The sequence below is a fragment of the Desulfolutivibrio sp. genome (genome assembly GCF_036584575.1).
GTDB lineage: Bacteria > Desulfobacterota > Desulfovibrionia > Desulfovibrionales > Desulfovibrionaceae > Desulfolutivibrio.
Genome location: NZ_JAZHDB010000084.1, coordinates 1 through 57671 on the forward strand (window position 1 = coordinate 1; position 57671 = coordinate 57671).

Annotated in this window: 46 protein-coding genes and 1 riboswitch (1 of these 47 running past the window's edge); of the genes, 10 read left to right on the forward strand and 36 right to left on the reverse strand. The window is 66.0% G+C overall.

Translation table 11 applies throughout. The features are described 5' to 3' along the window. The 4 genes from V3572_RS06320 to V3572_RS06335 all read right to left on the reverse strand — a co-directional run. The coding region (locus tag V3572_RS06320) for a carboxylesterase family protein (protein ID WP_332110133.1) at positions 1-270 on the reverse strand (270 nt) is incomplete at its 3' end. Positions 271-442: 172 nt separating this feature from the next. After that, the gene (locus tag V3572_RS06325; protein ID WP_332110134.1) at positions 443-1606 is read right to left on the reverse strand and encodes a saccharopine dehydrogenase family protein; all 1164 of its coding nucleotides are present in this window, start codon (positions 1604-1606) and stop codon (positions 443-445) included. Between the two features lie 144 nt (positions 1607-1750). Beyond that, on the reverse strand, positions 1751-2281 hold the full coding sequence (locus V3572_RS06330; protein WP_332110135.1) for a transporter suffix domain-containing protein: 531 nt from the start codon (positions 2279-2281) through the stop codon (positions 1751-1753). Positions 2282-2415: 134 nt separating this feature from the next. Continuing rightward, the gene (locus V3572_RS06335; RefSeq protein ID WP_332110136.1) at positions 2416-5880 is read right to left on the reverse strand and encodes a transporter substrate-binding domain-containing protein; all 3465 of its coding nucleotides are present in this window, start codon (positions 5878-5880) and stop codon (positions 2416-2418) included. A gap of 398 nt (positions 5881-6278) precedes the next feature. On the opposite strand from V3572_RS06335, the gene V3572_RS06340 reads away from it, so the two are divergent. After that, complete coding sequence (locus tag V3572_RS06340; protein ID WP_332110137.1) at positions 6279-8504, forward strand: ATP-binding protein; 2226 nt, start codon at positions 6279-6281, stop codon at positions 8502-8504. A gap of 92 nt (positions 8505-8596) precedes the next feature. Here V3572_RS06340 and V3572_RS06345 read toward each other — a convergent pair whose 3' ends face one another. The 14 genes from V3572_RS06345 to V3572_RS06410 all read right to left on the reverse strand — a co-directional run bounded on the left by V3572_RS06345 (position 8597) and on the right by V3572_RS06410 (position 21445). Then, on the reverse strand, positions 8597-11314 hold the full coding sequence (locus V3572_RS06345) for an MGH1-like glycoside hydrolase domain-containing protein (protein WP_332110138.1): 2718 nt from the start codon (positions 11312-11314) through the stop codon (positions 8597-8599). A gap of 198 nt (positions 11315-11512) precedes the next feature. Next, a complete protein-coding gene (gene eno, locus V3572_RS06350; RefSeq protein ID WP_332110139.1) occupies positions 11513-12778 on the reverse strand; it encodes a phosphopyruvate hydratase in 1266 nt (421 codons plus the stop codon). A 29-nt stretch (positions 12779-12807) separates the two neighbouring features. Beyond that, entirely contained in the window at positions 12808-14046 is a 1239-nt protein-coding gene (locus V3572_RS06355; protein WP_332110140.1) for a DUF190 domain-containing protein, read from the reverse strand. Between the two features lie 15 nt (positions 14047-14061). Then, on the reverse strand, positions 14062-14436 hold the full coding sequence (gene crcB, locus V3572_RS06360) for a fluoride efflux transporter CrcB (RefSeq protein ID WP_332110141.1): 375 nt from the start codon (positions 14434-14436) through the stop codon (positions 14062-14064). A gap of 106 nt (positions 14437-14542) precedes the next feature. Next, complete coding sequence (locus V3572_RS06365; RefSeq protein WP_332110142.1) at positions 14543-15763, reverse strand: MFS transporter; 1221 nt, start codon at positions 15761-15763, stop codon at positions 14543-14545. Continuing rightward, positions 15741-16601: a prenyltransferase/squalene oxidase repeat-containing protein gene (locus tag V3572_RS06370; protein ID WP_332110143.1), complete on the reverse strand. Its 861-nt coding sequence runs from the start codon at positions 16599-16601 to the stop codon at positions 15741-15743. The genes V3572_RS06365 and V3572_RS06370 overlap by 23 nt, the downstream gene beginning before the upstream one ends. A 76-nt stretch (positions 16602-16677) precedes the next feature. Further along, a riboswitch (Fluoride riboswitch) is annotated at positions 16678-16739 on the reverse strand. Between the two features lie 67 nt (positions 16740-16806). Continuing rightward, entirely contained in the window at positions 16807-17310 is a 504-nt protein-coding gene (locus tag V3572_RS06375) for a MauE/DoxX family redox-associated membrane protein (protein WP_332110144.1), read from the reverse strand. Next, complete coding sequence (locus V3572_RS06380; protein WP_332110145.1) at positions 17307-17777, reverse strand: rhodanese-like domain-containing protein; 471 nt, start codon at positions 17775-17777, stop codon at positions 17307-17309. The genes V3572_RS06375 and V3572_RS06380 overlap by 4 nt, the downstream gene beginning before the upstream one ends. 14 nt (positions 17778-17791) lie before the next feature. Then, positions 17792-18496: a cytochrome c biogenesis CcdA family protein gene (locus V3572_RS06385; protein ID WP_332110146.1), complete on the reverse strand. Its 705-nt coding sequence runs from the start codon at positions 18494-18496 to the stop codon at positions 17792-17794. A gap of 100 nt (positions 18497-18596) precedes the next feature. Beyond that, a complete protein-coding gene (locus V3572_RS06390; protein ID WP_332110147.1) occupies positions 18597-18833 on the reverse strand; it encodes a thioredoxin family protein in 237 nt (78 codons plus the stop codon). Positions 18834-18917: 84 nt separating this feature from the next. Next, on the reverse strand, positions 18918-20015 hold the full coding sequence (locus V3572_RS06395) for a permease (protein WP_332110148.1): 1098 nt from the start codon (positions 20013-20015) through the stop codon (positions 18918-18920). 43 nt (positions 20016-20058) lie between these two features. Then, on the reverse strand, positions 20059-20547 hold the full coding sequence (locus tag V3572_RS06400; protein WP_332110149.1) for a thioredoxin family protein: 489 nt from the start codon (positions 20545-20547) through the stop codon (positions 20059-20061). A gap of 4 nt (positions 20548-20551) precedes the next feature. Further along, positions 20552-20929, reverse strand: a complete 378-nt coding sequence (locus V3572_RS06405; protein WP_332110150.1) for a putative zinc-binding protein — start codon at positions 20927-20929, stop codon at positions 20552-20554. Between the two features lie 204 nt (positions 20930-21133). Beyond that, positions 21134-21445, reverse strand: a complete 312-nt coding sequence (locus tag V3572_RS06410) for an ArsR/SmtB family transcription factor (protein ID WP_332110151.1) — start codon at positions 21443-21445, stop codon at positions 21134-21136. A gap of 262 nt (positions 21446-21707) precedes the next feature. On the opposite strand from V3572_RS06410, the gene V3572_RS06415 reads away from it, so the two are divergent. Then, complete coding sequence (locus V3572_RS06415; protein ID WP_332110152.1) at positions 21708-22088, forward strand: ArsR/SmtB family transcription factor; 381 nt, start codon at positions 21708-21710, stop codon at positions 22086-22088. After that, entirely contained in the window at positions 22085-23188 is a 1104-nt protein-coding gene (arsB, locus tag V3572_RS06420; RefSeq protein ID WP_332110153.1) for an ACR3 family arsenite efflux transporter, read from the forward strand. The genes V3572_RS06415 and arsB overlap by 4 nt, the downstream gene beginning before the upstream one ends. 218 nt (positions 23189-23406) lie before the next feature. On the opposite strand, the gene V3572_RS06425 is transcribed toward arsB, so the two are convergent. The 4 genes from V3572_RS06425 to V3572_RS06440 form a co-directional block, all read right to left on the reverse strand. Next, a complete protein-coding gene (locus V3572_RS06425) occupies positions 23407-24360 on the reverse strand; it encodes a glycosyltransferase (protein WP_332110154.1) in 954 nt (317 codons plus the stop codon). Positions 24361-24432: 72 nt separating this feature from the next. Then, on the reverse strand, positions 24433-25524 hold the full coding sequence (locus V3572_RS06430; protein ID WP_332110155.1) for an N-acetylneuraminate synthase family protein: 1092 nt from the start codon (positions 25522-25524) through the stop codon (positions 24433-24435). Next, positions 25521-26150 carry a winged helix-turn-helix domain-containing protein gene (locus V3572_RS06435; RefSeq protein ID WP_332110156.1) on the reverse strand — a complete coding sequence of 210 codons (630 nt, stop codon included), beginning with the start codon at positions 26148-26150 and terminating at the stop codon, positions 25521-25523. The genes V3572_RS06430 and V3572_RS06435 overlap by 4 nt, the downstream gene beginning before the upstream one ends. Before the next feature lie 222 nt (positions 26151-26372). After that, positions 26373-27800, reverse strand: coding sequence for an FAD-binding protein (locus tag V3572_RS06440; RefSeq protein ID WP_332110157.1), 1428 nt, complete (start codon positions 27798-27800; stop codon positions 26373-26375). Positions 27801-28233: 433 nt separating this feature from the next. Between V3572_RS06440 and V3572_RS06445 the strand changes: the two genes are divergently transcribed. Genes V3572_RS06445 through V3572_RS06460 form a run of 4 tightly spaced genes read left to right on the forward strand, consistent with a single transcriptional unit; the run spans position 28234 to position 32267 of the window. Further along, positions 28234-29667, forward strand: a complete 1434-nt coding sequence (locus V3572_RS06445) for a circularly permuted type 2 ATP-grasp protein (protein WP_332110158.1) — start codon at positions 28234-28236, stop codon at positions 29665-29667. Between the two features lie 17 nt (positions 29668-29684). Beyond that, entirely contained in the window at positions 29685-30662 is a 978-nt protein-coding gene (locus tag V3572_RS06450) for an alpha-E domain-containing protein (RefSeq protein WP_332110159.1), read from the forward strand. Next, the gene (locus V3572_RS06455; RefSeq protein WP_332110160.1) at positions 30659-31435 is read left to right on the forward strand and encodes a peptidase; all 777 of its coding nucleotides are present in this window, start codon (positions 30659-30661) and stop codon (positions 31433-31435) included. Before V3572_RS06450 ends, V3572_RS06455 begins: the two co-directional genes overlap by 4 nt. After that, positions 31425-32267: a transglutaminase family protein gene (locus tag V3572_RS06460; protein ID WP_332110161.1), complete on the forward strand. Its 843-nt coding sequence runs from the start codon at positions 31425-31427 to the stop codon at positions 32265-32267. The genes V3572_RS06455 and V3572_RS06460 overlap by 11 nt, the downstream gene beginning before the upstream one ends. A gap of 12 nt (positions 32268-32279) precedes the next feature. Here the strand turns inward: V3572_RS06460 and V3572_RS06465 are convergent, their stop codons facing one another. The 11 genes from V3572_RS06465 to V3572_RS06515 all read right to left on the reverse strand — a co-directional run bounded on the left by V3572_RS06465 (position 32280) and on the right by V3572_RS06515 (position 53340). Beyond that, positions 32280-33812, reverse strand: coding sequence for an LTA synthase family protein (locus V3572_RS06465; protein ID WP_332110162.1), 1533 nt, complete (start codon positions 33810-33812; stop codon positions 32280-32282). Continuing rightward, entirely contained in the window at positions 33809-34630 is an 822-nt protein-coding gene (locus tag V3572_RS06470; protein WP_332110164.1) for an SDR family NAD(P)-dependent oxidoreductase, read from the reverse strand. The genes V3572_RS06465 and V3572_RS06470 overlap by 4 nt, the downstream gene beginning before the upstream one ends. Beyond that, positions 34627-35253 (reverse strand): GNAT family N-acetyltransferase, encoded by a 627-nt coding sequence (locus tag V3572_RS06475; protein WP_332110165.1) that lies wholly within the window; start codon positions 35251-35253, stop codon positions 34627-34629. Before V3572_RS06475 ends, V3572_RS06470 begins: the two co-directional genes overlap by 4 nt. Positions 35254-35344: 91 nt before the next feature. Beyond that, a complete protein-coding gene (locus V3572_RS06480; RefSeq protein WP_332110166.1) occupies positions 35345-36622 on the reverse strand; it encodes a capsule biosynthesis protein in 1278 nt (425 codons plus the stop codon). Next, entirely contained in the window at positions 36594-37997 is a 1404-nt protein-coding gene (locus V3572_RS06485) for an aminotransferase class I/II-fold pyridoxal phosphate-dependent enzyme (RefSeq protein ID WP_332110167.1), read from the reverse strand. Before V3572_RS06485 ends, V3572_RS06480 begins: the two co-directional genes overlap by 29 nt. 15 nt (positions 37998-38012) lie before the next feature. After that, entirely contained in the window at positions 38013-45662 is a 7650-nt protein-coding gene (locus V3572_RS06490) for an SDR family NAD(P)-dependent oxidoreductase (protein ID WP_332110168.1), read from the reverse strand. 145 nt (positions 45663-45807) lie between these two features. After that, entirely contained in the window at positions 45808-47757 is a 1950-nt protein-coding gene (locus tag V3572_RS06495; RefSeq protein WP_332110169.1) for a capsular polysaccharide biosynthesis protein, read from the reverse strand. Next, positions 47750-48778, reverse strand: coding sequence for a hypothetical protein (locus V3572_RS06500; protein WP_332110170.1), 1029 nt, complete (start codon positions 48776-48778; stop codon positions 47750-47752). Before V3572_RS06500 ends, V3572_RS06495 begins: the two co-directional genes overlap by 8 nt. Beyond that, complete coding sequence (locus V3572_RS06505; RefSeq protein WP_332110171.1) at positions 48775-50907, reverse strand: glycosyltransferase family 2 protein; 2133 nt, start codon at positions 50905-50907, stop codon at positions 48775-48777. The genes V3572_RS06500 and V3572_RS06505 overlap by 4 nt, the downstream gene beginning before the upstream one ends. 250 nt (positions 50908-51157) lie before the next feature. Beyond that, positions 51158-52084, reverse strand: coding sequence for a WcbI family polysaccharide biosynthesis putative acetyltransferase (locus tag V3572_RS06510; RefSeq protein ID WP_332110172.1), 927 nt, complete (start codon positions 52082-52084; stop codon positions 51158-51160). Between the two features lie 53 nt (positions 52085-52137). After that, complete coding sequence (locus tag V3572_RS06515) at positions 52138-53340, reverse strand: polysaccharide biosynthesis/export family protein (RefSeq protein ID WP_332110173.1); 1203 nt, start codon at positions 53338-53340, stop codon at positions 52138-52140. Between the two features lie 380 nt (positions 53341-53720). Between V3572_RS06515 and umuD the strand changes: the two genes are divergently transcribed. Both umuD and V3572_RS06525 read left to right on the forward strand, forming a co-directional pair. Further along, a complete protein-coding gene (gene umuD, locus V3572_RS06520; protein ID WP_332110174.1) occupies positions 53721-54170 on the forward strand; it encodes a translesion error-prone DNA polymerase V autoproteolytic subunit in 450 nt (149 codons plus the stop codon). Between the two features lie 24 nt (positions 54171-54194). Next, positions 54195-55463 (forward strand): Y-family DNA polymerase, encoded by a 1269-nt coding sequence (locus tag V3572_RS06525; protein ID WP_332110175.1) that lies wholly within the window; start codon positions 54195-54197, stop codon positions 55461-55463. Between the two features lie 200 nt (positions 55464-55663). On the opposite strand, the gene V3572_RS06530 is transcribed toward V3572_RS06525, so the two are convergent. The 3 genes from V3572_RS06530 to V3572_RS06540 all read right to left on the reverse strand — a co-directional run bounded on the left by V3572_RS06530 (position 55664) and on the right by V3572_RS06540 (position 57530). Next, a complete protein-coding gene (locus V3572_RS06530; protein ID WP_332110176.1) occupies positions 55664-56131 on the reverse strand; it encodes an iron-sulfur cluster-binding protein in 468 nt (155 codons plus the stop codon). Beyond that, positions 56124-57089 carry a 4Fe-4S dicluster domain-containing protein gene (locus V3572_RS06535; RefSeq protein ID WP_332110177.1) on the reverse strand — a complete coding sequence of 322 codons (966 nt, stop codon included), beginning with the start codon at positions 57087-57089 and terminating at the stop codon, positions 56124-56126. The genes V3572_RS06530 and V3572_RS06535 overlap by 8 nt, the downstream gene beginning before the upstream one ends. Positions 57090-57359: 270 nt before the next feature. Then, positions 57360-57530: a hypothetical protein gene (locus tag V3572_RS06540; protein WP_332110178.1), complete on the reverse strand. Its 171-nt coding sequence runs from the start codon at positions 57528-57530 to the stop codon at positions 57360-57362. 116 nt (positions 57531-57646) lie between these two features. On the opposite strand from V3572_RS06540, the gene V3572_RS06545 reads away from it, so the two are divergent. Further along, positions 57647-57671 carry the 5' end (the start) of a Crp/Fnr family transcriptional regulator gene (locus V3572_RS06545; protein WP_332110179.1) on the forward strand. Its footprint extends 737 nt past the window's final position, so only the first 25 of its 762 coding nucleotides appear in the window; it begins with the start codon at positions 57647-57649; the stop codon falls past the right edge of the window.

The following is a 57671-nucleotide window of genomic DNA, read 5'->3' on the forward strand; positions in this document are numbered from 1 at the left end:
GGCCAGGGGCTCGACCCAGGGGCGGGCCGGTTGCGGCGGCCGCCAGCGCAAGGCCCCCACGGGCGGTGCGGCATAGGGGATGCCCTGGTAGACCCCGTCGGAGCGGCGCAGGATCGGGCCCGACGCGGTGGCGATGGTTTCGGGGGCGGCCAGGGCCGGGCCGACCACGCCGAAGGTGGCCCAGCCGAGCAGCCCGAGGGCCAGGAGCAGGACGATCCGCGTGGTCTGGGGCGCGACAGGGGAGAGACTCGGGGCGATCCGTGGCGTCATGAAACCGTCCGAGGGCTTGGCGTCCGGGGACAAGGCGCGCATCGGATGTCGGGTCGTGCGGTCATGGGCGTTCCTGTGCTCCTTTGTCGATACAGCCGCAATCTCTTCTTTCCGCATCGTATCCATGCCCCGCCCATGAGAAAAAAACAAGGAGGGGCGGGCCTCTCGGGCTTTAGGCCCGGACCAGATCCACCAGCCTGTCCGCCGGGCAGGGCCGGGGCAGGGTGCAGTAGGGGGCGAAGAGTTCGAAGAAGTCTTTCGGCGCAAAGGCCCGCTCCGGGGCCATGACCCCCGTCCCGCTGGTCTGGCCGCGCAGATGCATGATGGCCCCCAGGGCCAGGGGGATGCCGGTCATGGTGGCCATGTCCGGCGGCGTGGCCCGAAGCGATGCGGCCACGGTGGCGGGCTTGCCATGGCGCGTCCCCTGGCCCAGGACGAAGAACAGCGGCAGCCTCGGCCCGTCCACCAGCCGCGACAGATGCGTCAGCAGGGCGCTGAAAAACCCCGCCTCAGCGGCGTTTTTGACCAGATCCCGTCCGGCCTCCTCCAGGGTCAGCTTCCCGGCGTCGATGGCGTCGCGGTAGGAGCGGAACATGCCGATCCAGGCCGAGGGCATGACCATGCCGCAGTGGGTGCGCCGGACCTCGGGCCAGGAATAATGGAAGGACACGGGCTCGGGATGGCCCACGGTGTAGATGGTCCGCCTGCCCCGGCCGGGATAGTCGATGACCAGGTCTTCCAGGGGACGGCCGTCCACCAGCGCGCCGTCGCGGCACTCCAGGATCGTGCCCGAGCACTGCTCCATCCAGTGGATCACGGCGGCGGAAAAGGCCAGGGTGTCATCGGTCTTCTCCTCGATGTTCCATCCAGCCACCAGCAGGTCGACCTTGTCCAGGTCGGCGCGGACCATGGCCCCGAGCAGGTTGTTGAGGCCCGGGCTTGCGCCCATGCCGATGATGGCGGTTGTGCCCGCCTGCCGGGCCGTGGCGTCCAGGTCGAGCATCTTTTTGGTCGGCTCGGGGTCGTCGCAGATGTCCAGATAATCCACCCCGGCCGTAATGGCCGCCTCAAGGATGGGCAGGCCGAAGCGGAAAAAGGGGCCCACGCAGTTGAGCACCACGTCGGCCCGGCGCATGAGCTGTACGAGGCGCTCCTGGTCGGTCACGTCGATGGCCACGGCCGTAGTCGCGCCCCGGCATTTGACGGCCGCCTTCTCGGCCTCGGTCGCATCCAGGCTGGCCAGGATCAGCGTCTCCACCTCGCTGAAGGCGGAAACGGTCTGGGCGGCCAGGCTGCCCATGGCCCCGGTCCCGAGAAGCAGTACGGTCTTGCCCATGATGGTGCGTCCTTCCGGCCCGGTCGTCGTGTGCGCCGGACCACGTTTCAGGGTTGTCGGCTGCTGGCGTGGCCCATGGCCCCGCCCGGTTTCCCTGGCTGAGAAATGGCGTGGACAGGTTGCTTCGGCCTCAGGGCCGGGGTTTTACTCCGTCAGCCGCTCTTTGCCCGGCCATTCGAACAGGCGCTTGAGGCGGGCCCAGAATTCTGGGCCCAGGATGAACAGGCTCACCACGAAAAGCGCCTCACCGGCCAGCAACAGATACAGGAGCGTCCTGGCGTCGGAGTCCCCCGGCCCGGCGAAAAGGAGCATCCCGATGGCGGCGTAGTAGGGGGCCAGACTGCCCAGCAACAGGGCGACGCCCAGGCCGTGGCGGAATTTTCCGATGGGTTTTGGCGGAGAAAGGGGCTTTTTGGAGAAGAAAAAGCCCTTGATCTTGTCTTTCACGGCCTGGATGAAGGGTTTGCCCAAAAGGGCCACGGCGGCCAGGAAGGCCAGTTCCCCGGAGGCCACGTACACCGCCCCGAGGGTGACGATTTCGGCCGTGTCCAGGGGCAAAAGGGCCACCAGTTCGATGGTGCAGATGGGGACGAGGCTGTAGATGAAAAGCCCCAGTCCCAGGCGGTATTTCCAATCCTTGCGAAGCGGCGGCGCGGCTGCGTCGTCTTTTTGCATGGCGGCCTCCCGGGGATGGCGTTTTTGTGTTGGGCAACCACGCGAAGTGTGCACCATGTTTGCGACGTTCAGGCAACGGCCCGTCTCATCGGCGTCGCACCATCACGGGAGGCGACGCGGCGTCCGGATCTGGATCACTCGGGCGTGGCCTTTATGGCCCGGGTGACCGCCATGGCCAGTTCTCCCATGTCCACGGGCTTGGACACGTAGGCGTCGATCCCGGCCGACAGGAATTTTTCCCTGTCTCCGTCCATGGCGTAGGCGGTCATGGCGATGATGGGGATGCCCGAGACGCGCGTGAAATCAGGGGACTGCCGGATGAGGCGGGTGGCCTCCAGGCCGTTTAGCACCGGCATCTGGATGTCCATGAGGATCAGGTCGTAATCGCCCTTTTTCAGGAGATCCAAGGCCTCCTGTCCGTCTGCGGCCGTGTCCACGGTGTGCCCGGCCTTCTCCAGCAGGCGCCTGGCCAGTTGCATGCTGACCTCGTCGTCTTCGGCCAGAAGCACCCGCAAGGGCCTGTCGTCCAGGCGCGGCCGGGCGGCGGGGGCCCCGCCGAGGAACACGGCCTCCCGGGGCAGCCGGAAGGGCAGGGAGAAGTGGATGGTGGCGCCCGACCCTCCCTCCTGGCCGCTGTTGTCGATGGTCAGCTCCCCGTCCATGAGGGTGAGAAGCCGTCGCACGATGGACAGGCCCAGGCCCGCCCCCTGGTAGCGCCGCACATACGAGGCCTCGCCCTGGCAGAAGGGCTCGAAGATGCGTTCCAACAGCTCGTCGGGGATGCCGATGCCCGTGTCCTGGACAGTGAAAAGCAGGCGCACGCGGCTGTCCTCCCCGCCGGGCAGCAGGGAGGCCTCGGCGTGAACCCGGCCGTGCTCGGTGAACTTGAGGGCGTTGCCGATGAGGTTGAACAGGATCTGGCGCAGCCTGGTCTCGTCGCCGACGAGGATCGGCGGCGTGCCGTCGGTGATGACGAAATCCAGGTCCAGGCCCTTTTCCTTGGCGGTCAGGCCGAAGATATCCAGAATGGATTCCTTGATGGCCGAAAGAGAAAACGGCGCCTCCTCGATGCGCATCCGGCCAGCCTCGATGCGGGACAGGTCGAGGATGTCGGACAGAAGGCGGGTCAGGCGTTGGGCCGAGGCCGAGGCCGCCTGGAGGTATTCGTTTTGTTCCGGGGTGGGCGAGGTGGTCGTCAGGAGTTGGAGCATGCCCAGCACGCCGTTTAAGGGGGTTCGGATTTCATGGCTCATGTTGGCCAGAAATTCCGACTTGGCGCGGTTTGCGGCCTCGGCCTGGTCCTTGGCCAGGACCAGGGCCTCCTCGGTCTGCTTGCGCTCGGTGGTGTCGCGGTAGATGGACATGTTCAAGGGATGGCCGTCGCGGTCCATCCTGCGCCCGGTGACCTCCACCCAGCGGACCTCCCCGTCCTTGCGCACGATTCGGAAGGCGTAACGCACCTCGTCGGCCTTGCCGGACAGGCGATCCAGGAGGCTTTGCCGCACCATGCCCCGGTCTTCGGGATGCACCAGGGACCACATCTGCCCGGGCGCAAGGGCGTAGATTTCCTCGGGCCCGTAGCCGAACAGCGCGCAGAAGGCCGGATTGACCCAGGAGAAGACCGGGGGCACGCCCTGCTGGATGGCGATGGCGTCCAGGGAGTTCTCGAACAGGCAGCGGTAGCGCTCCTCGCTCTCGCGTAGGGCCTCCTCGGCCGTGATGCGGGACAGGATGGCCTGCACGCTGGTCATGAAGGCCGTGATCTGGGTCACGTCCTGGGGGCCGTAGTCGGTGTCGCGGTTGGCCACGGCGGTCACCGCCACGACCTTGCCCTTTGACGACAGGGGAACCACCATCAGCCTGGACAGGGGGACGTGGCCTGCGGGACATCCCCGCTTGGCCGGATGCGGCGCGGCGTAGTCGTTGACCACCAGGGGCTCGCGGCGGCGCACGGCCTCGGCCCACAGCCCGGCCTCGGAAAGGGGGAAGTGCAGGGGGCTGTCCGCGACGGTGCAGCCCTCGATGGCCTCTCCGATCCAGGACTGAATGGTCACCACGGTTTCGGCCTCGTTCACCAGGCCGTAAAAGCCCAGGCCGCTTTCGGTCATTCCCACGATTTCGTCGAGGGCCCTGGTGCAGATGGTCTGGTAATCGGCGTTGGCCAGGGAGGAGATGCTCCACAGGGCCTCAAGACGCCTGTTGGCGGCGGTCAGGGCGGCCTCGGCCCTTTTCTGCTCGGTGACGTCCCAGACCGTGGAGACGAGGAGATTCTTGTCGGGGATGGGGATGTTGCGGGCGGTGATGAAGGTGGTCTCCTCCCCGGTCCGGGTGATGGGGATGTCGGCCCAGACCATGCGGGCCGGGTCGTGCGAGGCGCAATCCGCGAGCACCCGTTTCCGGATTATTTTCCGGAACCCGGGGTCTTCATAGACGGCCTCCCAAAAGGCGTCCGGCGAGGTCAGGGCTTGGCGCGTGGTGCGGTAGAACCTCAAAAAATTGTCGTTGAAATAGGTGAAGGTCACCTCGGGATCGACGGAGTTGACGGCGATGCCGATGGGCAGGTTGTCCATGATGGAGCGGATGAAGGCCTCCTTCTCCGTGATCAGGGCCTCGGCCCGGCGGCGCTCCTCGACCTCCGTCGACAGGTGCCGCGTCTTGCGGGCCACTTCGCGGCGCAGGCACCACAGCCACACGGCGGACAGGACGAGAAGGGCCGGAACCAGGATCATGAGCATGGAATGCATGTCCAGGGGGCGGCCGGGCAGGATGGGACCGAACCATTTGGCGTACAGGGCGTCGTAGACGCCGTTGGAAAAGACGATAGCCAACCCTTCGTTGAGGGAGGCCAAAAGTGCGGTGTCGCCCTTTTGCACGGCGAAGCAGAATTTCTGCTCAAACTCGGACAAGGGCTTCCGGGAAACCTTGAGACTCTCCTCCTGGCGGGCGCTGACGTCCACCAGATTTTTCAGCCCAAGCTTTCGGATGATCTGCAATCCCACCACCTGCTGTACGATGACCGCATCGTGCTTGCCATCGGACAGAAGCCGCAGGGCTTCTTCGAAGGAGTCGGTCAGGATCAGCTTGTCCGTCAGGTGCTTCCGGTCTGCGTATTCATGGGCCGTGTCCCCGCGCATGACCAGGACTTCCTTCCCGGCCAGATCGGCCTCGCTACGGATGGAGGTCTCCCCCCGGCGCACGAAGATGGCGCCCTGCATGCGCAGGTAGGGGGCGGTGAAGTCGTAGGTTTCGGCCCGCTGCGGGGAAGAGGACATCAGGGGCAGCACATCCAGCCTGCCGTCGGCCAGGGCCTGCTTGATGACGTGCCAGGGGGCCACGGTGAAGGTCACGTCCATGTTCATGGCCGCAGCCACGGCCCGCAGGAGCTCCACGGAAAACCCGTCGGCCCGGCCGTCCGGGGTGACGATGGCGAACGGCGGATAGTCCAGTTCGCTGGCGGAGCGCAATGTTCGGGGCGGCTGGGCGGCCTCGTCGACCGAAGCAGGGAGGTGGTCGGCCCGGGCGGCCTGGGGGTGGATGCCAATGCAGGCGAGCAGGACCGGAAGGGTGAGCAGAACGGCGCGAACAAGGTGGCGAGGCATGCGTCGGGCTCTCCTGGCTGCCTTGGGGAGGCAGTGTGGGGCGACGCCCCGGTTAGAGGTGCGGGCCAGGGATTCGGGTGAGCCGCATGTCTAGGGAAGACGCAGTGATCTCCACGCGCCAAACCACGAGGATATCCCACTATGTATAGATACCCCGTAGGCGTTCGGGCGTCAACCGGAGGCCAACGCGACGGCAGGGGGGCGCTTTACGCCGCTGTGGCAAGACGCTAAAATTATGTTAGTGAACCGGTCATCCTGTCCAGCAGACGGGGCACAAGACGTGCAGGGCCGGTTGCAACGGCCCATATTTTCGAAAGAACCCAACATGGGCGCGGCCCGTTCCCCGAAAGGTCCGGGGGGAGGAGTCATGCCAAGTCAGCGAGGGGTTGCAACCGGTGATGACCCTGGATATCCGCACCCTGTTTCTGGTTTACTCCATAGCCATGGCCGTGTCTGCGGCCGTGTTTCTCGGGCTGTACCGGATTCGTTTCGCGGACAAGAGCCCCCTGGCCTGGGGGCTGGGTTCGGCGGCCATCACCCTCGGATTCCTGCTTATCTTCCTGCGCGGGGTGATCCCGGCCTTTGTTTCCATCGTCATGGCCAACATGTGCATCGTGTTCGGCCACGGCATGTTTTTGTGCGGGATACGCCTGCTCATGGGGCGGCCGTCCTGGTGTCTTCCCGTGGCCATCGTGCCCTGCCTCATGGCTCCGCTTTTGGCCTGGTTCACCTATGTCGATCCCTCCCTGCCCATCCGCATCCTGATTGTCCGTCTGTTCATTTGCATTGTCTCCGTGCTGATCTGGCGGGAGCTGGCCGTTGCAAAGCCGATGCGCCCCGGGCGTCCGCAGCGGGTGGTGGCGGGGGTGTACGCTCTGGAGGGGGCGATCACGTTTTTTTCGGCCGTGATCGCCCCGTTTACGGAAACGAGGATCGATTTTTTCCACGCCAGCGCCTTCAATAGCGCGTTTCTTGTGCTGGCCAATGTCTTTATCCTGGTCAACTCCCTGGCCATGGTGGTGCTTTACGGGGAACACTACCGGCAGAAGCTGTCCGCCGCCAGGGACGCGGCCGAGGCGGCCAGCCGGACCAAGAGCCGTTTTCTGGCCCACATGAGCCATGAGTTGCGCACCCCCTTAAACGGCCTCATGGGCATGCTCGAACTTTCCCGCGACGCCGAAACCGAGGCCAAGCGGAGGGAGTTCCTCGATATCGCCGCCTCGTCCGCCCAGGGCCTGTTGACCATCATCAACGACATCCTGGATCTGTCGCGCCTGGAGGCGGGCAAGCTGGCCGTCAGTCCCGAACCGTTCGCCCTGGCCCCTGCCCTGGATGCGGTTCTGGCGCCCTTTGCGCGCATGGCCCAGGCCCAGGGCCTGGGCTTCGCCGTGCGCGTGGTCCCGGACGATGTCCGGATCGAGGCCGACGCCACCAGACTGCGCCAGATTGTCCTCAACCTGGTGGGCAACGCCCTCAAGTTCACGGGGAGAGGCCGCATCGACGTGGAGGCCCGGGTGTCCCCGGCCGCGCCGGGGGAGGGGCGGCTGACCCTGTGCGTAGCCGACACGGGATGCGGCATCCCGGCCGACATGCTGGAGCAGATCTTTGAGAATTTCAGCCAGGCCGACGCGGGGGCGCAAAAAGGCGGCACGGGCCTGGGTTTGACCATCAGCCGCCAACTGGCCCGGCTTTTGGGTGGAGAGCTGACGGTGTCGAGCGTGGCCGGGGAGGGGTCGCGGTTTTGCCTGGACATGCCGTGCCGGGTGCTCGATCCCGCCGTATGCGGGACGCCGCCCGACCCGGAGGCCCCGGCCGTCGATTTGGCCGGGCAGCCCGGGATGCGTGTGCTGGTGGCGGATGACTTCGAGCCCAACCGGCTGATCCTTGCCATCCAACTCAAAAAGGCCGGGCACCATGTGGTCGAGGCGGCCGACGGCGAGGCGGCGGTTCAGGCCGTGGCCGCCGTGGGCGCAACGGCCTTCGATCTGGTGCTCATGGATGTCGGCATGCCCGTCCTGGACGGGCTTTCGGCCACGCGCCGCATTCGGGCCGTTTCCGGAGCGCATCCGCCCATCGTGGCCGTGACCGCCGCCGCCCTGCCCGGCGACCGGGAACGGTGCCTGGAGGCGGGCATGGACGACTATTTGACCAAACCGCTGCGCCCAGGAGACTTGCACCGGGTGTTGCGCCGCTTTGCCCCACAGGGCCCGCCCCGGCCTGCTGCCTGGGCCGCTGGCCTGGCCCCTGCGCCGTCGGCGTCTTTTTCGGGCGCGACGCACATCGACTGGGTCTCTGCCTTGGAATATGCGGGCGGAAGGATGGAGGATCTGGAGATGTTGTGCGGCGTGGTGGATGAATTCATTGCCGAGGAGCGTGCGGCGTTGCACGCCGAGACGGCCGCGGGCGCTCTGGACGCCCTGCCGGACAGGCTCCATTCCCTGCGCCCGACGCTGGCGGGCTTCGGCGCGGCGGGGCTTGCCGCATTGACCTGGAACATGGAACGCGCCGCCCGGGAGGGACGTCGCGAGGACATCCCCGGGCTGGCCGTGGAACTGGAGAAGGGGCTGGCGGCCTTTCTGGCGGAACTGAACGCCCGGCGACCGCTGGCTCCGGATCGGCCTTGACCCGAACGCGCGCCGGGTCCGGGCTCTGGACAGGTCCGGGGGGGCGTCTCCACCCGGGGCGTCGACCGGAAACGCCGGGATGCGACCGGGCCTTATTCCCGTTTCACAAATACCTTCCCGCCGTCGGTCCTCAGCATCTCCGTGGCGTCCACATTGCCGTAAAGCTGGATCAGTTTGGCCACAAGCCCGGTCCAGCCCGTCTGATGGGCGGCCCCCAGGCCGTGGCCGTCGTCGCCGTGGAAAAACTCGTGGAAGAGCAGGTGATCCCGCCAATGGGGGTCGTTTTGGAACATGTCGCTGTCGCCGAAGATCGGCCGCCTGCCGTCCGCGCCGCGCCGAAACAGGCTGACCAGTCGCCGGGAAATCTCCCGGCTGACCTCGAAGAGGTTCATCATCACCCCGGAGCCGGTGGGGCATTCGATGACGAAGGCGTCCCCGTAATAGCGGTAATACTGCAAAAGCGCCCGGATGATGAGCTGGTTGACGGGCATCCACACGGGGCCGCGCCAGTTGGAGTTGCCGCCGAACATGCCGCTGTCCGAGTCCCCGGGGACGTAGGCCACGCGGTGTTCCTGCCCTTGGACGTGGATGCGGTAGGGATGGTCCCGGTGGTGGCGGGACATGGAGCGGATGCCGTAGGGGCTGAGGAATTCGTTTTCATCGAGCATGCGGGACAGGATGCGCCGCAACCTGCCCTCGTCCACCAGGGATAAAAGCTCCCGGTCGGCCACGCCGCGGTGGCCGGAGCCCAAGGGGTGCATGCTGTGCGCCAGTTCCGGCATGCGCGCAAGCCTGGCGTGCAAGGCGTCCATGATGTCCGGCACGCGGTCGCGCTGCCTTTTTTCGAGGATGGTGGCGGCGCACAGGGGCAAAAGTCCGACCATGGACCGGACCCTGAGGCGGCTTGCGCTGCCGTCGGGCAGGCGCAGCAGGTCGTAATAGAACCCGTCCTCCTCGTCCCACATGCCGTCCGGGCCCTGGCGGTTCATGCCCGAGGCGATCCACAGGAAGTGCTCCAGAAATTTGTGCAGGAGGTCTTCGCAGGCGGGATCGTCGCAGGCCAATTCCATACTCATCTCGATCATGTTCTGGCAAAAAAGGGCCATCCAGGCCGTGCCGTCGGCCTGCTCCAGGCATCCTCCGGCGGGCAGGCCCTTGCTGCGGTCGAAGACGCCGATGTTGTCCAGGCCTAAAAATCCGCCCTCGAAGACGTTTTTGCCGAAGCGGTCCTTGCGGTTCACCCACCAGGTGAAGTTGAGCAGAAGCTTGGTGAAGGCCCGCTTGAGGAAGTCCAGGTCGCCCCGGCCGGTGGCGGATTGTTCCGTGCGGTAGAGGAAAAGGGCGGCCCAGGCGTGGACCGGGGGGTTCACGTCGCTGAAGTTCCATTCGTAGGCCGGGAGCTGGCCGTTTGGGTGCAGGTAGTCGGCGCGCAGCATGAGCGTAAGCTGCTCCTTGGCGAAATCGATGTCCGCCAGGGACAGGGCGATGGCGTGGAAGGCCAGATCCCAGGCCGCGTACCAGGGATATTCCCATTTGTCGGGCATGGAGATGATGTGGTTGTTTTTCATGTGGAACCACTCCCGGTTGCGGCAGTGGCGGGCGTCGCCGCGCAGCGGGTGGGCCCCGCGCTCCCGCAGCCAGGCGTCCACATCGAAACTGTAGAACTGCTTGGTCCACAGCATCCCGGCTAGGGCCTGGCGCATGATGCGGGCCTCGTCCGCATCGGCCGTGGCCGGGATCACGTCGGCATAAAACGCATCCGCCTCCCGGATGCGCCGGGCGAAGATGGCCTCGAATTCCCGCCCGAAGGGGGTCTCGTCCAGGCGGCTGTAGGAGGCGCACAGCCTGAGCCGGACCTCGGCCGCCTCGCCCGGGGCGACTGTCAGATCGTAGTGGGCGCAGGCCTTGGTGCCCGTGCGGGCGGGGTTGACGGCATCGGCCCGGCCGTGGACCAGGAAGGCGTCGAAGGCGTCCTTGACGTAGGGGGAGGCGTTTTGTCGCCCGAAGAGACGCTCGGTGTTGGTCTCGTTGTCCGTAAAGAGCAGTTCGTAGCCGCCGTCGCAGACCAGCACATGCCCGGGCAGCCGGGCCGCCTCCTCCGGGTCGGCGTGCCGGGCCAGGAGGGCCTGCCGCCCCTGGGCGTCCATGGCCCGTATTTCAGGCTTGGCGCCCCCTCCCGGCCAGGACCAGGTGTTGCGGAACCACAGGGTGGGCAAAAGATGCAGCCGGGCCGCCTCCGGTCCCCGGTTGTGGACGGTGATCCGGACCAGCAGGTCGTCGGGCGCGGCCTTGGCGTATTCCACGAACACGTCGAAATAGCGATTTTCCCGGAATATGCCGGTGTCGGCAAGCTCGTACTCCGGTTCGGCGCGCGACCGGGCCGCGTTGGTGCGGACCAGATCCTCATAGGGAAAGGCCGCCTGGGGATACTTGTAGAGGTACTTCATGTAGGAATGGGTGGGCGTGCTGTCGAGGTAGTAATAGTATTCCTTGACGTCCTCCCCGTGGTTGCCCTCCTCGTTGGCCAGGCCGAAGAGCCGTTCCTTGAGGATGGGGTCGCGGCCGTTCCACAGGGCCAGGGCGAAGCACAGCACCAGCCGGTCGTCGCTTACGCCCGCCAGGCCGTCCTCGCCGTGGCGGTAGGCCCGGGACCGGGCCTGGTCGTGGGGGAAGGCGTTCCAGGCGTCGTCCGTTTCGCTGTAGTCCTCGCGCACGGCGCCCCACTGGCGTTCGCTCAGGTAGGGGCCGAACCGTTTCCAGGCGGCCCGCCCCTCCCGGGCCTCGGCCAGACGTTTTTCTTCGGCGTTCATCGCGCTTCTCCCGTGATAGTGATGCTCCAGCCCGTACCGCGCCTGGCGCAAAGGGGCGCTCCAGGCGGTGCAGCCGACCAAGCGAGTCCTCTCCAAACCGTGTCCAGAGGCCAGCTCCCGGTCAAGATGAGGCGTCGATCCGCTGGCCGCCCCCCGGGAAGGCCGAACCCTCCCGGGGAGGGCTGCGCGATGTTCGGACTACCGGCCAAACAGGGCCGCTTTGCCGAGTTCCTTCTCGATTTCCAGAAACCGGTTATACTTGCACAGCCGTTCGCTCCGGCACACCGAGCCGGATTTGATCTGCCCGCCGTCCATGGCCACGGCGAAATCGGCCAGAAAGGAGTCTTCGGTCTCGCCCGAGCGGTGGGACATGAGGAAACTCCATCCAGCCTTGCGGCACAGCTTCACGGCCTCCACGGTCTCGGTGACGGTGCCGATCTGATTGAGCTTGATGAGAACGGCGTTGCTGGCCTTTTCCCGGATGCCCCGCTCGATGAACCGGGTGTTGGTCACGTAGATGTCGTCGCCGACGATCTGGATACGGTCGCCGAGAACCTGGGTGAGGGCGGTAAAGCCCTGCCAGTCGTTTTCGTCCAGGCCGTCCTCAAGAAGGATGATCGGATATTTTTCCACCCAGGAACGCCACAGGGCGATCATCTCGTGGCTGGTCTTGATCCCCTGGCCGGATTTCTTCAGGTTGTAGGCCCCGTTTTCAAAGAAGGAGGACGCCGCCGGGTCCAAGGCCAGGGCCACATCCTTGCCGGGTGTGTATCCGGCGGCCGTGATGGCTTCGAGGATGATTTCGCAGGCCTCTTCGTTGCTGCCCAGGTTGGGCGCAAAGCCGCCTTCGTCGCCCACGGAGGTCGCAAGCCCCTTTTTCTTCAGGATGCCCTTGAGGGCATGGAATGTCTCGGCGCCGTATCGGATGGCCTCCGCAAAGCACGGAGCGCCGATGGGGGCAATCATGAACTCCTGGAAGTCAACACTGTTGTCCGCGTGTTTGCCGCCGTTGAGCACGTTCATCATGGGCACGGGGATGCGCACGGCGTTGGCGCCGCCGAGATAGGCGTACAGGGGGAGTTCGCAGGCTGCGGCCCCGGCCCGGGCGCAGGCCATGGACACCCCAAGGATGGCGTTGGCGCCGAGTTTGGATTTGTTCGGGGTTTTGTCCATTTCGAGCATCAGACGGTCGATCTCGGCCTGCCGGGCGACATCCATGCCCACAAGGGCCGGGGCGATGATGTCGCAGACGTTTGCAACGGCCTTTTGCACACCAAGGCCGCCGTAGCGTTTCGGGTCGCCGTCGCGCAACTCCACGGCCTCGTTTTCCCCGGTGGAGGCGCCGGAGGGGACGGATGCCTGGGTGATGGTTCCATCGCAAAGCTCGACGAAGACACGAACGGTGGGGTTACCCCTGGAATCCAGGATTTCCATGGCGTCGATACGGTTGATGGTACGATACATCAAGGCCTCCTCGATGGTTGGGGTTCGTTTCAATATCCGGCCAGTCCGCGCAGGACGGCATCCCTGTCCACCATGCCGAGCAGATGTCCCTCCTCGTCGGCGACAACCAGCCGCCGGACCTTTTTTTCCACCAAAAGCCGCACCACCTCGGCCAGGGGGGCGTCGGGGCGCAGGGTGAAGACCTCGGTCTTCATCACCTCGGCGGCGACGCCAGCCAGTTCCTCCTGGTCGGCGGTTTTTCCCGACAACGCGGCCAGCACGGTCTGAAGTATCCCCGGCTTGTTGCGCCTCGCGACCACGACCACCATATCCCGGTCGAGAACAATACCCTGGATTATTCCGTGATCGTCCACAATGACCACCCGGCGAAGCGGCGTTGCCAGGAGCTTTTCAAGCACCTCGCGAAGCGGCGTGTCGGGACGCGCCGTGGCCGCCTCCGTGTACATGACGTCCCGGGCGGTTTTTTTGATCCCGGGCGGCAGGGAGGACAGATGCTCGTTGACGCCAGCGGCCTTGCCGATGGCCCGCAGGACATCCACCCGGCTGACAATGCCCATCAGGTTCCCCGAGTCGTCAAGGACGGGGAGCCGTTTGAGTTCCCGCTTGGCCATGAGCGCCAGGGCGTCCGGAACCCGGGTCTTGATGTTGAGGGTCATAACCGGCGAGGACATGACCTCTTTCGCCGTGAGCCCCTGATAGTCCAGGCAACGGATATGCTCCTTTCTCAGGCTGTCGGGAAGCTGGCTTTGGATGTCGAGGCGAAGCGGCATGCCCGCCCGTTTGATGAGGTCGCCCCCGGTGACGATCCCCACCACCCGTTTGCCGTCGAGCACCGGCACGGCCTTCACCTGGCGGTGAAGCAGCAGTTCCACCACGTCCGGGAGGGGCGTGTCCGGGGTGACCGTGGCCACGTCGGCCTGCATCACGTCCCGGATGCGCATGGGCAGATGAAAAATGGCCCGGGCCTCCTCCAGGACGATGGTTCCCTCGTGCGTCAGGGCCTCGGCCACGGGCAAAAAATCCGCGATGCGGGCGGGGGTGTCCACGATCTCCACAATGACCGGCAGATCTTCGGAGAGGCGCAGGATCTTGGCGGTGTGCAGCAGGCTGTTGGCCCCGAAGCCCATGAACCCCCGGGCGACCGTGGCCCCGGCCAGACCGCGTTTGCGGGCCTCGTCCACCAGACATTCGTACAGGGGCTTGCCCTCGTGCATGGCGGTCTCGCCAAGCAGAATCCGCAGAACCTGGACAGGGATCAACGAGTGCATAGCGGCCCTCCTTTTCTAAACGATCCTGCCGAAAACCATGCCAAGATAACAGGCGAGGAACCCGACGATATTTTGTCCGGCCATATTGAGGCCCATCTTCAGCCACTCGGTGGTCCGCGCCAGTTCGGCGCTTTCGAAGATGAACGTGGAAAAGGTGGTGAAGGCCCCCATAAAGCCCACCAGGACGATGAGGCGGAACTGGGGGGGGAGGATGCCGCGCTCCTCGGACATCACCCAGACCAGGCCGAAGAGGAAGCAGCCCAGGATGTTCACGGCGCTGGTGCCCCAGGGGAAATCCCGGCCCATAAGGCCGTAGACCGCGCCCGAGAGCCAATATCTGGCCAGGGCGCCCAGGGCCCCGGCCAGGCAGATCAGGAGGATTTTTTGCATGGCGACTTCCTTGATGCATGCCCGACGGCGTAAGGGAAAACCCCCCTCACGGGGAGCCCGGCGGGGTCGACGAAGGGCCTGGACTGGTTCATGACGCGAAGGCCCATTATCCCTTGCCGCCATCGGCGGGGATAAAGGGTGTCCGTGGCATGAACGACAAGGCCAGCACGACAGCCGCCAGGGCCACGCTTCCCCCGAGGACGAACGGGGCCTTGGGGCCGACGACGTCCCAGAGAAGCCCGGCCGTGACGCTTCCGGCCAGCATGGTGAGTCCGATGGACATGTGGAAGATGCCCATGGCCGTCCCCTTTTTTTCTTCCGGAATCGTATCCCGGATAAGCGCCCGTCCCACGCCTTCGGTCAGGCCCATGAACAGGCCGTACAGCGGAAACAGCCACCACACGGCGCTCATATCCGCCAGGGCGAATCCGAAATACACCACGGCGTAGAGCGTCCATCCGGAGATGACCATGCCCCAGCGGCCGAAACGGTCGCTGAGGACGCCCAGGGGATAGGCGCTTGCGGCGTATACGATGTTGAAGAGGGTATAGCCCAGGATGGATTGGACGTCACTGAGTCCGAGGTTTTTGGCCCGGAGAAGCAGCAGGGTGTCGCTGGAGTTGGCGAAGGCGAAGACCACGAGCAGGCCGAGGGTTTTCCAATAGGCGGCGGGCAATCCGGACCAGGGGCGGCTGCCCGGGGCCGCCTGGGGACGGATCGATTGGGAACAGGCGTCGGCTGTCGTCGATGCGCCGGTATTGGCTTCCCGGATCTTGAAGGTCAGAAGGACCGCGGCGGCCCCGGGCAGGGCCGCCAGGAGAAAAATCAGGCGATACTGCCCCGGCAAAAGGGCCAGAAGGGCCAGGGCGATGAGCACGCCGACAATGGCCCCGCTGGTGTCCATCATGCGGTGGAAACCGTAGGCCCGGCCGCCCTGGGAGGCCTCGACGGCATCGGCGATGAGCGCGTCGCGGGCGGTGGTGCGCAGTCCCTTGCCGAGACGGTCCACGGCCCGGGCCACAAAGACCATGGGCCAGGAAACGGCCAGGGCCATGAGCGGCTTGGAGGCCGCCCCCAGGCCGTAGCCCCATTTGATGTACGGGACGCGCCGTCCCATGCGGTCGCAATGCCAGCCCGAAAGCCCTTTCATGACGCTGACGATGGCCTCGGCCACGCCTTCGATGGCCCCGATGACCACGACGGGCGCGCCCAGGGCGGCGGTCAGGAAAAGCGGCACGACCGGATAGACCATCTCCGAGGCCACATCGGTAAAAAAGCTGATCCAGCCGAGTTTGACGACGGATTCAGGGAGGCGTGACGGCTCCATGTCGGTCTTCTCCGTGGTTGAGGTGCATCAGGGCTTGGAGCGCAAAATACGTGTTTTCAAGGGTTGCGATGCCGGTTTCCGCCCGGGCGAAGCCCCCGTTCGTTGTCTGGCAGTTCAGGATGAAGTCCGCGCATGCGCCGACGTGGGTTGGGGTCATGTCCAGGGCGGCGCACAGGGACACCCCGGCATGGATGTATTCCAGATAGGACAGGGAGGAGCCCGGTTTCCCTGTGAATCCGAAGGTCGCGTCCTCGCAGGCCCGCACGAACGGGGCCACGCGTTCCCGGGCGACCGGTTTTCCGATGCGGCAAAGGGCGGACACCGCCGCCCGGGTTTCGTCCAGACTTGGGCCGTTCACCCCGAATCCGCCGCCGGGGTGGGCGCAGCGTTGCAGGGTGACGGCCAGTTCCTCGGCCAGGGGCGGGGGCATGGGCAGGCCGGTTGCGGCGGACAGGGCGCAGGCGCGGTCCAGGTCGCGGTAGGTCTGGGCCCGGAAGTCTTGGGGCGGGCGGCTTGAATCGAGGAGCTGCCGCAGCAGCGCGGCCACGGCCTGCCCGGGATCGCGGAGCGGACGGCGGTCAAGGAGATGCAGGCTTGCCACGGCGAAATACGTGCGCGAAAGGGGGCCGAAGGAGCCGTCCGCATCTTGCAGGGAGGCGAGGTAGGCGGCGGTCTTTTCCCCTGGAGGCGGGACGCCGAGGAGGTGCAGTCCGGCCAGGGCGAAATAGGTATCCTGGGGGTTGGGTTCGTCCAGGCGGTAGAAACAGAATCCGCCGCTTTGGCAAGCCCGTTCCAGGATGTAGTCGGCTGCCTGCCGCCGGGTGCGATCCAACTGCATGGGAGGGCTCCTCATTTGGAAGGCAATAAAAAAACCACGCGAAAGGCGTGGTTTTCATTCCATAGTCCCCTGCCTTGTTGCGGCAGGAGTCATCAGCATCACGGCGGTTACCCGGGGGACTCCATCCCCTTTCGTCCGTCTACCTCCGGCAGGGGGGGAAGGCAAGCGGCGCAGCTTCCGGCGACCGGCCCGGGGGCGTCGTGGCTCAGCCGCCCGGGGACCGGCGCCTCCGCCACACCCCCAGGTACCAGGCGGCCAGCCCGGTCAGGACGAAAAAGCCGTCGCGCACGAGATACCAGGCCATGTTGCCGTCGCTGTCCTTGGCCGCGGAGAAACAGCCGCAACTGACGTCCAGGCCCCGGGCCATGTTGACCGCCAGGGAGGCCCAAAAGGCCGCCAGCAGGGCGACGGACAGAAAAAGCGCCCCCTCGCGCCATCTCCCCAGGACCAGGGCCAGGGCCAGCACCGCCTCCAGCCAGGGCAGGACCACGGCCGTAAAGGGGACGACCGCCTGGGGCAGCAGCCGGTAATCGTGGAGGATGGCCGCGAACTGGTCCGGATGGGCGATCTTGTCCAGGCTGGCGTAGGCGAAAAGTCCGGCCAGAAAAAGCCGCAAGGCCGCCTCCATGGCCGGGGCGAGGCGGGCGGCCCAGGATGTCGTCCGGGGTGCGGCCATGTCCCGGCCGGAGGGCGCGTCCCTGAGGGTCACTGGCCTTTCCCGACCGGAAGCCCCTCGTTGTTCCACAGGGTCCAGCCGTTTTTTAAAACGTAGACGTTTTTCACCCCGCGCGAGGTGAGCTTTTCGGCCAGTTCACCGCTTAAGGGGCAGTGTTCCCCGTCGCAATAGGCGATGATCGCGTCCTTTCCGGCGAGGTCTTTTTCGATGCCGGGGAAGATCCGCTCGAAATCGTCCACCGGGACGCTCAGCGCGCCCTGGATATGGCCGTCGGCGAATTCGAAGCCGCTCCTGGCATCCAAAAACACCGCCCGCTTGGACAGGGAGAGCACCACGGCGTCCTTGAGGGCGATGTCCGTTTCGTCCGCAGGCAGGGTGACGGCGCTTGGCGTGGCCCCGGCCAGGGACAGCCCGTCCGGGCGCAGGGCGTTGACGGCCAGCCCGGCCACCACGGCGATGGCCACCAAAAGAAACGACTGCTGAAGCGTTTTGCGTATCAAGTGCATCCTGTCCCTCACGATTCGAGAAATGGTCTGGCGATGAAGTAGAGGCCCAGAAGGGCGATCATGCCCCCGGCCAGCTTCCGGAATCGACCGCTGGCCTCCTGGAAGGAACTCCTGGCCAGCATGCGTTTGACCCAGGCCGTGGAGCTTCCGGCCGCCACGATGGGCAGACAATGCCCGATGCCGAAAAGCAGGATGAAAAGCAACCCCGTGGCCAGCCTGTCCTGGATGGTGATGACGGCCAGGATGGGGGCGATGAACCCGAAGGTGCAGGAGCCGGACAGGATGCCGTATCCCAGGCCCAGGGCGAAGGCCCCGGGAAGCCCCTTGAGGCGGATTTTCCCCAGAAGGCTGCCGGACATGGAGCAGTGCGCCACCCCGAGCATGTCCAGGGAGACCCAGACCAGGACCAGCCCGACCAGGATCGTCCACCAGGAGCCGATATCGCCCAGCATCCGGCCCAGAAGGGCGCAGACCACGCCCACCGTTGCTATGGTGATGAAAAGCCCGAAGGTGAACAGGACCGCATAGAGCGCGGCGCTGCGGCTCGTCGCCGACTCATCCTGGCCGCCCACGTAGCCGACGATGAGCGGGATGGAGGCCAGGTGGCAGGGACTGAACAGCACGCTGACCACGCCCCAGAGGAAACAGCCCAGGGCGGCGATGGCCGTACCGCCGGTCATCCACTGGTTTACGGTCAGAAAGAAGTGGTCCATGGTCATCCCTTATGGGCCGACATCCGCCGGACTGCCCGGCCCGGGGGGGGCCACGGCCGCAGGCCTATCCCGGCCGACGCGGCCTGTGCGGTTTCGGGCGTCAGGCCGGTTTGATCCAGGACAAAAATTCCTTTTTCGAGGGAACCTTGCCCACGGATTTGACCACGCCGTCGATGACCACGGCCGGGGTGGAAAACACCCCGTAGTTCATGATTTCCTTGAGGTCCGAAATCTTCTCCACATTGGCCGCCACGCCGGATTCCCGAACCGCGTCCATGGCCAGCCTCTCCACTTCCTTGCATTTGGGGCAGCCGGGCCCCAGCACCTTGATGTCCATGACCGTTCTCCTGTCTGAAGGTTCAGGGTGACGCCGCCGGGGCCGGAACCGGGGAATGCCGCCGGTTTCGCATGCCCCGCGCGACTAGACCAAAAGGTTGAACAGATAGCCCACGAAAAGGATGCCCAGGCCCACGACGCCTGCGAAGGCGGCGATGAGCCGGGGTTTTAAAACCTTGCGCAGGATCACCATCTCCGGCAGCGACAGGGCGATGACCGCCATCATGAAGGCCAACACCGTGCCCAGGGCCGCGCCCTTGCCCAGAAGGGCCTCCACCACCGGCACGATGCCCGCCGCATTGGAATACATGGGAATGCCGATAAGGACCGCCACGGGCACGGACCACCAGGCCCCCTTGCCCATGATCTGGGCCATGAACCCCTCCGGCACGTAGCCGTGGATGCCTGCCCCCACGGCGATGCCCAGGACCACATACAGCCAGACCTTGCCCACGATGTCCTTGACCGCCGCCAGTCCGGCCGCGATCCGTTCGGAAAACGGCATTTTCGTATCGGGGACGTTCTCCGGGTCCGAGCGCATGGCCCGCACCCAGTCCTCGATCTGGTTTTCGAGGTTCAGCTTCCCGATCACCCACCCGGCGACCATGGCGATGGACAGCCCGGTGACCATGTACAGCGCCGCGACCTTCCATCCCAGAAGGCCGTAGAGCAAAACCAGGGCGATCTCGTTGACCATGGGGGCGGCGATGAGAAAGGAAAACGTGACCCCGAGCGGCACCCCGGCGGTGACGAAGCCGATGAAAAGCGGCACGGCCGAACAGGAGCAAAACGGCGTGACGATGCCCAAAAGGGCGGCCATCACGTTCCCGGCCGACTCCCGCTTCCCGGCCAACACCCGCCGCGTGCGTTCCGGCGTAAAAAAGGAGCGCAGGATGCCCACGCCGAAAACCACCAGGGTCAGGAGCATGAGCACCTTGGGGGTGTCGTAGAGGAAAAATTCCACGGCCTCGGCGGCGTGGCTGCCTGGGGCCAGACCAAACACGTCCAGGGTCAGATACCGGGCCACGGCGGCCAACTGGCCGTACGCCAGCCACCACACGACCAGGGATGGCACGAGCACCGCCAGGTACTTCAGGAGGCGGGGGTTTTCCTGAGGACTGATTTTTCCCATGGGCTTCGCCTCATCGGCGCAGGCACAGGCCTTGGCATCGCATTTCTTCATTGTTGCACCGTTATTTCAACTGATTGCATCGTAAATTGGATGTTTATTCCTTGAGCAGCTTTTCCAGGATGGCCGATATGGACTGTTTGTCCATGAATCCTTCGTGCCGTCTGATCTCTTTGCCGTTTTTGTCGTAGAAGATCTGGGTCGGGATGGCCTTAATGCCGAAAAGCGGCGTCTGGTCCGGACGTTTCCAGACATCGATGAACACGATGGCCGCCCGGTTCGCGTATTCCTTCTCCAGTGCTTCGAGGATCGGGGTCATCATCTTGCATGGGATGCAGGACTTGGCCCCCAGGTCCACCATGGTCACCATGCCCGGCACGGGAACCTGGATGTCGGTTTTCTGCGTCGCCTCAGTCGCCCCCGGCGCTCCCGGCGCCCCCGTCTTCTGGGACGAAGAGGCTCGTTCCGTTTCAAAAACCGAGCCTTTTGGAGGCTCGGCGCTGTCGCAGGAGGCCAGAAAGAGGGTTCCCGTCAGCAGCAGGGCCAGAAGGAGCCATGTTGAAAATCGTACGGCCGTCGTGTGCATGGCTTTACTCCGAAAAAAGCGGGGTGATTTTTTGGGCCATGGCCGCGACCTGGTCGTCCTCCACCGGCGTGTTCCCCTTTTCACAGCCCAGGTCCGTCAGCCGGACATGGACGAAATCATTGAATCCAGCCTCTTTCAGGGTCTTGGCGGCGCAATTCAGGGGACAGCCGTCGATGGCCAATATCTTCGACGCGGCCTCGGTGGATTTGACGATGCCGCTCACCCGGCCGCCGATCCCGGCCAGACAGAACATCTTGCCCACGCCGTCCCGGGTCAGCTTCCGGGCGGTCAGGTCGGCCACGGCGCCCACATCGGCCCCGCCGGAACAGGAAAAAATCAGTTTGGGCGCAGTGGAGCAGGCGCAGCTTTTTTCTTGAGTCATGTGTTTCCTCCGATGGTAAAAAGATGTGTTGCCCGGCGTCGGCGAAAACCGCCGGAAGGGAGTTCCCGGCAATCCCGGGCACGTCGCCGACGCTTGTGTCGTCTTTCTGTCCCGTCTGGGACCAACCGACCCGTGGTCGGCCCTGGCGTGTTTCCATGGGGGGTCTCTGCTTGGCTATTTCGCCAAGTGGAGGCGAAAAAAATTTTACCGGTCCCGGAGCACATTCTCGATGCACGTAAAAAAGTTCAGCACGCACGGCGTCTTGAGTCGGTAATACACCTGGAGGCCACGTTTTTCGTCCACCACGAGGCCGCTTTTTTTGAGCAGCGACAGGTGCTTGGAGACCGTGGAGATGTCGTGTCCCACAAGCTCGGTCAGCTCGCACACGCACCTCTCGCCCCGCGACAGTTCGTCCACGATCAAAAGCCGGGAGGGGTGCGCCAGGGCCTTGATGATCCGGGCCCGCTCCGCAAACGTCTCCCGGGTCGGCCGGGGTGTAATGTTCAGTTCCTGCATGGCATCCTCTTGGCGAAATCGCCAAACAGCATCGAGATAATCCCGAACCCCGGACCTGTCAATACCAGGAGCAGGACGTTCGATGAGGGCACATCGCCTGGCCGGGACGAGCCATGACCGTCGTCGGCGGGGCGCGCGTGTCACCTCTTGGCCACTCCCGTGGAGTATGTGCCGGTGGGCGGATACGTCCCTGCGGGGCGGGGCGCAAGGCTGGCCGAGGGCCAGGTGTTGACATATGCGCATATGCGAATATGATAGAAGCATGAATGACATTGCGAAACGGCTCAAGGCCCTGTCCGATCCGACCCGGCTGCGCATCGTGCAGCTCCTGGGCCACGGCGAACTGTGCGTCTGCGACGTGATGGCGGCGCTTACGCTGCCGCAGTCCCGGGTGTCGCGGCACCTGGCCTATCTGGACAATTCCGGCTGGGTGACGGGAGTGCGGAGAGGGAAGTGGGTCTCTTATCGCCTGGCCGAACCGGCGGACCCCGTCCAGGCCCGGGTGTTGGCCGCCCTGCGGGAGACCCTGCCCGGCCTGCCCATGGCCCGGGAGGATCACGCCAGGCTGTGCGCCCATCTCAAGACGAAAACCGCCGCCGCCTGCGCCGGGCCCGACACCGCAAAACAAGGAGACGGCATATGACCGAGTCCGTGGTGAAGAGGCTGTCCTTTTTGGACAGGTATCTGACGGTGTGGATTTTTTTGGCCATGTTTGTCGGCGTCGGGAGCGGCTCTCTTTTCCCCGGCATAAAAGGCGTCATCGAAGCCTTCCAGGTGGGCACGACCAACATCCCCATCGCTATCGGGCTGATCCTCATGATGTATCCGCCCCTGGCCAAGGTGAAATACGAGGAGCTCGGCCAGGTTTTCCGCAACGTCCGGGTGCTGGCCCTGTCCCTTGTCCAAAACTGGATCATCGGCCCCATCCTCATGTTCGGGCTGGCCGTGGCCTTTTTGTCCGGCCACCACGACTACATGGTGGGCCTTATCCTCATCGGCCTGGCCCGGTGCATCGCCATGGTCATCGTCTGGAACGACCTGGCCCGGGGCGACAGCGAATACTGCGCCGGACTGGTGGCGTTTAATTCCATCTTCCAGGTGCTTTTTTTCTCGGCCTACGCCTACCTGTTCATCACCGTCCTGCCGGGCTGGTTCGGGCTTTCGGGCGTGGTGGTGGACATCTCCATGGGCCAGATCGCCGAGAGCGTGTTCATCTATCTGGGCATTCCCTTCCTGGCGGGCATGATCACCCGGTTCGTGGGGCTTCGGGTCAAGGGAAAGGACTGGTACGAGCGGGTGTTCATCCCCAAAATCAGTCCCCTGACCCTGGTGTTCCTGCTCTTCACGATCCTGATCATGTTCTCCCTCAAGGGCGACAAGGTTGTCGCGCTGCCCTTTGACGTCATCCGCATCGCCATTCCGCTGGCCATCTATTTCCTGGTCATGTTCCTGGCGTCTTTTTTCCTGTCTTACAAGGCCGGGGCCACCTACGAGCAGGCCACGACGTTGAGCTTCACCGCTGCCTCCAACAACTTCGAGTTGGCCATCGCCGTGGCCATCGCGGTCTTCGGCATCAACTCCGGCGAGGCCTTCGCTGCGGTCATCGGCCCCCTGGTGGAGGTTCCGGTGCTGATTGCCCTGGTCAATGTGGCCCTGTATTTCAGGAAAAAGTTCTTCCCGTATGCCGTGCAGACGCCTGGCGGTGTGTGCCATATGAGCTGCAAGCCCGCGCCCGGGGCCTGATGCCCGGACGGATCGGAAAAACCGCTGCCGTAAGGGCCGTCCGGTGTTCGCTCCCGGCCGAGATCCAGGCGGAGGTCGCCGCCTGTGGCTCCCTGCGTTGCGCCATGAGCGTCGAAGGCGCCCGGGGGTGTTTTGCTTGGGCGGTGCGACGTGTCCCGTTACCGGGCGGGCCAAGGGGCGGGCCAAGGGACGGGCCAAGGGACGGGAGTGATGCGCGATCAGCGTAAGGAGGCGTAGAAATCGCAGAGGGCGGCCGTGAGGCGTTCCTCGCTCCAGACTGTCTCCATGAAGGTCCGGGAGGCGCGGCCGATGCGGTTTCGTTCGTCCGGGTCGGCGACCAGTTCGCGCAGGCGGGCTTCCAGCTCCCCTGCCGTGCGGGCCGCCACCCAGGGGAGCTCGTCCACGCCGAAGTATTCCCGGATGGTCGCCGTGTTCCAGTCGTCCAGCCCGGCGATGGCGGGTGCGCCCTGGGACAGGGCCTCCAGCGAGGACATGCCGTAGTAGCCCTGCATGTGGTCGAAAACGATGTCGCAGGCCTGTTTGCGGGCCAGACATTCCACATGGGGGACGTCGTCGATGAGGTCCAGGTCCAGGGGCAGTTCCTTGGCCAGCCTGGCGTGGACCGCCACAAGCTCGTCGGTGTTTTTCAAATCCTTGCGGGTGGGGGAGTGCCCAAGCCGCACCCGGCCGTCGGGCGTGCGCGGCCTGGGCAGGTACAGGGGGGCGTTCTGGGGCACGAGGTTGGGCTGCAAGCGGGCCCCGGGCAGCTTGAGAAGCAGGTCCGGGGTGCAGACCAGCAGGTTTTTTCGTCCCAGGTCGCGGTATTTTTTCTGGAAGATTTCCGGGTGGGCCCGGAAGACGTGGTGCCCGTGGTGGTGGTGGACGATGGCCTTTTTGGCCATGAACGGGGCGGCCGTGAGCGGCCCCAGGGGCATGTGCTCGTCGGCCAACATGTGGAAATGGAAGACGTCGGCCGTCTCAAGGACCGTGGCCAGTTCGTCCAGGCCTGCCGCGTCGAGCAGGGGCACGTGCAGGTCTTTTTCCCAGTTGTGGGTGTAGCGGGTCTGGGTGGTGACCAGCCGACAGACGTGGTCCGTGTGCCGGGTCAGCGCGCTTCGCAGAAGCGACCCCACCCCGGCCGGATCGTTTTCGGCGATCATCACGATGCGCATGCCTTCTCCCCTGGCGGGGCCCTGGCCGGGACGGCCGCCCTGGCGAGGGCGTCCCCGGGCGCCGAGGCCGGGTTACAAGCGCCCGGACATGGTCGCGGACGGCTGGTCCGCAGCCAGGGCGTCCCAGTCCACAAGCTCTTCGCACAGGACGCTACGCGTCAGGCGGCTCCCCAGCACCTCGTCCCACTGCACCGGCGAGATGCCCGTGCCGGGGCATTTGACCGTGATGTCGGCCTGGCTAAGGACATGCCCGGCCGGAAGGTCGCGGGCGAACACGATGCTTTTGCGCAACTTGGCGGCCGAAGACCGTTCGGTGGGGCAGACCTGCTTTTTGCGCAGGCGCATGGCCGCCTCGGTCTCCCGGATCATGGCGCACAGGCCCGCGAAATGTCCGGGCTCGAGCGACGCCTGATGGTCGGTGCCGCGCTGGGAGCGGTCCAGGGTGAAATGGCGCTCCACCACGCAGGCCCCCATGGCCACGGAGGCGATGCTCGGCCCAAGGCCGGTTTCGTGGCCGGAATAGCCCACGGGCAGGCCGTAGCGTTTGGCCATGGCCAGCATGACCGGGAGCCCCACCAGTTCGTCGGGGCAGGGATAGGAGCTGTTGCAATGCAAGAGCACCATGTGTTCATGGTAGCGGCGCATCTCGGCCACGGCCACGTCCACATCCTGCCAGTCGCTCATGCCCGTGGACATGATCACCGGCACGTCGGCCTCGCCCACCATCCGCAGCAGGGGGATGTTGACCAGGTCCGCCGAGCAGACCTTGAAAATTTCCATGCCCAGGTCCAGCATCTCCCGGGCGCTGACCAGATCCCAGGCCGAGGCGAAAAAGACCAGGCCGAGCTTTTCGGACAGGGCCTTGAGTTCGGCCATGGCCTCCATGCCCAGTTCCAGAGCCAGGCGATGTTCGCCGTAGGTGGGGCCGAAGCTGTGTTTGCCGCCGTAGGGGGCTTCCTTGCCGGCCCGGGTGAACAGGCAGTCCATGTCGCGCTTTTGAAACTTCACCGCGTCCGCTCCGGCGGCGGCGGCAGCGTAGACCATGTCCCGGGCGATGCTCAGATCCCCTTGATGGTTGTTGCCGATTTCGGCTACGATAAAGCACGGTTCCCCGGGGCCGATACGCCGTCCGGAAGCGATGCGGATGCCTTTTACGGTGTTCATAGGCTCACGATCTCCACCCCCCTTGTGCGGCACAAGGGCGCTAGCTGTTCACGAATCTCGGATTGTCGGCCAAAAGAGGTGATCAACACGGCCTGGCAGTCCACCAATTCCAATATCCTGGGCGACGAGACGACATAGCCGTGAAAAACCGTGCCGTGTTTCGAAACGTCGTTGTCCACCAGGGCCATGACCTTAAACGGCATGTCGCTTAGGGCCGAAATGACCACCTCGCAGGTTTCGGAGGCCCCGAACATGGCGATCTTCATGATGTTCCTGGCCCGAAGCCATTCCAGGCGCTCCCGGCAGTGGCGCTTGAGCGCCGTGTAGATGTGGATGGCCTCGCTGGTGCACCGGGAAACCATCTCCTCGCGCAGGATCTCCCCCTCGGGGGTGAGCACGTAGCGGTAACTTTTGCCGTTTCTAACCTCGAAACGGATCAGGCTGCGGTTTTGCAGCTCGCGCAGGCGTTGGTTGACCACCGCGCCGCTGATGCCCAGGCGGCGGCCCAGGTCGCGCTGGGAGAGGTTGCTGTCCAGGGACAGGGCATCCAAAATGGCCAGCACCCAGGTGTCCTTGCTGGGGGCGTAGTATTGCTTGCGAAGCGGCAAAACCGTGAGATCGTTCATGGGGCGACCAAATTGCCGTGTTTTCGTCCCACATAGCAGCCCCCGCCCGGCAGCACAAGACTCCGCGTCAATATCCTGTTGTTTCAATGGTTGAGCGGCTGTCGAAGTGGTGGCCATGGTGTCGTCGTCCTTATGTCGATCGTTCGGTTCCCTAACATTATCGGCAGCAGTCGGGCAATCTTTACCCTGTGCAGGCACGTTGCGCCCACATCGGGAAAAAAATCAGGAGCGACCCCGGGCGAATGTCAGCGCCGAATCGATCATGCGCGCGGCCAGGGTGTCCGAGATGGTCCGTCTGCGATCTGCCAGGGGCTCCAAGAGATCCAGACCATGGCGATCATCCCGGGGAAGTCCGTGCCGTTGCAGGGCGTGGGCAAGGGAGCGTCGCGTTGCCTCACGCTGGCGCAGATCACGATTTTTCCCATGCACACTCTGTGCCACGATATCCCGGGTAAGACCCGTGGGCTGGTCCGGCACCGTGGCCGCCGCCCTCCCGGCCCGGGCGCCGAAGACCAGGCAGGCCGCCACCATGGCTCCGCCCAGGCGGTTGGCTCCATGCATGCCCGTGGCGCATTCCCCGGCGGCGAACAGCCCGGGGACCGTGGTATGGCCCCAGGCGTCGATGAGGGCTCCGCCGTTTCCGGCATGGGCCATAAGCGCCGCCTGGAGGCGTTCCGGGCCCCCGCCTGGGGCCTGTGTCCGGATGGCGGCCACGCCCATCGTGTCGGCATGGGCCAGAACAAAGCGGTCCAGGGCGGCGTCGGCCAGGCCGTGGCCCAGGGGGCAGTGGGCGGCCCGGGACAGTGATGCGGCCCGTACCGCGTCGGGGAGGGGCACGGGGCGCCCCTGGCGGTTCAGGAGGAAGGTCGAGTCGCCAAGCAGGTTCCACACCGGCCAGAAGGCCCGGCCCGGCAGCCGGGCCCACATCCATTGCAGATAGGCCGTGTTGGCCATGGCCGCCCCGGCGGCGGCCAGGATGCCGTGCCCGGTTCCGGCCCCGGCGCCGCCCCGTCCCGCCTGGTTGTGGAGAAAAAGCGCGGCCGGGCCGCCCATGGCCGCCACCACCGCCCGGGCGGGCAAGACGGAAAATTCCCCGGCGGCGTCCTCGCAAAGCGCCCCCAATACCCGGGCCCCGGGCGATTCCTGCACGAGCGACACGGCGGTCAGCCCCGGAACCAGCCGCCCGCCCAGGGACGCCGCCCGGTCGGCCATGATCCGGTAGGCATGGGCCAGGTCGCCAAAAATCGCGGCCCTCCGGGACTGGGGGCTGAAGCAGGCCGGATAGAGACGCGGCGCGCCGGTTTCATCGCGCACGAAGGCCACGCCCAGGGCCTCCAGTTCCTGGCGGCGCTCCAGGGCCTCCTCCGCCAGAATTTTGACAAGCCCTTCGTCCACCATGCCGGGACGGCCCAGGGCCAGGGCCTCGCGGCAAAACGCCTCGCGCTCCGGGTCGGTGGCCGGGGCATGCAGGCCCAGGCGGTCGTGGATGTTGGAAAACGACGATCCCGATGGGCCGCCCTCCGGCGCGACGACCGTCACGACAGCCCCGGGCGAGGCCTCCAGAGCGGCCCGGGCGGCGGCCAGTCCGGCCAGCCCCGCGCCGAGCACCAGCACATCGGCCGGGGGCCGCAGGGTGAACGGGGGAGTCATGGGCGATGCCCCCGGCCAATGGGCGCGGTCCTCCGGAGCGGCCGGACCCTCCGGACTGGCCTGACCGGCTGGGCTGATCCGGCCTGATCCGTGGGCCGGGGGGGCGCGGAGGGTGCGGAGGACAAAAAGGTGCGGTTCTCCGTCCGCCAGGCGGCAGGCGCGGGCGGTCGCCCGGGGCCTGCGGCGGCGCGACTTGTGTGGATACGGTGTGGCATGAGGCCTGAAATACCCCCGGCCTGCCGCGCCTGACAAGCGGCCCGGCCGGGAGGGCTATGCTCTCGAGTCGGGGCTGGCGTTTGGCCAGGAGATAAAGGCCGCGTTTTAACAAAATTGATAAATTTTGAGTATCTTGAGTCGTGGCGCGTGTTGACAGGGGCCGGAGACTGGGGGCATATTGCTAAAAAATAACAATATTGTGTAAAGCGGGGCTTCCATGAAGTTCACCGGATACGACCTGGGTCCGTTCCACGACGAAATGTTCGCCACCCCCGGGGTGGCCAGGGACGGCACGCGGCTTTTGGTGGAAAAAATCGAGTCCCTGCCCGAGGGCGAGCTGTTACGCCGTCAGCAGAAGGCCGAAAAGGCCCTCTACGACCTGGGCATCACGTTTACGGTCTACGGCCATGAGCAGGGCACGGAAAAAATCTTTCCCTTCGACGTGGTTCCGCGCGTGGTTTCGGCGAAAGACTGGGACAAGATCGAGATCGGGCTCAAGCAGCGCATCTTCGCCCTGAACCTGTTTCTCGACGACATCTATCACGACCAGAAGATCATCCGCGACGGCGTCGTCCCCCGGGAGATCATCGAAACCGCCGAGGGCTTTCTGCCCGCCTGCATGGGCGTCAACCCGCCTCGGGGCATCTGGTGCCACGTCACGGGCACGGATCTGGTGCGTGACGAGAAGGGCGTCTTTTACGTCCTGGAGGACAACCTGCGCTGTCCCTCGGGGGTGTCCTACGTGCTGGCCAACCGGCGGCTCATGAAGCGCACCCTGCCCGAGGTCTTCGCCGCCTCCCGGGTCCGGCCCGTGGACGACTATCCGGCCAGGCTTTTGGACATGCTGTTGCGCATGGCGCCCCACCCCGTGGCCCAGCCCTGCGTGGCGCTTCTCACCCCCGGCATCTACAACTCGGCCTATTTCGAGCATTCGTTTCTGGCCCTTCAGACCGGCATCGAGCTGGTGCAGAACCATGACCTGATCGTGGAAAACAACTTCGTCTACATGCGCACCACCAAGGGCCTCAAAAAGGTGGATGTCATCTATCGCAGGCTCAACGACGACTTCTTGGATCCCCTGGTGTTTCGGCCCGAGTCCCTGCTCGGGGTGCCGGGGATCATGTCCGCCTACCGGGCCGGAAACGTCTGCCTGGCCAACGCCCCGGGAACCGGCGTGGCCGACGACAAGGTGGTCTACGCCTTCGTCCCGGAGATCATCCGCTATTACCTGGGCGAGACGCCGTTTCTGCCCAACGTGCCCACCTACCTGTGCTGGCGCGACGCCGACCGGGCCTTCGTCCTGGACAATCTGGAGACCATGGTGGTCAAGGCCGCCAACGAGTCCGGGGGCTACGGCATGCTCGTCGGCCCCGGCTCGACCCGGGCCGAGCGCGAGGAGTTCGTCCGGCGCATCAAGGACCGGCCCAGAAACTACATCGCCCAGCCCGCGCTCATGCTCTCCCGGGCCCCGGTCATCGTGGGGGACCACTTCGAGGGCCGCCATGTGGATCTTCGGCCCTACATCCTGCACGGCGGCGACGTGCAGGTCATCCCCGGGGGACTGACCCGGGTGGCCCTGAAAAAAGGGTCGCTGGTGGTCAATTCCTCCCAGGGCGGGGGCAGCAAGGACACCTGGGTGCTCAAACACTAACCGAGGAAAGGTGATCCATGCTCGCGCGCGTGGCCAACGCCGTCTATTGGATGAGCCGTTATCTGGAGCGGGCCGGGAATCTGGCCCGGTTCGTGGAGGTCAACTGGCACCTGACCCTGGATCTGCCCGGGGCCGGGGCCGGGGAATGGCGGCCCCTGGTCATCGCCAGCGGCGACCATACCCTTTTCGAGGAGCGGTACGGGGCTTACGACGCGGCCACCGTGACCACCTTTCTGTGCTTCGAACGGGGCTACGCCAACTCCATCGCCTCCTGCCTGTGGGCCGCCCGGGAAAACGCCCGGGCCATCCGCGAGGTCATCCCCTACGAGATGTGGGAGCAGATCAACATCTACTACCACCTGGTGCATGACGCGGCCAAAAATCCGCTGGCCGTCGTGGACAACCCCTCGGAGTTCTGCCAGGAGATCAAGGTCCGCGATTTCATCCTGGAGGGCATTTCCCGGGACGCCATGATCCACGACGAGGCCTGGCACTTCTCGCGCCTGGGGCGGCAACTGGAGCGCTGCGACAAGACCTCGCGCATTCTCGACGTCAACTGCCACCTGCTCCTGCCGGGCTTAAGCGGCGCGCCCCAGAGCTTCGACTCCATCCACTGGTCGGCGCTTTTGCGGGCCACCAGCGCGCTCAACGCCTACCGTCGCCTCCGGGGCCGCATCTCCCCGGCCAGGGTGGCGGAGTTTTTGCTTTTCGACCACGACTTCCCGCGTTCCATCATCTACGGCCTGGGCAGCGCCCAGCGCGCCCTGCACGACATCACCGGCACCCGGGTGGGGCATTTTTCGCGCGGCAGCGAGCGGCTTTTGGGGCAATTGTGTTCGGATCTGTCCTACTTGACCATCGAGGACGTTTTCGAGCAAGGTCTGCACCAGTTTACGGATCGCCTGCAGACCCGCATGAACACCATCGACACGCAGCTCGGGCGGGAATTTTTCGGATACCACGACCCCACACCCCCCCAACAGGTGGACCAATGACCTTTTGCCTTGGCATTACCGTGGAAGAGGGCCTGGTGGGCATCTCCGACACCCGCATCGTGGCGGGCAACGAGATGACCACGGGCCAGAAGCTCAGCACCTATGAGATCGACGGTGGGGTGCTCTTTTTCATGACCTCGGGCCTGCGCTCGGTGCGCGACAAGGTGGTCACCTACTTCGAGGAGGCCCTGGAAACCTGTCCGCCGCCCAACAAGCTGTACAAGGCCGTGAACATCTTCGCCGACGTCATCCGGCGGGTGGCCAGGGAGGACAAGGACTTTCTCGACGAATCGGGACTGCAGTTCAACATCCATGTGATCATGGGCGGCCAGCTCTCGGGCGACGCCACCCACAAGCTGTACCTCGTCTACCCCCAGGGCAACTGGGTGGAGATCAACGCGGGCACGCCGTATCATATCATCGGCGAGACCGGCTACGGCAAGCCCGTGCTGGACCGCACCCTCAAATATGCCGACTCCATCCACTTCGCCCTCAAGGTGGGCTGCCTGGCCTTCGACTCCACCCGCATCAGCGCCGCCGGGGTGGATTTCCCCCTGGACGTGGTGGTCTATTCCAAGGGCTCCTTCGTCCTGGTGGAGCACCGCTTCGAGCAGTCCGACCTGGCCCACATCTCCACCTGGTGGCAGGAGCGGCTGCGCGAGAGCGTGCGAGCCCTGCCTTCGGAATGGATCGAGGCCATCGCGGCCGAGCTGTCTCCCACGACCCGCAAGCTTGCTTCCTGCAAGCCGGAGGACGAGGCCGGTGCTGTTTAGGGGCGAGCACGAAACCAGCTACCGCTACAGCCGCCCGGTCTTTCTCGAACCGCATCTGGTGCGGCTTACGCCCCTGGGCAACGCCTCCCAGCGCCTCGATTCTTTTTCTCTGGAGGTCTTCCCGCCGCCCGCCGGGCGGTGCGACATCCTCGACGCCAGCGGCAATCCCGCCACCCGGCTGTGGTTCGACGGCCTGCACGAGTCCCTGACGGTCTGCACCCGGTTCGAGGCCCGGACGCTTCGCGCCAATCCCTTCGACTATCTGCTGGACCCTGCGGCCGCGCATCTGCCTGTGCAGTTGCCCGAACACGAACGGGCGGCCCTTTGGCCGTATCTGGCGGCACAGGGCTGCCCGGCCTGCGGGCGTCTGGGCATGGAGCTTGCGGCGGCCTGCGGGGGACTTCCCGTGGACTTTCTCAACCGCCTGACGGACTGGCTGTACCGCAACGTGCGGGTGGAGGTGCGCCAGGCGCCGGGGGTGTGGGAACCGTCCCGGACGCTTGAGCTTTCGCGCGGGGCCTGCCGGGACGTGACCCTGGTTTTTATGGAGGTCTGCCGACAGGCGGGGCTGCCGGCCCGGTTCGTGTCCGGCTATCAGGCCGGGGATGCGGACCAGGAGGAACGCGATCTGCACGCCTGGCCCGAGGCCTATCTGCCCGGGGCCGGGTGGCGCGGTTACGACCCCACGTTGGGACTGGCCGTGGCCGACGCGCATCTGGCCCTGGCTGCGGCCCACCACCCCGAGCTGTGCATGCCCCTGTCCGGCGCCTTCCGGGGCGCCGGGGTCACGGCCGCCCTGTCCCACCGCATCCGTCTGGAAACCGAGGCCTGAACCGGCGCGGCCTTACCGCCGCCCCTTGCCAAGGGCCACATCCCACATCACCCCCCCGATCTCCTCGGGCCGCAGGGACCGCGTCGATCCGGCCCCGGCCATGGGCGTGGGCCACAACACCCAATCCGTGGCGGCATAGCCCATGTCCCTGGGCCGGTGCAGATCGGGCAGGCAGCCCACATGGTCGCCGTAGGCGCACAGGGCGGCCGGGCGGTCCAGGCCGCACAGGCCGTCGGCCATGGTCCCGAGCATGGCGTCGGTATGGCGCAGGTGGTGCAGATAGATGTCCATGGGCCTGTCCGCGACGCCCTCCGCCCCGGGCTCCCCGGTCAGCCGTCCGGGTTTCCAGGGTCCGTGGGCCTCCATGGTGATGACGAACACGAAGGCCGGTTCCCGGCTGGCGGCCAGCCAGTCCAGGACAAACCGGGACAGGGCCGCGTCGCTGACGAAGGGGCCGCAGCGGGAGGCCCCGGAGAAGGACTCCTGGCCGTACAGGGTCTCGAAGCCGAGGTGGGGCAAGACCCGGTTTCTTTGGAAGAAGGTGAGGAAGAAGGGGTGGATGCAGGCCGTGCGGTAGCCCAGGCCGCGCAGCCTCCAGGCCAGGGAGTCCACCCGGTGGCGGCTGGCCGTGAAATAGGGGTTGAAGGCGTCGCTGCCCAGGGCCTCAAGGGGAAGCCCCGTGAGCACGGAAAATTCCGTACGCATGGTGTAGGCCCCATGGGTCTGGACCTGGAACAGCCCGCCTGCGCCTTCGGCCCGCAGCCGGTCGTAGTGCGGCAGAAGATCGGCCGGGGCGTCCGGCATGTGCCGACGCACGTCGAAAAAGGATTCGGCCTGGATCAGAACCAGGTGCGGCAGATTCTCGGGCGCCGCCGGGGCGGCCGCAGGCCTGGCCTGGAAACGCGGGATGCCCGGATTGCCGCCTTGGCCGCGCTGGTGGACATGCCACAGGCCGTGCAGGAAGAAGGAGCAGAAAAGGCCGTAGCGGGAAAAATCCGCGTTGGCGGAGAGGCTCGGCGGATACCGCGTCAGAAGTCCCAGGGCCGCCTTCCGCCTGGCCGGGAAAAAAAGCGTGGCCCAAAGGGCGCAGGCGGCCAGCCCCGCCGCGATCCCCAGGACTGCAGCCAGCCGCGCGGCCGAATCCACGGGCGGTTCGAGGCCCCACAAAACGGCCATCAGGATGGCGGCCACGGCCCCGGCCGCAAGCACCGGGGCGGGGAACAGATAGGGCACGTAAAACCCGGGATGGCGCATGACCTGCAAGGTCAGGGCGGCGTCGAGAAAGACGATGGGCTCGTGAAAAAGCCGGTGTTTGAGGCGGTTGACGACGGACAACAGCACCGTGCCCCCCACGATCAGGATCAGGCTGAACACCGGCCGCCCCGAGACGGCCAAAAGGCCGAGATAGCCCATGCCCGACACCAGGATCACCGGGCCGTCGATGACCGCGTCCAGAGGCCTGACCCGGTGGGCCACGGCGTCGATGCGGTGGACCAGAAGGCTTGCGGCCACGGCGGCCAGCAGTCCCATGAGGCCGGTGATCATGATGCGTCCCTGCCGCGCGGGGATTCGGCGTCCGGAATAACGGTGAAGGCGAAGAATTTTCGCAGGATGGCGTCCCCCAGGCGGGCCGGAAGCAGGTTCAGGAGGCTGATGCCCAGGGCCAGCAGGGCCGGGAAGGCGATGACCGGGCTTCCCCGCTCCACCCCCCGCCGGATGCGCCGGGCGGCCCTGGCCGCGTCCCAGGCCAGGGGCTTGTCGCCCATGTAGCGTCGGCTCATGGGCGAATCCACGAACCCGGGCGAGATCACGCTTACCCGCACTCCATAGGGGGCCAGCCAGGCCCGCAGGGAGTCGCCGTAGATCCGGGCGGCGGCCTTGCTGGCGCTGTAGGCCGGGGAGGAGGGCATGCCGCACCAGCCCCCCAGGGAGGCCACCACGGCCAGCCGCCCCTGGCGACGCAGGCGCATGCGCTCGGCCAGGGCGGAGAGCGTCACGGCGGCGGCCTCGGCGTTGACCGCAAACAGGCGGCGCACGTCCTCCACGGGCTCGGCCTCGTCGCGCGGGCCGATGGAGCTCGACACCCCGGCGTTGGCGATGACCATGTCCACGGGGCAGGCGTCGTCCATGGTGCATATCCAGTCGTGCAGGGCCTCGATCCGGCGTACGTCCAGGGATTTTTCGGCGACCTCGGCCCCGGCCTCCCGGCACCTCCGGGCCAGGGCCGAAAGCGTCTCCTGGTTGCGGCCGGTGAGGCTTAGGCGCACGCCCGGCGCGGCGAATTCCAGAGCCAGGGCCTGGCCGATGCCGCCCGTGGCCCCGGTGAGCAGGATGTGGCGCGGGCGCCGGGCAGGCGCGGTCATGGGCGGCCCGCCGGTTGCCGGGGCGCGGTTTCGGGGGCCAGAACCAGGGTCATGTGCGAGAAGCCTCCGTCGTGTTGCAACTGGCGGTACCGGGGCACGTCATAGTGCCGGGTGACCGTAAAACCGTGGCGTAGATAAAAGCGCATGGCCCTGGCGTTGTCGTCCCACACATGCAGGCTGATCCGGGGTAGATTCATGTCCTGGGCCATAAGCATGGCGCATTCCAGGAGATCCCCGGCCGTGCCCGTACCCCGAAGGGCCTCGTCCACCCACAGGGTGTTGATGTACAGGCTCTGGGCGTCGGCCATGCGCAACATGCCGTCGAGCATCTCCAGTCGCTTATGCGCCACCAGTTTCTGCAAGATGTCCGGATAGCCGTGCCGGTCCCAGGGATAGGCCAGAAGGAGCCCCGCCAGACGGCCGTCGTGCTCAAGGAGCAGGGCGTTTTCGTAGCTGAAGGGGTTGCCCGGCTCCATGACCAGGGTGGCCAGCAGGCGATTGACGGAGACGGCCAGGGAGACCCGGTGCAACAGGAAGTCGGCCACGCCTGCCGACACCTCCCGGATGATACGGGCCACGGCCGAGGCGTCTTCGGGGTCTGCCTGGCGCAGGGAAAGGGGCATGGGCGTTCCTCCCGGTTGAGCGGCCCGAAGCGAACCATGCGTCGTCACTGGCCGCAGGACTCCCGGTCATGGGGCGTTCCGTCGGGCTATCTTATGCAACAAGGCCCAGGCGGCGCAAGGAACCCGCCACGGCCAGTTCGATGCCCCAATCGGTGTAGAAGTTGCCCAGAACCAGGGCCTTGTGCAGCAAGAGTTTGACGAAATCACGCAAGAGTTGGGGGTCGGGGTGGTGCGGGGCGCTCCAGAAGTCGTCCAGGGGTGAATCCGTCTGGGTGGCGGCCAGGCCGGGCATGGCGTAGGGCGCGCGGCCCAGGGAAAAGACCGGACGGTCCAGGGCCAGGGCCTCCAGGCCCATGGTGCTGTTGACCAGCACCACCCCGAGGCACTGGGCGCGTTCCATGAGCAGGCGGCCCTGGCCGCCGTCGAGAAAGACCACCCGGTCCCGGATGCCCGTGGCCCGGGCGAAGCTGTCCACGAAACGGTCCAGGTTGATCAGTCCGTTGTCCAGGGGATGGTTTTTCACCACAAGCGTCATGTCCCTGGGCGCGCTGGCGGCAAAGGAGGACAGCACCTGCATGATGGAGTCGCGCACCCCGAAATGGGAATAAGAGCGCACCTGGATGTCGGCGTCGAGCTGGAGCGGGAAAAGAAAATAGGGACGTCCTGATTCCAAAAGGTCCTTTTGGGCGGCCAGAGCCCGGGCCTGACGCGCGCGGCGGGTGACATAGCGCGGCAGCCAGCCCGTAAGCTCCCAGCCGATGGTGTAGGGGCGATGGGTGCGGTAGCGCGGGAAAAGTCCCCACAAAAGAAAGTTCCCTACGTGGTGGCGTAACGTGTCCCTGACCCGGATCTTCATGTTGTCCGGGACGTTGGGGTAGGCGGGCGGGTCCGGGAGCAACCCGGCCTCACGCCGCACCTCCTCGGGGGTGGCGGGGAGCCGGGAGCGGGTGTTGACCCCGTCGCGTTCCAGAGTGATGTGATTGGGGCGCAGATAGCCTTCCTCAAGCACATGCACGGCAATGCCCCGGGATCGGGCGATGCAGATGGCGTCCCGGTTCATGGGGCGCTTGTCGCCCATGAGCAGGATGTCCGTCACGGCGTGACGGTCCATGATTTCGGCGACCCACTGGGGCCAGTCGCCCCGGGAGCCCCGGTACAGGCAGGTGCAGGGCCGTGGCCAGTGGAATACGTCGCCGCCGCAGATGTTCACCTTGAGGACGCGCGCCCCCGTGTTCCGGATGGCCAGGCCCAACCGGCGAAAAAAACGGCTTTGCGGGCCCTGTAGGAACAGGAAGGATCGGCTGTGGGGGGCGGTCGGTCGGGTTCCATCCACGGGGGGGCTAGTCCTGGCCGTCCAGTCCGGAGTCATTGTCTCTGTCCTCGACCATGGCCGCAGACTCCTGGCGTACCCGGGGCAGCTCCTTGGCCACCAGGTCGAGCGCCTGGCGCACCTGGGCCTTGGTATGGGAGCTGGAGAGGAAAAAACGCAGTCTGGCGGCCTTTTCCTCCACCACCGGGAAGATGATGGGGATGACGTACACCCCCTGGTGGAAGAGCCGGGCGGCCAGCATGGCCGTTTCCACGGAGCCGCCGACCATGATGGGGATGACCGCGTATCCCTGGGCCCGGCCGGTATCCAGCCCCTGTTGCCGGGCGTAGTCCAGAAAATAGCGGCTGGTCTCCTGAAGTCGGCGCACCCGTTCGGGTTCGCGGAGCATCACGGCCACGGCCTCGCGGCTGGCGGCGGCCAGGGGGGGAGACATGCCCACGCTGTAGAGAAAGCCGGGGGCCAGATATTTCAGGCACTCCACAAGCTCGGCCCGCCCCGCCACATAACCGCCGCAGCCGCACAGGGTCTTGCTCAAGGTGCCCATCCAGATGTCCACCACGCCCGGGTCCATGCCGTAATGCTCGGCAAGGCCCCGGCCCGTGGGCCCCAGGACTCCCAGGGCGTGGGCCTCGTCCACCATTAGGAAGCAGCCGTATTTTTTCTTGAGCTGCGCCAGTCGGGGCAGGTCGGGGATGTCCCCGTCCATGCTGAAAAGTCCCTCGGTGACGATCAGCGCCCGGCGGTAGCGATGGCGTTCCGTGGCCAGAAGCTCTTCCAGGGCGTCCAGGTCGTTGTGGGCATAGGGCAGGCGCACGGCCCCGGAGATCTGGGCCCCCTGGATGATGGAGTTGTGGGAGAGGCTGTCGTAGAACACCACGTCGCGTTTTTTGAACAGCTGGTAGATGGTCCAGACGTTGGTGGCGTGTCCGCTGACGAAGACCACGCAATCCTGGGCGCTGTGCAGATCGGCCAGGGCCCGTTCGAGTTCGCGGTGGGGGGGGCGCTCGCCCGAGGTGGGACGGCTGCCCGAGGAACTGCTGCCGAATTTTTCCAGGGCCGCCCTGGCTGCGGCGTTGAGGGCCTCGGAGCCGTTGATGCCCAGATAGTCGTAGGTGGAAAAATTGAGGCAGGTCTTGCCGCCGATGACCGTGGTGTCCCGGGCCACGCCCTCGTGGCACAGGAAATACAGGGAATCGATGCCCCACTGTTTGGCCACGGCCTTGTGAATGGCGATTTTTTTCACATCCGCGAACTGGCTGAAATCGCAAGCCGATGCATCAATCCCGGAAGGCGCCGGGGACGGTCCCGAAGTCTGCCCCGGCTCACGCTGGGCCAGTTTTTCGCGCATTTTCTGAATCAGGGACAGCCTGTCCTTTTCGGCCAGGCCGGGTGATCTGTTGTCGTCGAATGTCATGCCGTCTTCCATGAATCAGTTGGGCCGGGGGGGGGTGGCTTCGCCATCCAGCAGCCGTTTGGCGTCTTCCGCAGTCATGCTGACGCCGTGAACGTCTCGGAGATGCCGGGAAACGGCCTCGGCCTGCGCCTCTTCGGAACCGGCCGGTTGATCGAACTGGCGGTGAATCATCTCTGCCAAGGTGAGGATGCTTGCCGTCTTGTCCAAGCTTAAAGCGGAGATGTCAACCCCGAAGGCCTCCTCGGTGGCCAGGCCCAGTTCCACATACATGAGGGAGTCCATGCCGAGTTCGCCCATGGGTTTGTCGTGGCGGATCTTCGAGACCGGCACCCGCAGGATGCGGGCGAAATGCTGGGACAAAAGCGTGGCCAGATGCACCACGGCGTCCTTGGGCGAAAGTCCCCGCAGCACCTCGCGGATGTCCACCTGATCCAGGGCGGCCTGTTCCGAGGAGCCCTCGGAGATGACGTAGCGGTACATGGGCGAGGCCACGTACGGCAGCCGGGACAGCTTTTTGAAGCTCACCCGGAAGACGTGCAGGGAGCTTTGGTCGTGGCGGGCGTATTTCGCCATGTGGTCCATGGCCGTTTCAGCCCGCAACTCCTGGGCTCCGGTGAGGGTCTTGAGGGACTGCAACACCTCGGGGCGGCCGGTGAGCATGCCCACGTCGGAGATGGGCCCCCAGCCGAAGGTCACGGCCGACAGGCCCAGGCTGCGCCGGTAGGCGGCCAGGTTTTCGAGCATGGTGTTGGCGGCCACGTAGTTTCCCTGGCCGGGATTGCCCAGGACGGTGGTGGCCGAGGAAAACATGATGAAAAAGTCCAGGGGGATGCCCCTGGTCAGGCGGTGCAGGTTGTAGCCGCCCAGGGCCTTGGCCCGCAGCACGGCGCGGATGTCGGCCGAGGTGAGGTTGGCGATGGTGGCGTCGCGCAGCACCCCGGCGCAATGCACCACGCCCCGCAAGGGCGGCAGGCCGGGCAGGACGGCCTCAAGGGCGGCGGCCAGGCCGCCTGTGTCGGCCACATCCGCCTTGACCACCGTCATCCGGACGCCAAGGGACTCCAGGCGGGCGACGGCGGCCTTCTGGGCGTCCGTGGCGACGCCGCTGCGTCCGACGGCCACCAGGCGCCTGGCCCCCAGCGCGGCCAGTCGGCCGCACACGGCCAGCCCAAGCCCGCCAAGTCCGCCGGTGACCAGATAGCTGGCGTCCGCCTCCAGGGGGCCGAGTTCGGCGGGCGGCAGCGGCCGGACGCCTGCGGCCAGCTCGTCGATGGCCACCACCAGCTTGCCCATGTGGCGGGACTGCTGCATGCGGCGGAAGGCCTCGGCGATGGCCGCCCGGGGGGTGACGGCGTGGGGCAGGGGCCACAACTCCTTTTTCTCGAAACGCGCAAGCATCTCCAGGAACAGGCGGCGGCACAGCAGGGGATTGACCTGCATCACCTGGTCCACGTCGATGCCGAAAAAGCTGATGTTGTTGCGCAAAAGGCGCATGCGCAAGGGGGAGTTGGTGTAGAAATCCACCTTGCCAAGCTCCAGGAACCGGCCCAGGGGCTTTAGCAGCCCCAGGCTCTTTTGCAGGGCCTCGCCGGAGATGGAGTTGAGCACCACATCCACGCCCTGGCCGTCGGTGAGCTCCCGGACGCGTTCCTCGAAGTCCAGGCTGCGCGAATCGAGCACATGGGGCACGCCCAGGCCGGACAGCAGGGCGCGCTTATGCGGGGAACCGGCCGTGGCGAAGATTTCCGCCCCCATCAGCATGGCGATCTGGATGGCGGCCAGTCCCACGCCGCCCGCCGCGCCGTGGATGAGCACGCGCTCGCCCGGGGCCAGCCGGGCCAGGTGGGTAAGGGCGTACCAGGCCGTGAAATGGGCCACGGGGATGGTGGCGGCGGCGGTGTGGGTCATGCCCCGGGGCAGGGGAAAGACGGCCGTGGACTCGGCCAGCACATGGGAATCGTAGGCCCCGCCGCTTAAGCAGCACACCGCGTCTCCCGGGGCCACCCCGGCGACGCCCTCCCCCACGGCCAGGACGGTTCCGGAACATTCCAGGCCCAGGGTGGGGCCGGACGCGCCGTTTTCCAGGGCCTCCTCGGGGATGCGGCCCAGGGTGAACATGATGTCGCGGTAGTTGACCCCGGCGGCCCGGTTGGCGATGAGCACCTGTCCCTTGCCGGGCCGGGGCGGCACGGCGGGTCGCCAGGTCGCGGCGTCGAGCCGCCCCTGTTCGGTCATCTCCAGGGTCACGGCCTGGGGGGCCTGGGCGGCCGGGTGGGCCATGGCCGCCGTTTCCAAGGGGGCCAGGCGCAGGCAAAAGCGCCCCTGACGACTGACGGCCACCTCTTTGTCGTCCTGGCCGGGCGCGAGCAGATCCCTGATCGGGCACAGGATCTCCCGCACGGCGGCGTCGAGGGGAAGTCCGCCGTCGGAATCGGCGTGCAGATCCACCAGCCGGGGCGAAAACCCGGGCATTTCGTTGATCAAAACCCGGCCAAGGCCCGCCAGGGCCCCCTGGGACGGCACGGGGCGCGAGATCTGCCCCGGCAGGGGCAGACCGCCGCCGGTCACCAGGCACAGTCCGGCGGGAATTTTGGCCTTGCGCCATCCCCGGGCCAGGGCCACGGCGCTGGCCACGCGGCGATTTTGGATGTCGTCAAGGATCTTCGGGTCTGGTTCCTGACGGATGTCGAACCCCGCCAGATGGACGATTTCCAGGCTGGCCCCGGTCTCTCCCATGGCCTGGAACAGCTTTTTCCAGTGCTCCCGGGATTCCGGATCGAGGGTGAAGCCGTCCTGCGGCGTGCCCTGGAAATCCGGACCGGACGTCACCCGCACGGGGTCGCAGCCGCTTGCCCGCAGGGCTGCGCCAAGGGCCTCGGACAAGGCCCGGGCCTCGGGGGCGCAGGCCGCGTCTTCGAAAAAGACCCACCGCTTGCGGGCGGGGAGGATATGCGTCGCGGCCTGGGTTGGCGCCTTCCGGGCGGTCAGAAGAAGGACGTCGCTGTCGTCCCCGCCCAGGTAGCGGCGCGGGGGCTGAAACCCGGCGGCCGTCAGGCATCGGGACCATTCCTGCTGGTCCATCAGGCGCGAGACGGGGCGGCCGTCGGGGGACTCCTCCCGCCACCAGCCGGGGACCAGCCCGAACAGCAGATCGGTCACGGGATGGGGCGGGGTGTCCACAACCACGATCATGCCCCCCGGGCGCAGCAGATCGTACAGGCGGATCAAGGCCTGGGGGGCGTCCGTCAGGCGATATAGGGCGTGGCCGAAAAAGATCAGGTCGAAACCGCCGCCCGCCATGGCCTCCGGCGGGGAGGCCTCGGGGTCGTCGGGGTCGAACACGCAGGCCTGGACGTTGGGAGCGGCCAGGAAACGGGCCGAAAGCTGCTCCACGAAATGCTCGTCGCGGTCGGCCAGCACATACTCCGCCACACCCGGGGCCAGCCGGGGGATGAGCGTCTGGGCCAGTCCGCCGGGTCCGGCCTCGGCCTCAAGGATGCGCAGGCCGCTTCCCCGGGGGATGGCTTCAAGGATGGCGTCGAGCAGGATGGCGGCTGCGGCGTGCCCATCCTGGTGGCGGGGGCAGGCGGAGAAAAGGTTCTCCATGGCGCCGCCGGGGCGCAGGGCCAGGAGCGGGGCCGCCAAAAGCCTGCCGCGCAGGATCTCGCCCAGATTCGTGCCGATCTGTCCCAGAAGCGCCAACTCGTCGACATGTTCCGGGAATTCCGCCAGGGCCGCGCGCCACAACTCAGCGGCGGGCGGCAGATCCTCTGCGGTCAGCCGGAAGCGTTCCCTCCGGCAGGCGGCCATGTCCATCTCCACCAGGAAGTGCAGGGCATGGGCCAGATACGGCTCCATCCCGTCCACCGCGCCGCCTTTGCGGGCCAGCTCGGCCACGGTGAATTCCCGACGGCCGCCCGCCAGGGAGCGCAGGGCCTCCATGGTCTGGGAAAGGACCAGGGCCGTGAAAAAGGGCAGGGCCTCCTGGCGGCGGCGCAGGGAACCTTCGCTCCGGGCCAGGGCGTCGATCCCCGGGGCGGCCAGGGCGTCGAATTCGGCCTCGGCGGGCACGGCCGAGGGCGAGGCGTCCAGGGGGTGGCGGGAGGGCACGACGGCCGTGGCATAGACATGCTGCTGGCGCTGGAGGCCTTCCCGGGTCTGAACCCGGGCGAAGCGGCAGTCGTCCAGCCGGGCCAGTTCCTGGCCGTGCGCGTCGAAAAGCTGGAAGGAGGCCGCCAGGGCGCGCTTGCTTTGGCGGGCCAGGAAGGCCACGGCGTGGGTGGCCACCCCGGGCGTGAGCATCTGCAGGCGGCCGACCCGGATGGGCAGATAGATGAAGGTTTCCAGGCTGCCATCCTGCCAGGACACCAGGGATAAGAGCATCTGGAACGCGCCGTCGATGAGGCTCGGGTGCAGGATGGCGGCAGGAAAGATGGCCTTGGGCTCAAGGGCCAGGCGGGCCACGGCCATGTCCCCGTCCCGCCAGACCTGGCGCATGGGCCGAAACGCCGGGCCGAAGTGCAGGCCCGAGTCCACGGCCTTGGCGTAGAGCCCGGTCACGTCTTCCGCAGCACCCCGGGCGGCGGGGAGGGCGGCGGGGGCAAAGGTCTTGTGCGTCCGGGGAACGATGCGGCCGCTGACGTGCTGCACCATGCCCGCAGATTGTAGGATCTCCCGGCTCTCGATGGTGAAATCGCCGCCTTCGGCATTCAGGCTGAACCGCACCACCCGGGCTTTGCCCTGGGCAAAGGTCATGGGATGGCGCAACTCGACGTTTTCCATCTCCACGGCCCCCGGGCCGTAAGCCTCCAGGGCGGCGGCCAGGGCCATCTCCAGATAGGCGGCCCCGGGCAGCACCACCTCGCCGCCCACCACGTGGTCCGCCAAAAAGGGAACGAGATGCGTGTCCAGGGTGTTTTCCCAGACGGGCAGGCCACGTCGGACACGGCGGCCCAGCAGGGGATGCGCCGCAGGCTTGGCCCCGAACAGATCCAGGCATTCCGTGGTGGATTCCGCCATGCAGGGTTCCCTGTCGAAGGGATAGGCGGGAAGATCCACGAAGGACGGACTGTGCGGAAAAATCGCCGGGAGATGCACCCGGCCGCCGTGGATATGGACCTGCTTCCACAGGGAATGCGCCACCTGGCCGTCGTGGGTGTCGCGCTTGATGGAGGGCAGGTAGACGGTGGTGGCGGAGCGCTCCTGGAAGCAGTTTTTGAGAAACGGGTGGAGCAGGGCGTCCGGGCCGATTTCAATGAATATTCGTGCCCCGTCGTCCAGGGCCGCCAGGGCGGCGTCGCGAAATCGAACCGTCTTTCGCAGATTATGCCACCAATAGTCCGCGCCCAGGCCCCCGCCCGGACATGCCCGGCCATGAACAGTTGAATAAAACGCGATGTTCCCGGCCTCCGGCTGCACCCCGGAGAGCCCGGCCAGGAGCCGGTCCTTGATGGCCTCCATGGCCTGGCTGTGGAAGGGGTGCCCGAGCTTTAAGTCGCGAAAGACCGCCCGGCGTTTTTTCAGGGCCGCCCGTACCGAGTCCAGGGCCTTGGCCGAACCCGTCAGGGTCACGTAGCGGGCGCTGTTGACCGCCGCGATCTCGAGTTCGCCTGAAACGACCCCCGGCAGGGCCAGGGCGTCCTTCTCGCCAAGCTGGGCCACGGCCATGTCGCCCAGGCCGTGGGATTCCCGTTGCAGCCTGCTGCGCTCCACAACGACCCGGCTGGCCTGTTCCACCGTCAGGGCGCCGCAGGCCCAGGCGGCGGCCACCTCGCCGATGCTGTGTCCGAAGACCATGTCCGGGGTGACCCCCTTGGCCCGCAGGGCCTTGGTCAACCCGGCCTGGATGGCGAAAAGCAGGGGTTGCACCACGTCGATGCGCGTTGCATCCCAGTCCGCTTCCGTGGACAGAAACATTTTTTTCGGGGACCAGCCCAAAAGGGGGGCCATGGCGGCGTCCACCTCGTCAAGCGCCCGGGAGGCATCCCTGTCCGAGGCGAAAAGGGCCTTTCCCATGCCCGCCCAATTGCCCCCGTTGCCGGAATAGACAAAGGCCGTGCGGACCACGCCGCCCAAAATGTCGCCCCTGACCACGCGGCGGTCCTTGACCGGGGCCTCCTCGCTGGCGGCGACAAGGCGCAGGGCCTCCACGACGCCGGAGACGGCGGCATCCTCGATCACCATGCGATGGTGGAGGTGGTCGCGGCACAGGGCGGCCTGGGCGACGATATCGCACTGTTCGTCCGGAGAAGCCTCCTCCAGGCGTGCTGCGTACATCCCGGCCAGCCGTCGCAGGCTGCCCTGGCTGTGGGCGGAGAGCAGAAGCGGCCCGGGGGCGGCGGCGTGGCCGGAGATATCGGGCCTGGCGTCTGGCGCGGCGTCTGGCGCGGCCTCCAAAAGGACATGGGCGTTGGCCCCGCCGAAACCGAAGGAGTTGACCCCCACCATGGCCAGCCCCGGAGTCCGGGGCAGGGGAGTGGGCTTGGTCACGAAGGCAATGCCCAGGGACTGGCAGTCGATGTCCGGATTGGGTTCGTCAAGGTGCAGGCTGGGCGGCGCGGTGCGGTGCTTGAGCACGAGCATGGCCTTGAGCAGCCCGGCAATGCCCGAGGCTGGCTCCAGGTGTCCCAGGTTGCTTTTGACGGACCCCACCAGAAGGGGAGGGGCCGATGGCCGAAGGGCGGTGAACACCTCGCCGATGGAATGGGCCTCCACCGGATCGCCGGCGGCGGTCCCGGTGCCGTGGGCCTCCATGTAGCAGAGGTTTTGCAGATCGAGTTCCGGGTCGCTGTATAAGGAGCGCAAAAGATCCATTTGCGCCGTTTTGTTGGGAAAGGCGATGCCGATGGTCTTGCCGTCGGTGTTGACCCCGGTCTTGGCGATCACCGCATGGATGCGGTCGCCGTCCGCCAGGGCCGCGTCCAGGGGCTTGAGCAACAGCAGCCCGCCGCCCTCGGCCCGGACGTAGCCGTTGGCGTCCTTGCCGAAGACCTTGCACCGGCCGTCCTTGGACAGCATGTGGGCCTTGGAGAAGCCCACGAAGGGCAGGGGGCTGCACAGCATATGCACCCCGCCAACGATGGCCATTTTGGCCTGGCCCGTGACCAGGGTTTGGCAGGCCTGGTGCAGGGCCACCAGAGATGCGGAGCAGGCCGTGTCGATGGTCATGCTCGGGCCATGGATGTCCAGGAGATAGGAGATGCGGTTGGACAGAAGGCCCAGGGTGTTGCCGATCATCGAATAAGGGCCGATGACGCAGGGGTCGTCGGCACGCTGCATGCTGGCGTCCAGGGAGGAGGAGCCGATGAACACGGCGGTGTTCGTTCCGGCGATGCTGGAGGGGGGGACATGGGCGTTTTCCAGAACCTCCCAGGCCATTTCCAAAAGCAGCCGCTGCTGGGGGTCCATGTATTCGGCTTCTTTTTTCGAGATGCCGAAGAAGGAAAAGTCGAAGTCGCCGATGTTGTCCAGCACTCCGGCGGCCAGGGTGCAGGAGCGGCCAGGGGCGTTGCGCAGAGGATGCAGGAAACCCGGGACGTCGAATCGGTCGGCAGGGATCTCGGTCACGGCGTCGCGGCCGGAGGCCAGTACGTCCCACAGCGAGTCCAGGGACGCCACCCCTCCGGGGAGGCGGCAGGCCGCCCCGATGATGGCTATTTTGTTCATTCTCATTGTGTAGTCGTTATTCACGTCGCGTCTTTTAGGTATTTTTTTGGCGTGCGGAGAAAAACGACCTCACGCACAGAAGAAAAATTCAAAAAATTCCTCAGCCGAAGAACTTCCTGGTGATAAAGGGCGATATCGGCTGCAATCATCGGGAGACGAATTTTTGAAACCAGGCTTTCAGGGTGAAACGTGTCTGGGGGCATGTCGGCATCCTTTTCCAAAGCCCGGAGCAATACTCATCGATAAAACGGTCTATGTCGGTGTAGTGCCCAGTTTCCCTGCTGGAATAGGCCGGGTGAAGCAAAAAAAATCCGACGAGCAGTTCGTCCAGGGAAAGCCTTCTGGGGCGGCGGATTCCAGGTGGGGAATCGGTGGTCAACCCCCATCCGGCATAAAACGGAGTTCCGTGGCAAAGCACTTCCTTTCCGCGCAGCAACGCGTCAATACCCGCCCACGATGTGCGGACGTGGACAGCATCCACCTGGGAGAGGAGAGAATGCATGGATACGGGAGGCGCGGTTTCGTCGAAATGGGGGCTCCCTTGTCTGACGCGCATATTCAACCACGGTTCTCTTAATATATGAGGGTGTGGTTTGTAAATAATATGGGCGGCTGATTCTGTTTCACGCACGATTTTCAAGAAATGCCTGTCTGCGTCGCCATTCGGGCCTTCCCCAATCACCAGCACCACCCGGCCGAAGGCGGCCGGTCGCTGCCACTGGCCGCTCTCCGGCGGCCAGGAGGTCAGTTCCCGGTCCACGATCCAGCGCCCCAGGCGTCGGGCCTGATCGAGGGTTTCGGCGGAAAACCGGGCCGTGGCCAACATGTCCTCAAGGCGCGAACCGGGGCCGTCGACCATGGCGCACAGGGGGCTATCGGGGCCGTCCGCAAGCCCGGCGCCCGGGAAAAAGCCGTCGCGCACCCGCAGCGCTGTCTCCGGGGCACCCAATGGTGCGGCCTGCTCCGGGATGGCCAGAGCCTCGCCTGGGGACAGGGGTTGGCCGGGCCGGGAAAAACGGACCTGGCTGCCTTGGAAGAGCCGCACGACGCCGGGCCGTTGCCGCCGGGAGAAGCCCTGGGCATGCACCACGGCGGGAAATCGTTCCCGTTGCCGACGTTGCAGGGCCATCCAGTCAAGCACCCGCTCCGGCGGGCACGGTTCTCCGGTTTCGGGGTCCACGTAGCGGGGGTAGTCCACCAGGGCGGCGTGGACCAACTGCAAAAAGGGGATGGGATGGCGGCGCGGGGGCGGGGAGAGGGCGTCGCGGGTCAGGCCCCATCCGGCGTAGAAGGGCATGCCGAAGGTGGCCACGGGACGGCCCCACAAAAGGCCTTCGAAGCCCACCTGGGAGGTCACCGTATAGACGGCGGCGGCCCGTTCGAGCAGGCCGACCGGATGCACGTCGCCGGAAAAGACCTGCACCCGGTCCAGGCGGGCGATGGCGTTCAGGTCGAAGTGCCCTTTTTTGCGGCCGGAAACCACCTCGGGGTGGACTTTGAGCACCACGGTCTTGTCCGGATGTTCGGCCAGCGCCGCCTCAAGCATGCGGGAAAAACTCCCGGGGTCGGCCATGCCGTGGCCAATGGAGCCGTCGCCGAAGGTCTGGTCGATGGCCAGGACAAAAGGTTCGGGAAGCTCGCCCCGGTATTCCCGGGCGTGGTTGTACTTGGAGACCCGGCCCGCCCGCCACAACTCGACGAGGCGTTGCGCCCGGGCCAGTTCCTCCGGGGTGCAGGGCAGAGCCGCCAGGGTTTCCAGGCGGGAGGGATGGCGGGCGTCGTAGTAGACGCCCTGGTCGTCGAGGCTGATGGAGAAGGGGGGGTGTCCGCGTCCCGGCGAAACGGAGCGCAGGAAACCGTCCTCCACATGCAACACCGGCAGGCCGCGCCGGCCCGCGAAGCGTTCGGCGGCCAACCCCGAAACCTTGCGGCCCCAGGCCAGCACCCAGGCCCCGGGGACCACCCCCCGGCCGAACCGCACCCGCACCAGGGGCACGCCAAGCGCCGTGGGCAGATTGGGCATGGCGGCCACGAACCGGCTCAGGGCCAGGGCGGCCGGGGCCGACGCCAGGGGGAGGCGGGCGCGTTCAGGCATCCGTGGCCTCCGGCGCCTCTGGGCCCTCGGTGAAAAGGCTGGAGTGGGAGGCCTCGGCCCGTTGGGACAGCTCCGCCAGCTTGTCCCGGGCGTTTTGCAGCATGGCCGTCCGCAGTCCGTCGTCCCCGGCCAGACGGGTGATGGCCGCAACCCAGGCGGCGGGCTGCATGGGAACCACCAGGCCGTCTTTTTCGTGCTCCACCACGTCCGCGCAGGCCGAGCCTGCGGCATAGACGCCCACGGCCCCGCTGCGGGTGATGTCGCAGAACTTGGTATAGGAGCGGGCGGCATTGAAGGCCGAATCCAGTTGCGGGGCCAGGCCTACGTGGCGTCCCGGGGCGGCGGCGAAGATCCGGTAGGCGGGCCAGGGCATGGGATGGACCACCGTGACCCGGGGCAAGGGCCTGTACAGCGCGGCCACGGCCTTTTTCCCCACGATTTCCAGGGCCAGCCGGGGGTTTTTCGTCAAGACCTCGGCCATGACCGGGAAAAGCCAGCGGATGTCCGGGTTGTGGGAGGCCGTGCCGTGGTAAAAAATTCGCCGGGTGTCCGTCTCCGGGGATGCGGCCTCGGCCGGAAGGGGCGCGGGCAGGACCAGGCGCGGCCCCCAGGCGGCGTATTTTTCCATGAGGGCGGGGGTGGACACCCAGAATTCCGCCTTCTGGGACAACAGCCAGTCCCGGCGCCTGGCGGCCAGCCGCCACAGCTTGAACCGGTAATGCAGGGGCGCGCCCCGGGAGGCGGCGGTGTCGAACAGGTCGTCGTCCATGAAAAACACCAGCCGGGACAGGCGGGGCCGCACCGCGGTCAGAAGGCGCACCCAGCCCCCGGGGACGTACCGGGCCAGCACCACCATGGCCCCTTCCAGTTCGGCCGGATCAGGGAGATCGGCGAAGCGGCGGCGGGTGACGGGGCAGGGCAGACGGGCCAGGGCCGGAAGAAGGAAATAGGCCGAGGAGGGATTGTCGCATTCCTCCACCACCACGGCCCGGGTCGGAGGCGGTGCGATATGCCCGGTCATGCCCGGTTGGTCCATGGTTTGCGCACCAGGGGGGCGATGTTGAGGGAAAAGTCCGGGTGGGAATAGCTGCAATTGGGGTTGTAGAAGGGATCGTGGCGCATGACATGTTTCCAGTGGGTCCGCATGTGGCGGACCTCGCGGCGGGCCTGGGCCTTGCGCTCGGGAGAGGCGCTGTCGCCTCCCCGGCTGTAGGATTCGTGATGGAACAGCTCGGCGTAGGGGGTCCAGATCACCCGCAGCCCGGCCTTGCGCACGCGCAGGCAATAGTCCACGTCGTTGAAGGCCACGGGCAGGTTGACGGCGTCAAGGCCCTTCATGCGGTCGTACACGTCCTTCCGGGTGAGCAGGCAGGCGGCGGTGACCGCCGAGAGATCCTGGGCCAGGATGGCCCGGTCGCAGTAGCCGGGATCGTCCCCTTCGAGGCAGGCGTGCAGATGGTTGGCGCACCCTCCCGGGCCCACGACGTCCCCGGCGTGTTGGATGCGGCCGTCCGTATAATAGAGTTTGGCCCCCACCACGCCCACCCCGGGCTGCACCAGATGCCCGAGCATTTCCGAAAGCCAGTCGGGGCCGATCACCTCCGTGTCGTTGTTGAGCAGGCACAAGGCCTCTCCGGTGCAATGGGCGGCGGCGTGATTGTTGATGGCCGAATAGTTGAACGGCAGATCGTAGCGCAGCACCTCGACCTGGGGATGGCCGCCCAAGTGGGCCAGGTAGTCCAGGGTCTCGGGATCGCGGCTCGAATTGTCCACGATGCGGATCTCGAATCGGCGGTAATCGGTCTTTTCCAGCAGGCTGGTCACGCAGGTCCGCAGCACCGCCAGGCAGTCGCGGGTGGGGATGATGATGGACACCCGGGGGGGCTTTTGCGGCAGATGATAGCGGACCCGGCAATGGCCCCTGGCCGTGGGCGCCACCTGGGCCGCCACCTGGAGGCGCTTCAGGTGGGCCGCCACCTGGGACGGGCTGGCGCCGTTTAGGTTGCCCGGGTCGCGGGGAGGCGGCAGGTGGAACAGCGGGGCAGGCACATGGGCCACGGCGTAGCGTGGAATCCGTTCTCCCGCCCGCAACAGCAGGCCGTGCATGTCGAAAGAATCGGGATCGAGGCCCAGGGCGGCCAGGAGGTCGCCCCGGACGGCGGCGGCGTGGCCGATGTAGTTGGTCGAACGCAATAGTTCCGGGGACCAGTCGGGCTTGAACGCCGGATCGCGGCGCGGTCCGGCCGCGTCGAGGATGTCGTGATCGGTGTAGATCAGGCGCACCCGGGTGTCGTCGAAGGCCGTCCGGGCCATCCAGTACAGGGCGTGGGGGGCCAGGACCGCGCCGGGCGGCAGAAAGACGAACCATGTCCGGCGGTCCCCGCCCGGAAGGGCGGTCGCGGCGTCGCGGATTTCATGGTGCGGATAGAGTTGACGGCGCAGGGACGCCAGCGTGGCCCGGCGGGCCGCAGGGTCATGTCCGTCGCCCACATGGACCACGAACCGGGGGGGGCGGCGCAGGCGCGCCGTGTCGCGAATGATGGCCGCCCGGTCCTTTTCCGTCAGCAGGTCGAACTCCCTGACCCACCGGTCATACGGGATGAACGGGGAGAGGGTCCGCAGCCTGCCGGCGATGCGGTAGGCCTCCTGGAGCCGCAGGATCGCCGTTTTGGAGTGCAGCCCGGCGCGTTTGCGGCGGGCGCGGGGATGCTTGTAGAACATGGCGACGATGCGCTGGTACATGCGCCGTACCCGCTCCACCCCGCCCACGGGTTTTATGCTGAATTCCCCGAGGGTGAACTCCCCCTCGCCCTGCATGGGTTCGAGGACAATCCGCGTGACGCCGTCCGGGAGGCGGAGCACTTCGTTGATGGTGCCTTTGAGGGAGACGGGCAATTCGAAGCGCAGGGGTTCCCGTTTTTCGGCCTCGGCATGCAGGTAGGCCGTCCAGGCGCCGCTGCGCCGCGTCAGCCGTCCTTGGAGGTGGACCCACCCTTGGGGCAGGTTGCGGCCCGGCGGGCGCAATTCCAGACGCGGCGCATCTCCCAGGGAACGCCACACCGCATCCCCCGGGGTGTGGGCCACCTGGGACAGGGAAACGACAGTCACCGGCAGAGGCGGCTGTGTGGAGATGGTGACGCGGGGAAGCATTGCGGCGTGTCTACCCTCGGCAATCGCTTTTGAATTGGAGAAAAAAATCAGTTTTTACTCAGAAAGTCTAATCCGGAGCGCGGCACAGGGCAAGGGGCGGAGAGAGGCCGCCAAACGATGCCGTCAGGCAGGCAGACACGGCACGACGGCCGTTGTCGGCGCCATCCATCGGGCCATTGCTCCCGACGCCGCGAGGCGCGAGAGTGGAGATGCCGCCTGAAGAAGCACGGCCGCCCTTGTCGGGGGCGCGTTACAGGCCAGCTTTTTTCCCGCGCCGAGAAAAAAAGGACGAGAGCTTTTTCAGCGGCCCGGGGCGATGTTTCCCCTGCGCCTGAAGGGAGGGGAACAGGGTATACTGAAATTTTTCAATATAGTGATCGATGTAAAGGGCGACGTACTCGCTGAAGGTGAAGGATCTGTCCATCATCTGGAATTTTGTCGTTTCATCGCACCAGGAGAGGCTGTAGCGCCGGATGATGGATGGGTGGATGGGGACTTGATGTGTGGCGAAAGGATCGTTTCGGAAATTTTTCAGAAGCGGCATGTCGAGGTGGGCAAAAATGGCGTTTGCCAACTCAAGAAAGACAGGCAGCGCCGGATGGTTGATCAGGTGGAAGAGCTGCGTGTCGCGGAAGTTTTTTTCCACGAATTCGGATATGTTGAAAATGGAACCGGACTCGGCCGAGCGTAAGTACGCGAGTTGTGACGTGTAGACGCGGTTGATGTCGATGCAGGAGGCGATATCCGTTTCGAGGTATGCGTTCAGGATTTTCCGCTTGTCCCGCAAAGACACGATGAGCTCGTTGAGCACTGTGCAGGGCCAGGGGATGAGCGCCGTGGTCCCCCTCGGACACAGCCAGAAGGGATTTTGATATTCGTAGGTGGGCCAGTATATCGTGGACGTGATGTACGGGATTTTAATGGCCACCCCGCCGGGCGGCATCTGGCGTACCAGGGCGGGAAAGTTGTAGTGCGCAATGTCGTGATAGATGAGGACATTGCAGCTTTTGACCGCTTCCTGCAAAGCTGCCGGGGGGGCAAGCCCCGGCTTTCCGTTCTGGAGTTCATAATTCGGAATGAACGTACACTCAAACTCCTTCTTGAGCGCATCGGATGACAAGAGCAGCTGCTTGAGCACCAAGCCTTGGCACGTTTGAGACAGAACGATTTTTTTCATATCAAAAAAGCGTGCCCATCACGTCCGCAATGAAACCGGCAATCGCAAAGGCGCTAGTCCCAGGCGCCGGTTCCCGAAAAGCTCCGGATGTAGCCCAGGGTGTTCAGGGATGGGCTGGTGACGGACGTGATGATGCTTAGGAATTTCATGACCTCGGTTGCTGGCGAGTTGGAGACGTAGAGCACATCCTTGTCCTTGATGGGGAAGGACTGGGCGGCGAAGAACGTCGCGGGATCCCGCAGGTTGACCGTGTAGATGACCGGAACGGTGTTCTCCGGGGTGACGATGGCCGGCGGCGTGGGCCATTTGAGGCTGTCCACGGGCTCGAGCCGGAAGATGAACACCCCCTGGGCGTCGGCGCGGCCGTCCTGGACGCCGCTGGAGCGGCCCAGGGCCTGGGCCAGGGTGAGGCCCGTGGCCTCGAATTCCACTTCGGAATTCCTTCCCATGGCCCCCAGGGCGATAAAGCTGTTGGGCTGGTAGAGGGCCGTGAGGATGTCCCCGGGCTCCATCACGAGATTTTCCTTGTTGTCGGCGATGATGGCCTTCAAGGGAATGGAGTGGACCTTGTCCGCGCGGGTGAGCTGGATCATGAGCTTGTTGACCGGATGCTTGACGCCTCCGGCGGTGGCCAGGATGTCCAGTATCCGCTCCCGCTTGGGCGTCAGCGGCACGATGGTGCTGTTGGTCACCTCGCCGACCACGGTCACCGTGGACGTGGTGTTTTTGACCAGGCGGGCCAGAACCTGGGGGTCGTTGGCCTTGCCCTGCAGGCGTTTGTAGATCTCTTCTTCGATCTGCCGCAAGGTCAGCCCGCGCACGGAAATATATCCGGCAAAGGGCACGGAGATGGACCCGTCGCTGTTGATCTGCTGTTCCGGGAAGCGCATGGGGGCCATGGCCGTCTGGGTGGTCGCGATTTCAGAGCCGGGGTTGTTGAAAAGTGTTCCCGGCGGGCTTTCCCACACGGTCACTTCAATGATGTCGCCGGGGCCGACGCTGTAATTCCCCAGGGCATTCCCGCCGAACACCGAAGAAAACATGGTTTTTTGCAGGCTGTCCTGCAACTGGCGGGCAATCGAGCCATCGACTTCGACAATGGTGATGCCGGTCGTGTTCTTGTCGGACTCCGGGTACTTGTCGATGGTGGCCCGGGACGGCCCGGAGCCGGGAAGTCCGCAACCGGAGGCCAGCAAGGAAAACAGCAGTACGACGGTCCATGCGACGTATCTTCTCTTTACGGCCTTTTCAGGCATCGTCATCCCCTTCGTGGGCGGCAGGAACGCAACCGATTTGTGGCCCGGGTGAATCGTATCCGTCGTGCGGCGTGAGCCCCTTTTTCGGATATCTTGGGCACGCACGCAGAACACGGCTCAGTATCCACCGCCGCGACTATCTATACGACTTCCCGGGGCATGTCCAGATTGTCGGGCTGCTACGGGCCGTTGTCCGGCCCACCCGGGCGATTCCGCCTGGGGGGCGGGGGTGGACCTTCCGTGCCCGGCTCCCTATACTGGACCGATGTCAGGGCCATGCCCCGCGACGGGCGGGATATTCCGTGAAGAGCCCAGGACGCGGACAGGCGGCCCCGTTTCCCCAACCCTCGGACTCTGTCCGCGAAGGAACAGCGAGAGCCATGACCTCCACCGTATCCGGCCTTGAAATCCTGGGTTTTGAGAAGCGTTCGGCCTGCGCCCTGCCGCTCTACCTGGCCTCGGTTCCGGCCGGGTTTCCCTCTCCGGCCGAGGATTACATCGACAAAAAGCTCGACCTCAACGAGCACCTCGTCAAGCATCCGGCGGCCACCTTTTTCGTGCGCGTCCACGGCCATTCCATGACCGACGCGGGCATTTCCCCGGGCGATATCCTGGTGGTGGACCGGGCCGTTACGGCCGCAAGCGGCAACATCGTCATCGCCGCCTTGGACGGAGAGCTCACGGTCAAACGCCTGAAAACGTCCCATGGCCGCCTGCTGCTCGTGCCGGAAAATACCGACTACGCCCCCACGGAAGTCGACCCGGAACAAAGCTTCGAGATCTGGGGCGTGGTCACGTACATCATCCACAAGGCCGTGTCCCGCCCGTAACCCCGCCTGCCCCCAAAGGCCCCCATGCCCACCTTCGCCCTGGTCGATTGCAACGCCTTCTACGTCTCCTGCGAGCGGGTCTTTCATCCGGCCCTGACCAACCGGCCGGTGGTGGTGCTTTCCAACAACGACGGTTGCATCGTGGCCCGCTCGACCGAGGCCAAGGCCCTGGGCATCGGCATGGGCCAGCCCGCCTACCAGTGCGCGGAGCTCCTCAAACGTCATGAGGTGGCGGTTTTTTCCTCCAACTACGCCCTCTACGGCGACATGTCCGCCCGGGTCATGGATACCCTGGCCCGGTTCGCCCCGGCCATGGAGGTCTATTCCATCGACGAGGCCTTTCTGGATCTGACCGGCCTGCCGGACGCCGGGGCCCAGGCCCGGCGCATACGGGACACGGTGCGGCGTTTTACGGGCATCCCCGTGTCCGTGGGGCTTGGCCCCACCAAGACCCTGGCCAAGGTCGCCAACCGGCTGGCCAAGAAAGACCCGGCCCTGGGGGGCGTCTTGGACCTGTGCGGCCATGTCGGCCTGGAGGGCGTGCTGGAGGGCGTGGATGTGGAGGAGGTGTGGGGAATCGGGCGTCGTCATGCGGCCTGGCTGCGCGGCCTGGGGGTGCGCTCGGCCCTGGAGTTTTCCCGGCTGCCCCGGGAGTTGGTGCGCCGGAAGATGACCGTGGTCGGCCTGTCCACCCTGCTGGAGCTTCAGGGCGTGTCCTGTCTGGAGCTGGACGCGGCCCCGACCCCGCCCAAGTCCGTGGTGGCCTCGCGATCCTTCGGCCGCCCGGTGACGGATGCCGGGGAGATGCGCGAGGCCGTGGCCTTCCATGCCGCCCGGGCCGCCGAGCGGCTGCGGGGGAAGGGCGTTGTGGCCGCCAACATCCTGGTCTTCGTGCAGACCAACCGGTTTGTCGCCGGGGAGCCCCAGTACGCCGTATCCGACACGGCGGCCTTTGCCGTGCCCACGGACGCCACCCCGGAGATCATCCGGCTGGGGCAGGCGGTTTTGGGGCGCCTCTACAAGCCGGGCTTCCGGTACAAAAAAACCGGCGTCATGCTGTACGGCCTGGAGCCGACCGCCTCCCGGCGCGGCAGTCTGCTGGAATCGCCCCAAGACGCCGCCCGCTCCCAGGCGCTCATGCGCGCCGTGGACGGCATAAACGCCCGCCACGGCCGCGACGCCCTGACCTTTGCGGCCAGCGGCCTCGCCCGGCCCTGGCGCATGAAGCAGGGCAGCCGTTCGCCGCGCTACACCACGGTCTGGGACGAAATCCCCGTGGTGCGCGCGGGCTGAGGTTCAGCCCCACATCCCCGTCCTTGCCTTTGAACAGAACCCCGTGGCGCGCGCGGACTAAGGGCCGGGCAGGCCATCTCGGCCCCGTCATGGCGTCGATTTTCGTGTCGCGGCCGGGTTGAGGGGTTCCCCGGCCGCCGTGTGCGGCATGCCCGGCGGCCCGCCGGCCACAGGTTCAAACCGCCCAGGCGTCCGTTCCCTTACAGCCGCGACACGGCCGTATAGCTCCGCCTGCCGCCCCCCCTGGCCCACAGCACCGCACCCAGAAGGAGCATGGCCAGAAACAGGTGGGTCCAGTCCACCACCAGCACCGTCCATTCCCCCAGGTAGACCCCGGAGAGGTTTTTCACCATGCGCACCGCGCCGGTGGCGATAAGCGCCGCGTACAGGGCCGTGCGGACGGCACCCGAGGCGGTCAGGGGATGGTCGCGCCGCCAGGCCAGGGCATAGACGGCGGCGAAGCGGAAGGCGAAGTACAGGAATATGGCCGCCAGGACGTAATGCAGCATATGCGTGAAGACGAAGTTGCCCAGCCAGGCGAAGCCCGGGATGTCGGCGATGTAGTAGCGGCTGAAGATGGGCATCTGGGCCACGCCGGTCAGCCCCAGCCCGAAGACCGTCACGGCGAAGGCCTTTTTTTCCCAGGGGGCGATGGGGAAACTAGTCATGTTTGTGCTCCTTTCCGTCCGAATTGCGTTTGGCGGCGCGCAACATCACCCCGGCCACGGCGGCGAGGGGGGCCACCACGGCGGCGGCCGCCAGCGACGTCTCAAACGACATGGCGTCGGTCACGGGGGCCAGGGTGGGACGGCCGGGGCCCGGGGGCGAGGCGGCCTGGATGAGCTCAAAGGGCACGGGGGAGACATAGATGGTGCCGGTCCCGCCGTTTTCCGTCTCGCCGTAGATGAAGCCGTTCATGGATTTGGCCAGGGCGTGGGCCTTTTCCACGATTTCCTGCCGGGGGCCGATGCTCTGGACCTCGTTGGGGCAGGCCTCGATGCAGGCCGGAAGGCCGCCTGCGGCCATGCGGTCGTAGCAGCGGTCGCACTTGTACATGACCCCGTTTCCGGCCAGGGACGGCAAAAGGTCCAGGTAGAGGCCGACCCCGGTCTGGCGCTGGGGGACGGACCAGGGGCACACGGTCTTGCACTTGGCCCCGCCCAGGCAGATGTCGGTGTTGATGCGCACGGAGCCGTTTTGGGCCTTGCTGGCCGCGCCCCAGGGGCACAGGTTGGCGCAGGGCGGCTTTGTGCAGTGCATGCAGCGCCGGGGCATGTGGATCTCCTGGGTCTTGCCCTGGTAGTCCACGCTGGCCGACTGGATGAACAGCCAGTTGTACGGGGTCAGGCGGTCGTCCACATCGCGCTTGTCCGACCAGTCCTCCACCTTGACCCGGCTCGGATACATGGTCGGATAGGGTTTTTTCGGCTCGGGATACCGGTTTGCGTTGGCCTCATGGCAGGCCTCAACACAGGCCCCGCAGCCGATACACTGGGAGAGGTCGAACAGGGTGGCCAAAACCGTCCCCTGGGCGGCGGGCTGTTCAGCGGCCAGCCCCGGCACGGCGGCGGAGGCCGTGGCCGCTGCGGCGAGTCCGAGGGTTTTCAAGAAGGCGCGTCGTTTCACGGCGGTTTCCTTATGGGGTTTGGGGGGGCGCTTGGGCGGGGTTCCTGGAGCCCTCCGGCCGGGCCGGAAGGGGCGGCCTGGAACCTGTCAGCATCCCGATCCGAAGTGCTGGCTTGTGAGTTGAAAATGGCCCGTCACGTCCAGGCCGATGTCCACCCGGCCGATGTCCCGGGACACCAGGGCCTCGATGCACAGCCGGAAGCGGCCGTGGTCGACTGTGAGGTCGTCAGGGGCCGGTTCATCCAGAACCAGGCCGAGCTTGGGGCCGAATCAGCCGGGGGTGGCGATGACCCGGACATGGCGGGTCTCGTCGCCGGGGAAAAGACTTTCCAGTTCCTTCAGGGCGCGCTGGCTGATGCGTATGGGGCCGTCGCCCGCCTCCCGGGTGTCGCCAAGCTGCGGGTCGTGGCCGATGGTCGGGCTTTCATGCGGTCTGAACATGTGGCATCCTCTGTGCGGAAAAGGATAAGGTCCGGATGTGTCCTGGCCACCCCTTCCTATCCCGATAGGCGGGAAAGACATTGACCGGGATCAACGTGAGAGGGCATTTTACGGCCATGACCGATGTATCGCTTCTTTTGA

Coding starts and splice junctions, on each gene's coding strand:
- V3572_RS06325 (WP_332110134.1), bottom strand. CDS start 1,606: ATGGGCAAGACCGTACTGCTTCTCGGGACCGGGGCCATGGGCAGCCTG.
- V3572_RS06330 (WP_332110135.1), bottom strand. CDS start 2,281: ATGCAAAAAGACGACGCAGCCGCGCCGCCGCTTCGCAAGGATTGGAAA.
- V3572_RS06335 (WP_332110136.1), bottom strand. CDS start 5,880: ATGCCTCGCCACCTTGTTCGCGCCGTTCTGCTCACCCTTCCGGTCCTG.
- V3572_RS06340 (WP_332110137.1), top strand. CDS start 6,279: ATGACCCTGGATATCCGCACCCTGTTTCTGGTTTACTCCATAGCCATG.
- V3572_RS06345 (WP_332110138.1), bottom strand. CDS start 11,314: ATGAACGCCGAAGAAAAACGTCTGGCCGAGGCCCGGGAGGGGCGGGCC.
- eno (WP_332110139.1), bottom strand. CDS start 12,778: ATGTATCGTACCATCAACCGTATCGACGCCATGGAAATCCTGGATTCC.
- V3572_RS06355 (WP_332110140.1), bottom strand. CDS start 14,046: ATGCACTCGTTGATCCCTGTCCAGGTTCTGCGGATTCTGCTTGGCGAG.
- crcB (WP_332110141.1), bottom strand. CDS start 14,436: ATGCAAAAAATCCTCCTGATCTGCCTGGCCGGGGCCCTGGGCGCCCTG.
- V3572_RS06365 (WP_332110142.1), bottom strand. CDS start 15,763: ATGGAGCCGTCACGCCTCCCTGAATCCGTCGTCAAACTCGGCTGGATC.
- V3572_RS06370 (WP_332110143.1), bottom strand. CDS start 16,601: ATGCAGTTGGATCGCACCCGGCGGCAGGCAGCCGACTACATCCTGGAA.
- V3572_RS06385 (WP_332110146.1), bottom strand. CDS start 18,496: ATGGACCACTTCTTTCTGACCGTAAACCAGTGGATGACCGGCGGTACG.
- V3572_RS06390 (WP_332110147.1), bottom strand. CDS start 18,833: ATGGACATCAAGGTGCTGGGGCCCGGCTGCCCCAAATGCAAGGAAGTG.
- V3572_RS06395 (WP_332110148.1), bottom strand. CDS start 20,015: ATGAAGAAATGCGATGCCAAGGCCTGTGCCTGCGCCGATGAGGCGAAG.
- V3572_RS06400 (WP_332110149.1), bottom strand. CDS start 20,547: ATGCACACGACGGCCGTACGATTTTCAACATGGCTCCTTCTGGCCCTG.
- V3572_RS06405 (WP_332110150.1), bottom strand. CDS start 20,929: ATGACTCAAGAAAAAAGCTGCGCCTGCTCCACTGCGCCCAAACTGATT.
- V3572_RS06410 (WP_332110151.1), bottom strand. CDS start 21,445: ATGCAGGAACTGAACATTACACCCCGGCCGACCCGGGAGACGTTTGCG.
- V3572_RS06415 (WP_332110152.1), top strand. CDS start 21,708: ATGAATGACATTGCGAAACGGCTCAAGGCCCTGTCCGATCCGACCCGG.
- arsB (WP_332110153.1), top strand. CDS start 22,085: ATGACCGAGTCCGTGGTGAAGAGGCTGTCCTTTTTGGACAGGTATCTG.
- V3572_RS06425 (WP_332110154.1), bottom strand. CDS start 24,360: ATGCGCATCGTGATGATCGCCGAAAACGATCCGGCCGGGGTGGGGTCG.
- V3572_RS06430 (WP_332110155.1), bottom strand. CDS start 25,524: ATGAACACCGTAAAAGGCATCCGCATCGCTTCCGGACGGCGTATCGGC.
- V3572_RS06435 (WP_332110156.1), bottom strand. CDS start 26,150: ATGAACGATCTCACGGTTTTGCCGCTTCGCAAGCAATACTACGCCCCC.
- V3572_RS06440 (WP_332110157.1), bottom strand. CDS start 27,800: ATGACTCCCCCGTTCACCCTGCGGCCCCCGGCCGATGTGCTGGTGCTC.
- V3572_RS06445 (WP_332110158.1), top strand. CDS start 28,234: ATGAAGTTCACCGGATACGACCTGGGTCCGTTCCACGACGAAATGTTC.
- V3572_RS06450 (WP_332110159.1), top strand. CDS start 29,685: ATGCTCGCGCGCGTGGCCAACGCCGTCTATTGGATGAGCCGTTATCTG.
- V3572_RS06455 (WP_332110160.1), top strand. CDS start 30,659: ATGACCTTTTGCCTTGGCATTACCGTGGAAGAGGGCCTGGTGGGCATC.
- V3572_RS06465 (WP_332110162.1), bottom strand. CDS start 33,812: ATGATCACCGGCCTCATGGGACTGCTGGCCGCCGTGGCCGCAAGCCTT.
- V3572_RS06470 (WP_332110164.1), bottom strand. CDS start 34,630: ATGACCGCGCCTGCCCGGCGCCCGCGCCACATCCTGCTCACCGGGGCC.
- V3572_RS06475 (WP_332110165.1), bottom strand. CDS start 35,253: ATGCCCCTTTCCCTGCGCCAGGCAGACCCCGAAGACGCCTCGGCCGTG.
- V3572_RS06480 (WP_332110166.1), bottom strand. CDS start 36,622: ATGACTCCGGACTGGACGGCCAGGACTAGCCCCCCCGTGGATGGAACC.
- V3572_RS06485 (WP_332110167.1), bottom strand. CDS start 37,997: ATGACATTCGACGACAACAGATCACCCGGCCTGGCCGAAAAGGACAGG.
- V3572_RS06490 (WP_332110168.1), bottom strand. CDS start 45,662: ATGAACAAAATAGCCATCATCGGGGCGGCCTGCCGCCTCCCCGGAGGG.
- V3572_RS06495 (WP_332110169.1), bottom strand. CDS start 47,757: ATGCCTGAACGCGCCCGCCTCCCCCTGGCGTCGGCCCCGGCCGCCCTG.
- V3572_RS06500 (WP_332110170.1), bottom strand. CDS start 48,778: ATGACCGGGCATATCGCACCGCCTCCGACCCGGGCCGTGGTGGTGGAG.
- V3572_RS06505 (WP_332110171.1), bottom strand. CDS start 50,907: ATGCTTCCCCGCGTCACCATCTCCACACAGCCGCCTCTGCCGGTGACT.
- V3572_RS06510 (WP_332110172.1), bottom strand. CDS start 52,084: ATGAAAAAAATCGTTCTGTCTCAAACGTGCCAAGGCTTGGTGCTCAAG.
- V3572_RS06515 (WP_332110173.1), bottom strand. CDS start 53,340: ATGCCTGAAAAGGCCGTAAAGAGAAGATACGTCGCATGGACCGTCGTA.
- umuD (WP_332110174.1), top strand. CDS start 53,721: ATGACCTCCACCGTATCCGGCCTTGAAATCCTGGGTTTTGAGAAGCGT.
- V3572_RS06525 (WP_332110175.1), top strand. CDS start 54,195: ATGCCCACCTTCGCCCTGGTCGATTGCAACGCCTTCTACGTCTCCTGC.
- V3572_RS06530 (WP_332110176.1), bottom strand. CDS start 56,131: ATGACTAGTTTCCCCATCGCCCCCTGGGAAAAAAAGGCCTTCGCCGTG.
- V3572_RS06540 (WP_332110178.1), bottom strand. CDS start 57,530: ATGTTCAGACCGCATGAAAGCCCGACCATCGGCCACGACCCGCAGCTT.